We start from the raw sequence: 57,671 nt of genomic DNA on the forward strand, positions 1-57,671 counted from the left end.
ACCGTCGCGCCCGCCCGGACCAGGGCGTCCCGCGCCGACGTCATGACCGCGTCCGTCTCCGGGCCGAGCACCGGCAACCGCCAGAGACCGATCCGCGCGCCGCGCAGCACACCGGGCTCGAGCAGCTTCGCGTAGTCGGTCGGCTGGGTGCGCGGGTACTCCGCGGTCGCCGGATCCGCCGGATCCCGCCCTTGCAGCACCGAAAGGGTGAGTGCCACGTCGACGACGTGGCGTGCGATCGGCCCGGCGGTGTCCTGCTCGGCGGAGATCGGCACCACGCCGGTGCGGCTGACCAGACCGAGGCTCGGTTTGTGCCCGACCGTGGCGGTCATCCCCGCCGGGCACACGATCGAGCCGTCGGTCTCCGACCCGATCGCCACCTGGGCCAGTGACGCGGCGACGCCGGCCGCGGACCCGGCGGACGACCCGCACGGGTTGCGGTCCAGCACGTACGGGTTGTTCGTCTGCCCACCCACGCCGGACCAGCCCGATGTCGGCTTCGCGGCCCGGAAGTTCGCCCACTCGGACAGGTTCGCCTTGCCGAGGATCACGGCGCCGGCCGCGCGAAGCCGGGTGACCAGCGTCGCGTCCTTCGCGGGGTAGCTGCGCAGCGCTCGTGACCCTGCCGTCGTCCACTGGTCACGCGTGTCGACGTTGTCCTTGACCAGCACCGGGATGCCGTCCAGCGGGCCGCGCAGCCGGTGCGCGCGACGCCGGGCGTCGCTCTCGAAGGCCTGGGTCAGCGAAGCGGGATTGAGCGCCAGGACGGCGTTGACTTTTCCGTCGATCCGGTGAATCCGGTCGAGGTACCGCCCGGTCAGTTCCACGGCGCTGAGCCGGCCCGACGCCATCCGCGCCTGCAGCGCCGGGATGTCGGCGGAGTCGAGGTCGAACCGCGAGGCCGCCGAAGCGACCGGCGCCGCGGTGACCAGCACGAGCACGGCGGCCAGCACTGCGAGGAGCGCCGGCCGCCGTCCCATCAGAGCACCGGGAGGAGGGTGCGGAGTTCGTACGGGGTGACCGCGCTGCGGTAGTTGTCCCACTCCACGCGCTTGTTGCGGAGGAAGAAGTCGTAGACGTGCTCGCCGAGCGCTTCCGGCAGGAGCTCGGACTTCTCCATCTCGGCCAGCGCCTCCCCCAGGTTCTGCGGCAGCTGCGCGTACCCGGCGGCGCGCCGCTCGGAGTCGCTCAGCTGCCAGATGTTGTCCTCGGCGGGTGGCGGCAGCTCGTAGCCCTTCTCGATCCCCTTGAGCCCGGCGGCCAGGATGACCGAGTACGCCAGGTACGGGTTGCACGCCGAGTCCAGGGTACGGATCTCCACCCGTCGGGATGACGCCTTTCCGGGTGAATACATCGGGACGCGGACGAGCGCGGAGCGGTTCGCGCGCCCCCACGACACGGTCGTGGGCGCTTCACTGCCGCTGATCAGGCGCTTGTACGAGTTCACCCACTGGTTGGTGACCGCCGAGATCTCCTTCGCGTGGTGGAGCACCCCCGCGACGAAGGCCTTGCCGGTCTCCGACAGCTCGTGCGGGTCTTCGGCGTCGTAGAAGGCGTTGCGGTCGCCCTCGAACAGGCTGACGTGCGTGTGCATCCCCGAGCCGGGCTGGTCAGTGAACGGCTTGGGCATGAACGTCGCGCGCACGCCCTGGGTGAGCGCGACCTCCTTGACGACGTAACGGAACGTCATCACGTTGTCGGCCATCGTCAGCGCGTCGGCGTAACGGAGGTCGATCTCCTGCTGGCCCGGTGCCCCTTCGTGGTGGCTGAACTCGACCGAGATGCCCATCGCCTCGAGGGTCTCGATCGCGTGCCGCCGGAAGTGCGTCGCGGTGGCGTGGCTGGCCTGGTCGAAGTAGCCGCCGTTGTCCGCGGGCTCGGGCTCGGTGCCGTCGTCCGGGACGCTCGAGAGCAGGAAGAACTCGATCTCCGGGTGGACGTAGCACGTGAAGCCGGCTTCGGCGGCCTTCGACAGCTGGCGGCGCAGGACGTGCCGGGGGTCGGCCCACGACGGCGAGCCGTCCGGCATCGCGATGTCGCAGAACATGCGCGCCGAGTACGGCCCGCCCTCCGGGGTCTCCCACGGCAGCACCTGGAAGGTGGCGGGGTCCGGCTTGGCCACCATGTCGGACTCGTAGACCCGCGCGAAGCCCTCGATGGCCGAGCCGTCGAAGCCGATCCCGTCGTTGAAGGCGCCTTCCAGCTCGGCCGGCGCGACCGCGACGGACTTGAGGAACCCCAGCACATCGGTGAACCAGAGACGAACGAAACGGATGTCGCGCTCCTCGAGCGTGCGGAGCACGAATTCCTGCTGGCGATCCATGGCCGCACCCTAACGACAGCGTGTTAACGGCATGTTTCACGACGCGCCGAGGGTGACGAAGTCAGGTCGCGAGCACCGGGACGGGCTTCTTCGCCCGCGTGATGGCCAGCGAAGCGACCGACGCGATGACGGCCAGGACGGCCGCGGAGTACCAGGCCAGGCTGTAGTTCCCGAGCTGGTCGCGGACCAGGCCGGCGGCCGACGCGGCGAAGGCGGCGCCGAGCTGGTGGCAGGCGAAGACCCAGCCGAACACGATCGGGCCGGCGTCGCCGAACGCGCGGACGCACAGCGCGACCGTCGGCGGCACCGTGGCCACCCAGTCGAGCCCGTAGAACAGGATGAACGCCCACATGCTCGGCTGCACGCTCGAGCTGAACAGCTGCGGCAGCATGGCCAGCGACAGTCCGCGCAGGGCGTAATAGACGCCGAGCAGGATCCGCGGGTCGACGCGGTCGGTGAGCCAGCCGGAGAAGATCGTGCCGACGACGTCGAAGACCCCGACCAGGGCCAGCAGGCCCGCCGCGGTCGTCTGCGGCATGCCGTGGTCGTGCGCGGCCGGGACGAAGTGCGTGCCGACCAGGCCGTTCGTCGTCGCACCGCAGATCGCGAAGCCGGCCGCGAGCAGCCAGAACGTGCGGGTCCGGGCGGCCTGGGCGAGCACCGAAAGCGCCCTGCGCGCGGAGCCTGTCTTCGACGCCGGGCGGGCGGCCTCGGCGTCGGCGGGCGCGCCGTAGGCCGTGGTGCCGACGTCGGCCGGGTGGTCGCGGATGACCAGCAGGACGACCGGGACGACGGCCAGGGCGGCGATCGCGATGACCAGCGACGCGGTCCGCCAGCCCGAACTCACCGCGAGGTTCGCGATGAGCGGGAGGAAGATCAGCTGGCCGGTGGCGCCCGCGGCGGTCAGCACGCCGGTGACGACCCCGCGGCTGCGCACGAACCAGCGCGTGGCCACGGTGGCGGCGAAGCTCATCGCCATCGAGCCGGTGCCCGCGCCGACCAGCACACCCCAGCAGAGCACGAGCTGCCAGCTCGCGCTCATGAAGACCGTGCCGCCCGCGCCGAGGGCGATGACGAACAACGCGGTCGCCGAGACGCGGCGGATGCCGAACCGCTCCATCAGCGCGGCGGCGAAGGGCGCGAACAGGCCGTAGAGCACGAGGTTCACCGAAACGGCTGAACTGATCGTGGCCCGGGACCAGCCGAACTCCTCGTGCAGCGGGTCGATGAGGACGCCGGGGGCCGCGCGGAAACCGGCGGAGGCGAGCAGCGCGACGAACGCGGCACCGGCGATCAGCCAGGCGCGGTGCAGCTTCGGGGCGGGGCGGGTTTCGACAGTCACCCTGGCAGTTTCTCCGCGCGCGCGGAGAGCCGAAAGTGGCCGGAAGGACAGCGTTCGCAAAGATCGGGCCAACAGTAGGCTCGGAGAATGTCGCGCTTCGCCCTCCTGCTCGTGCTGCTGCTGACGGCCGGCTGCACCGGATCACCGGACACGCGTGGGCCGTTCCCGGCGGGATCCGACCTCGTGCGCGAGGCGGCGCAGTCGTTCGCGGCGGTGCGCGGCGTGCACTTCGCGGCGGGCGTCAACGGCGTCCTGCCCGGCTTCCCGCTCCGCCAGATCGAGGGCGACGCGACCCTCGACGACGGCGAGTCCGCGACCGGCACGGCCGACGTCCAGGACGACGACGCCGGCGACGGGCACACGAAGTTCGGCTTCATCGTCAACGGCCGGCACGTTTCGACCGACGCCGGGGCCGGTCCGCTGCCCGACGCGTACACGGTCAGCAGGTTCCTCGGTGCGCACGGCGGGCTGAAACGGCTGCTCGACGGCGTGACGGACGCCCGGACCGAAGGGCGGGAGAACGTCGACGGCGCGGCCGCGCTGCGGGTCGGCGGCCGGGTGCCCGCCGCCGTGGCGCACAGCGTGCTCGCGCAGGTCGACGCCGACCTCACCGCCAAAGTGTGGGTGTCCGACACGCTGCCCCGGCGGTTCGTCCGGCTGTGGGTGCAGATCCCGCCGCCGGACAACCACCTGAGCCCGGTGATGATCGAGCTGTCGCTCACCCGCCAGCAGGACTAGCTACTGCCCCGAGCAGCGCTTGCCCTCCGGCGGCAGCGTGCCGTCGACCAGGTAGTCCGTGCCCGCGTCGTCCACGCACTTCACGCCCTGCAGGAACACCGTGTGCTGGGTGCCCTCGAACGTCAGCAGGGCGCCCTTCAGGCCCTTCGCGAGGTTCACGCCGGCCTGGTACGGCGTCGCCGGGTCGTTGGTCGTCGAGATGACCAGCGTCTTCGGCAGGCCTTCGACGTTCGGCACGTGCGGCTCCGACGTGTTCGGCACCGGCCAGAACGCGCACGCGTCGCGGGCCGCGCTCGCCGGGCGGCCGTCGTCGAGGAACGGCGCCACCTTCACGTACTCCTCCTGCGCCTTGAGGATGACCTGAGGGTCCGTGACGCGCGGGTCGTCGACGCAGCGGATCGCGGTGAACGCGTCCTGCGTGGTGCCGTAGTGGCCGTCGGAGTCGCGCTCGTTGTAGATGTCGGCGAGCTTCTCCAGCGTCGCGCCGCGCTGCTGCTTCAGCTCGTTGAGGCCCGAGTTGAGCGTGTCCCAGAGCGTCTGCTGGTAGAGGGCCTGGATGACGCCGGTGGTCGCGTCCTCGTAGGAGAGCTTGCGCCCGTCGCCGACCGGCACCGGGAAGTCGATCAGCGGCCGGACGAGGTCCTGGAACACCTTGACCGCCGCGCCCGGGTCGCGGCCCAGCGCGCAGTCCTGCTGGGCGGTGCACCAGTTCGCGAACTGCGTGAACGCCGTGCCGAAGCCCTGGCCCTGCGCGACCAGCGACTCGACGGCGTCCTGCTCGGGGTCGACCGCGCCGTCGAGGATCATGGCGCGGACGTTCTTCGGGAACGCCTCGGCGTAGGTCGACCCGATCCGGGTGCCGTAGGAATAGCCCAGATAGGTGAGTTTTTCGTCGCCGAGGACCGACCGCAGGACGTCCAGGTCCTTCACGACGTCCCGGGTGCCGACGTTGGCCAGCATCCCGGTGCCGTCCTCGGTGCGCTGGGCGCACTTGGCGGCGAAGTCCTTTTCCTGCGACTCCTGCCGGAGCACGCCCGCCGGCGAGCCGTCGGTCTCGCTGTCGTCGGCGCGGTCGGCGTCGCGCTCCCGGTCGGTGAGGCAGTGGATGGCCGGCTGGCTCGCCCCGATCCCCCGCGGGTCGAAGCCGACCAGGTCGAAGCGCTTGCCGAGGGCGATGTTCGCCGTCGGCTTGATCAGCCCGGCGGCCGCGACCATGCCCGACGCGCCCGGCCCGCCGGGGTTGACGACCAGCGACCCGATCCGCGAGCCGGCGTCGGTGGCCTTGTGCCGGAGCAGGCCCAGCGTGATCGTCTCGCCGTCCGGCTTGGCGTAGTCCAGCGGCACGGTCAGCCGGGCGCACTGGACGTCCTTCGCCTGGAACGCCGACCGCGCGTCTTCCGACGTCGCGTAAGGTGCGCAGTCGGCCCAGGTCAGGCTCTGGCCGTAGAACCGCTCCAGCCCGGCGGGCACCGGCCCGGACGGCGGGTGCGACTCCGTCGTCGGCGCCGGCGGCGCCGCCTTTCCGGTGGACGTGCAGGCGGCCAGGGACGCCGCGATCAGCACGGATGTCGCGAATGCGGTGATCCGGCGACGACCGGACCTGGCGCTGGGATGAGGGAACACGGTTGGATCGTCCCATCCGGCCGCGGAACTCGAACGCACCACCGTCGCGTTGGGTGGTGGAGGCCGGTCGAGCGAGAGAGAACGGGAGACCAGGGGTGGCAGCACTGATCAGCCGGGTGGGCAAGAAGCTCCGCCGGATCATCCAGCGGCCGGGCAGCGTCGAGCTGACCCGCTACGAAGCACTGCTGCCCGCGGTCGAGAAGCTCGAACCCGAGCTCGAGAAGCTCTCCGACGAGGAGCTGACCGAGCGGGCGGGCAAGCTCCGCGAGACGCTGAAGGACACCGCGTTCGGCGACGAGCAGCTGATCGAGGTCTGCGCGCTGGGCCGCGAGGCCGCCAAGCGGGCGCTCGGCGAGCGCGCGTTCGACGTCCAGGTCCTCGGCACGATGGGCCTGCTGACCAAGCACGTCGTGCAGATGGAGACCGGTGAGGGCAAGACGCTCGCCGGCGCGCTGGCCGCGGCCGGGTACGCCCTGCGCGGAAAGCGCGTTCACGTCGTCACCGTCAACGACTACCTGGCGCGACGCGACGCGGAGTGGATGGGCCCGGTGTACGCGCTGCTCGGCGTGTCGGTCGGCTGGGTCGAGCCGGCGCACTCGCGCGAAGAGCGCAAGGTCGCCTACGCCAAGGACGTCACCTACGGCGCCGTCGCCGAAATCGGCTTCGACGTGCTGCGCGACCGACTGGTCACGAAGGTGGACGACCTCGTCCAGCCCGACCCCGAGGTCGCGATCGTCGACGAGGCGGACTCGGTGCTGGTCGACGAGGCCCGCGTGCCGCTGGTGATGGCGGGCTCGATCGACCGCAGCGACGCCGACGAAGAGGTCGCCAAGATCGTCCGGCGGCTGCGGCTCAACCTGCACTACGAGACCGACAGCGAAGGCCGCAACGCCTGGCTGACCGACGCCGGCTCGTCCGTGGTCGCGAAGTCGCTCGGCATCGAGGTCGACGACCTGTTCAACGAGCAGGCCTCCGACCGGCTCGCCGCCGTCAACGTCGCCCTGCACGCCCACGCGCTGCTCACCCGCGACGTCGACTACCTGGTCCGGGACGGCAAGGTCCAGCTCATCAACGCCGCCCGCGGCCGCGTCGCCGAGCTGCAGCGCTGGCCGGACGGCCTGCAGGCAGCCGTCGAGGCGAAGGAGCAGGTCAAGGCCACCGACCGCGGTGAGATCCTGGACTCCATCACCGTGCAGGCGCTGCTCGCGCGCTACCCCGAGGTCGCCGGCATGACCGGTACCGCGGTCGCCGTCGCCGAGCAGCTGCGGGAGTTCTACGAGCTCGAGGTCGCGGTCATCCCGCCGAACACCCCGAACATCCGCGAGGACCTGCCCGACCGGATCTTCGCCTCGCCGTCGCAGAAGCTGCGGGCGATCGAAGAGGAGATCCGCACGGTGCACGAGACCGGGCGGCCGATCCTCGTCGGCACCCAGGACGTCGCCGAGTCCGAAGAGCTGGCCGAGAAGCTCGCGAAGGTCGACCTCGAGTGCGTCGTGCTCAACGCGCGCAACGACGCCGAAGAGGCCGCGATCATCGCCGAAGCGGGCAAGAAGGGCGCGGTGACCGTGTCCACGCAGATGGCGGGCCGCGGCACGGACATCCGGCTGGGCGGCACCGACGGCGCCGAGCGCGAGGAGGTCGTCGAGCTGGGCGGCCTGCACGTCATCGGCACCGCGAGGTACCCGTCGAGCCGGCTCGACGGGCAGCTGCGCGGCCGCTCCGGCCGGCAGGGCGACCCGGGCAGCGCGATCTTCTTCGCGAGCCTGAACGACGAACTGGTGCTGTCGAACGCACCGGACGTGCCCGACGGGATCGTGGCCGACGAGGAGACCGGCGAGATCACCGACCCGGCGGCGCTGCGGCAGATCAACCACGCCCAGCGCGTCGCCGAGGGCGTCGACCTGGAGATCCACCGCAACACCTGGCGCTACACGCGGCTCATCGAACGGCAGCGGCGTGACCTGCTGGTGCACCGCGACAAGGTGCTTCGCACCGCGTACGCGGCGGAGCAGCTGGAGAAGGCGCACCCGGAGAAGTTCGCCGAGCTGAAGGAGAAGGTCGGCGACCAGGAGAAGCTGGAACAGGTGTGCCGCGAGGTGCTGCTGTTCCACATCGACCAGCTCTGGTCGGACCACCTGGCGTACCTGACCGACGTCCGCGAGAGCATCCACCTGCGCGCGCTGGCGCGGGAGACGCCGCTGGACGAGTTCCACCGCGCGGCGATCCCCGAGTTCCACAAGATCATCGGCGAGGCCGATTCGCGGGCGGCGAAGACCCTCGAAGAGGCCGAGCTGACCGACGACGGCATCGATCTCGGCGACGCGGGCGTGCGGCGCGCGAACACGACGTGGACGTACCTGGTGCACGACAACCCGTTCGATTCGGACTTCGAGCAGACCATCAAGAAGGTCCGCAGCATGATCAAGCGGAAGTAGGTTCGCGAGGCCCCGCCCGGCGCGCCGGGCGGGGCCTTGGCTTTTCGCCCACATTCGCTCGGCCACCCGAGTGGCCGTGCGCCAGAATGGCGGCATGCCGCAACTGCGCATCGCGCTCGCCCAGGTCAACCCCACGGTCGGCGACCTCGACGGCAACGCCGACCTGCACGTCGAATGGACCCGCCGCGCCGCCGAAGCCGGCGCTCACGTGGTCGTCTTCCCCGAGATGTCCCTGACCGGCTACCCCGTCGAGGACCTTTCGCTGCGCAAGACCTTCGCCGCCGCCTCCCGGCAGGGCGTCGAGTCCCTCGCGCGCCGCCTCGACGAGGCCGGCTGCGGTGAGGTGCTGACCTACGTCGGCTACCTCGACCTGGACGACGCCGGCCCGCGCGACGCGGCGGCGGCGCTGTACCGCGGCGAGGTCGTCGCGCGGCAGTTCAAGCACCACCTCCCGAACTACGGCGTGTTCGACGAGCACCGGTGGTTCAAGCCCGGCACCACGCTCGACGTCGTCCGGTTCCACGGACTCGACATCGGCATGGTCATCTGCGAGGACATCTGGCAGGACGGCGGCCCGATCTCGGCGCTCGGCCGCGCCGGCGTCGACCTCGTCGTGGCGCCGAACGCGTCGCCGTACGAACGGTCGAAGGACGAGCAGCGGCTGCCGCTCATCGCGCGCCGCGCCGCCGAAGCGGGCGCGCCGCTGGTCTACACCAACCAGATCGGCGGCCAGGACGACCTCGTCTTCGACGGCGACTCGCTCGTCGTCGGCGCGGACGGCACGCTGCTGGCGCGCGCACCGCAGTTCGTCGAGCACCTGCTCGTGCTGGACATGGACCTGCCGAAGACCGGGTACGCGGGCGACGGGACGTACGAAGGCCTGGACGTCCGGCGCCGCGTGCTGAGCGAAGAACCGCTGCCGGCGTACGAGCCGACGGCCGAGCCGGTGATCAGCGAGCCGCTGTCGGACGAGGCCGAGGTGTGGTCGGCGCTGGTCATCGGGCTGCGGGACTACGTGCACAAGAACGGGTTCTCGTCGGTGACGTTCGGGTTCTCCGGCGGCATCGACTCGGCGGTCTGCGCGGCGCTGGCGGCCGACGCGCTGGGCGGCCACAACGTCTACGGCGTCTCGATGCCGTCGAAGTACTCGTCGGGTCACTCGAAGGACGACGCGGCTGACCTCGCGCGGCGGATCGGGGCGCACTACCGCGTCGAGCCGGTCGAGGACATGGTGCGCGTGTACGTCGACCAGCTTTCGCTCACGGGCCTGGCCGAGGAAAACATCCAGGCGCGGACCCGGGGCATGCTCCTCATGGCACTGTCCAACCTGGACGGTCACCTGGTGCTGGCCACCGGCAACAAGACCGAGCTGGCCGTCGGGTACTCCACGATCTACGGCGACGCCGTCGGCGCGTTCGCCCCGATCAAGGACGTCTTCAAGACGCACGTGTGGCAGCTGGCCCGGTGGCGCAACGCCGAAGCGGTCAAGCGGGGCGAAACGCCGCCGATCCCGGAGAACTCGATCACCAAGCCGCCGTCGGCCGAGCTGCGGCCCGGCCAGGTGGACACGGACTCGCTGCCGGACTACGAACTGCTCGACGACATCCTCGACGACTACGTCGAGGGCGACCGCGGGTACGCGGACCTGGTTTCCGCGGGGTTCGACCCGGAGACCATCGACCGCGTGGTGCGGATGGTCGACAGGGCCGAGTACAAGCGGCGCCAGTACCCGCCGGGCACGAAGATCACGTTCAAGGCGTTCGGCCGCGACCGGCGGCTGCCGATGACCAACCTCTGGCGCGAGGGCAAGGCCTAGGTCAGGGCAACCTGCCGGCCGTCTCGTGAGCGGAGTGCGGCGGTCAGGCTCGCCTTCCCGGCGCGGCGGACGAGCAGTTCGAGGCCGAGCGCGTCGGTGGCGACCTGGACGGACGCCGGGTCCGGGTGGGTGCCGGTGAGCATCAGCAGCGGGATCGACGGCAGGTCGCGCGTCGTCGGGTGCGGGGTGGTCCCCCAGTCGATGAGGAACGGGCGGAGCGAGCCGGGGGCGCTCGGCGGCGTCAGGCGCCAGCGCAGGAGTTCGCCCGTCGCCGATTCCCGGGACATCTCGATGGCGTCGCCGGGGTCGAAGCCGTGGGCGCGGGCCCGGGCGATCGTCGCGTCGAGGTCGGGGGCGCGGACCGCCCAGGCGACGAGCGCGGGCTCGGTGAGGTCGTCGATGCCGAACGGGCGGGGCCCTTCGGGGTCCGGTTGCGCGGGATCCGGGCCGATGACCTCCAGGTAGGCGCCGGCACCGAGGTCGGCGAGGTGGTTGGCGGTGCCGAGGCCGACGTGCCGGCCGCCGGGAGCGGGCGTGACACCGGTGAGCGCGGCGACCCGGGCGACGGCGTCGGCGAGGTCGGGGCCGGCGTAGACGAGGTGATCGAGCACGAGCCCATTTTGTCGTACCCCGGCCGTAGGGTGACGGCATGACAGCGGAGTTCACGACGTTCGACACGGCGATCGGCGTCTGCGGCCTCGCGTGGCGCGACGACGTGGTGATCGCGACGTCACTGCCCTCGGGCGGCGCTTCGGCCCTTCACGCCTGGTTCCGGCGGCGATTCCCGGACGCGGTGCCGGGGACACCGGGGCCGCGGGTGCAGGAGGCGGTGGACGGGATCGTGGCGTTGCTGGGCGGGGCACGGGTGGATCTGACGGCGGTTCCGCTGGACTTTTCGGGCGTGCCGGAGTTCAACCGGCGCGCGTACGAGGTCGCGCGGGCGATTCCGCCGGGCAAGACGTCGACGTACGGGGACATCGCGCGGGCGTTGGGGATGCCGGGGTCGGCCCAGGCTGTGGGGCAGGCCATGGGGCACAACCCGGTTCCGATCATCGTGCCCTGTCATCGGGTGCTGGCGGCCGGTGGGCGGGATGGTGGGTTCTCCGCGCGGGGTGGGGTGGAGACCAAGCTGCGGATGCTGGTCATCGAGGGGGCGGTGGCTGAGGAGCCGACGCTTTTTTGATCGGTGCCGGGCGGCGGGGCCGGGGGCGAGTGGGCCGGGACGAGTGCAGAGCAGGGCCGGGGGCCGGGGGCGAGCGGGCAGGGCGCAGGGCCGGGGGCGATGGCCGGAGTGCGGGGCCGGGTGAGCCGGGGGCGATGGCCGGATGCGGGCCCGGGGGCAGGGCGCGGGGCCGGAGGCGATGGCCGGGGTGCGGGCCGGGTGAGCCGGGGGGCGATGGCTGGGTGCGGGCCCCAGGGGCCCGGGGCCTAGGGGCCGGGGGCGATGGCCGGGTGCGGGCCCGGGGTGCGGGCCGGGTGAGCCGCGGGCAGGGGCTCCGGGGGGGAGGGCCCGGGGCAGGGTTGGGGCAGGTGAGGGCCGGGGTGGTCGGGGTGGGATGAGCGCCTGGGTGCGTGTTGCGGAGGCGACCCTCTTGATTGGACGGTCGCCACGGCCCGGCGGGCAAGCCCGCCGGGCCGTAAAACCTGGTCGCGCGAACCAGCCGCTGCGGACCGGCGCGCTCGGGCCGCGGAGCTAGACCGTTGGCTCCCCGCACCCGGCGGCGCGAGGGCGGACCCGCGAACTCACGCTGGCTGCCAGGGCTTCACCCACGGCGACTCCGGCCAACCCTCCGCCGCCGCCATCAGCGGGATCGCCGTCGCTCCGTCCACGTGCTCGCGGATGATGTCCGCGTGGCCCGCGTGGCGGGCCGTCTCCTCGATCAGGTGCAGCAGGACCCAGCGCACCGACCATGCCTCCACGTCCTGCGGGTACCACGGCACTCCCTTCGGCACCGGGACCGCCTGGCCCAGGTCCTCGATGCCCGCGATGACCTCCGCCGTGCGGGCCGCTACCTCGTCGTACCTGGACAGCGCCGCCGCCAGCGTCTCCTCCGGGCCCAGGCGGTACGCCGACTCGTAGTCCGCCATCGCTTCGGCGAACGGCTTCTGCGGCGCCTGCAGCACCGTGTCGATCCAGCCCTGCTCCGTGAACGCCACGTGCTTGACCAGCCCGCCCACCGACAGCGCGCTCTTCGTCGGTGTCTTTCTCGCCTGCTCGTCCGTCAGCCCGTGGGCCGCCAGCTTCAGCACGTACCGCTGCTGCTCCAGGAAGCGCAGCAGCCCGTCACGCTCGTCCGCCACCGGGGGCACGTTTCCCGCCATGTCGATCCTCTCCTCGGGAGTCCGCTGCCGGTGATGGTGCCACCCGGCACCGACAATTCAGCCCCGAGGAACGTGCCGCGGCGCCGGCTTGATGAACGCGTACGCCCCGCCCGCTCCGAACAGCACCGCGCGGACCACCAGCTGGATCCTCGTGAACACGCCCTCGAACAGGTCCAGCTGCCGGGACAGCACGACGGCCAGCCACGTCGCCATCACCACCACCAGACCCGCGACGGCGAGCGCCCGCCAGCCCGGCGGCCACCACAGCACGAGGCTGATCACCCCGACCGTCAGCACGACGCTGAGCAGGGACGAAAGCACCGTGCTGCTCGCCGGGTACGCGGCCTGGGCCAGCACGAGCGCGCCGAACGCGCTCACCGAGATCGAACTGAGCCGCGCCGACCACTGGACCGGGCCCAGCCGATGCAACGGGGGCCCGGCCAGCAGGAACGCGATCCCCGAGACCGCCAGCAGCACCCGGAACACCGGCGGCCCGGCGAGCAGCGCCTCGGCCGGGTCCCGGACCGGCGAGACACCCGTCGGGAGGAAGAACTCCAGCAGCCATCCCGAATACGCGACGACGGCGACTCCCATCAGGAGGGCCGAGGCGATCCGAGCCGTGCGCACGAGGCACACAGTAAGCGACCCAAGCGGTTCCGGCGGAGCGAGCGTGACCAGGTCGACCGAGTCGTTATGCCTGCGGACGGACGAAGGGGAACAGGACCGTCTGGCGGATCGACGCTCCGGTGAGCATCATCAGCAGCCGGTCGACGCCCAGCCCGAGCCCGCCCGTCGGCGGCATCCCGTGCTCCAGGGCCAGCAGGAAGTCCTCGTCCAGCTCCATCGCCTCGACGTCGCCGCTGGCCGCGCGCAGCGACTGGGCCTCCAGGCGCCGGCGCTGCTCGATCGGGTCGGTCAGCTCCGTGTAGGCCGTGCCGACCTCGGAGCCGAACGCGACGAGGTCCCAGCGCTCGGCCAGCCGCGGGTCCTCCCGGTGCTGGCGGGTCAGCGGCGAGACGTCGGTCGGGTAGTCCGTGTAGAAGGTCGGCAGGACCGTCGCGCCCTCGACGAGGTGCTCGAACGCCTTGAGGACGAGGTCGCCGTGGGTCGGGTCCTCCCCCACCGGCACGCCCGCCGCGACGCACAGGCGGCGCAGCTCGGCGAGCGGCGTCCCCGAGTGGATCTGCTCGCCGAAGACCGCCGAGACGGCGTCGTGGACGGTGATCACCGGCCACTCGCCGGAGATGTCGTGCTCGACGATGCGCCCGTCCGCGTCGGGCCGCCGCACGATCTGGGCGCCGTACGCCGCTTCCGCCGCGTGCTGGACCAGCTCGCGCGTCAGCGTCCGCATCGTGTCGTAGTCCGCGTAGGCCTGGTACGCCTCGAGCATCGTGAACTCGGGGTTGTGCGTCGCGTCGACGCCTTCGTTGCGGAAGTTGCGGTTGAGCTCGAAGACGCGCTCGACGCCGGCGACGCACAGCCGCTTGAGGTACAGCTCCGGCGCGATCCGCAGGTACATCCGCATGTCGTAGGCGTTGATGTGCGTGACGAACGGGCGGGCGTTGGCGCCGCCGTGCACCGTCTGCAGCATCGGCGTCTCGACCTCGAGGTAGTCGGCGTGGTGCAGCCGCTCGCGCACCGCGCGGACCACTGTGGACCGCAGCCGCAGCATGCTCGTCGAGTCCGGGTTGACCGCGAGGTCGAGGTAGCGCTGCCGCACCCGCGTCTCCGGGTCGGTGAGGCCCTTCCGCTTGTCCGGCAACGGGTGCAGGCACTTCGCGGTGACCGTCCACTCGTCGACGCGCACCGACAGCTCGCCCCGCTTCGACGTCACGACCTGGCCGCTCACGCCGACGTGGTCGCCGAGGTCGACGCCGGTCCGCCAGCGGGTCAGGTCCAGCACGCCCGCCTCCAGCATCAGCTGGATCTCGCCGCTGAAGTCCTTGACGCGGGCGAAGCACAGGCCGCCGAGGATGCGCAGGTTCAGCACGCGCCCGGCGATCCGGACCCGGTGCCCGGTGGCCGTGTCCGGGGGCAGGTCGCCGAACTTCTTCACCACGTCGCCGATGTGGTCGTCGCGGCGGAACCCGACCGGGTACGGGTCGATCCCGGCCTCGCGCAGCTTGGCGAGCTTGGCCATCCGGACGCGGACCTGCTCCGGCCGCCGCACGGTCTTCACCGGCGGCGTGGTCGCGGCCGCCTCGATCTCCTTGACCCGCGCGACGAAGTCGTCGCTGACCGTCTCCAGCCGCAGCGACCGCGCCCGCCCGGTCGGGACGAACCCCTCCAGCGCGCCCGCGACGATGCCGACGCGCGGGAGCCGCCGCGCCGAGGAGTAGCAGAGGAAGCGCGGCTCCCAGTCCGGGCCGTACTTGGCGTTGGACCGGTACAGCGACTCCAGCTGGAAGAACCGCGAGAACACGCTCAGCACGCCGCGCCAGGCCCGCAGCACCGGGCCCGCGCCGATCCGCTCGCCCTCGGAGAAGACCGCGCGGAACATCGCGAAGTTGAGCGAGATCCGCTGCGCGCCGAGGTGCTGCGCGGCCGCGACGACCTCGGCGACCATGTACTCGTTGAGGCCGTTCTCGGCGTCGCGGTCGCGGCGCATGAGGTCGAGGGACAGCCCGCGCTTGCCCCACGGGACGAACGACAGCAGGCCGCGCAGCTCGCCGCGGGCGTCGTAGGCCTCCACCATCACGCTGCGGCTGTCGCTCGGGTCGCCGAGGCGGCCCAGTGCCATCGAGAAGCCGCGTTCGGTCTCGGCGCCGCGCCAGGCCTGGGCGCGGGCGAGCAGGTCGGCCATCTCCGCGGCGGGGATCTCGCCGTGCCGGCGGACCTTGGACGTGTACCCGGCGCGCTGGATGCGCTTCACGGCCTGGCGCACCGAGCGCCGCTCCGGCCCGGCGAGGCTGAACTCGCGGACGTCGAGCACGGCTTCGTCGCCGATCTCCAGCGCGCGCAGGCCGGCGGCGGCGTACACCTTGGCGCCGCGTTCGCTCGCCCCGAGCACGCCGGGCGTCCAGCCGTACGTGCGTGCCTCGTCGAGCCACGCGCGGACCGCGTCCGGCCACGCCACCGGGTCGCCGATCGGGTCGGCGCTGGCCACGCTGGTGCCGGCGAGCACGCGGTAGGTCACCGCGGCGCGGCCGTTCGGGGAGAACACGACGCTCTTGTCGCGGCGGGTGGCGAAGTAGCCGAGGGAGTCGTCCTCGCCGTACTCGGCGAGCAGCTGACGCACGCGGAGCTCTTCGTCGTCCGTCCGCAGGCGACGGCTGCGGACGCCACGGAAGAGCATGTACAGCGCCCCGGTGGCGACAGCCGTGGCGCACAGGTCGATCAGCACGTCCAGCCAGGCCGGCCCCTCGCCGACGCCGATCCGGCGCAGCTGCAGGTTCTCGCCGGTGGCGTGGTTGACGACCCAGGCGAAGCGCTCCCACGTGTCGCCGAGGTGGCCGGGGAACGCCTCGGCCAGCGCCCAGCCGACCAGGACGACCGCGGCCAGGCCGCCGAACAGCATGGTGAGGCCGTCACGCCAGGCGCTCGGCGCGAGCCGCGCGGGGAACGCCGGGCGCAGCGCGAGCAGGAACACGATCAGGCCGATCGACAGCACGTCCGCGACCGTGAGCGTCCACAGCTGGGCGGGGATGTGCCGGACCTGCTTCGGGCCGAGCGTCAGCAGTTCGGGTGACCACAGCAGGGTGGCCTGCAGGGCCATGGTGAGCAGCAGCCCGCCGACCTGGAACAGCACCAGCGTGTACAGCGCCGCCTTCTTGCGCCGCCGCAGCGCCGCGCCCAGCACCACGAGCAGCAGCACCATCACCAGGCTCGCGCTGGTCGGCACGCTCAGCGCGGAAAAGCCCATGTCGATGCCGTTGAGCAGGCGGCCGTGGGGGCCGCCGGTGATCAGCAGGACCACCGAGAACACCGCGGCCAGCTGGACCACGGTCGCCACGATGCCGCCCGCCTTCGCCTTCCAGGCGGGGAGGCGCCGTCGTGTGCTCGCGAGGTTACCCATCGTTGCTTTCGTGCCTTTCGCGGCCGATCGGTCGTCGTGCCCCTTACTTGACGTAAGTGAACACAGGTTGGTTGTCCCCGGGCATCAGCCTGAAGGCTGACCCGGCCTGGTACCCGGGGGTGTGAAGCTGGTCCCACGATGCTGGGCGGCCGTCCCGGGGCGTGTCACCCTTTGGGACACCCCTGCTCCACGACCCGGGGACCTCATCGAGGCCTCGAGGGAAGGACGGTCGACGACGATGTCTGCCAGCGTAACCGGGCCCGCCGAAGAAGCGGCCCCCTACGGCACCGGAGCCGCCGCGGCGCGGCCCGCACCGGGCCGGAAGGTCCGCGTCCACCACCTGCGTGAGCTGAAGGAACGCGGCGAGCCGTGGCCCATGCTCACCGCCTACGACATGTACACCGCCGCCCTGTTCGACGAAGCCGGGATCCCGGTGCTGCTCGTCGGCGACTCCGCGGCCAACAACGTCTTCGGGTACGACACGTCGCTGCCGGTGACCGTCGACGAGCTGCTGCCGCTGGTCCGGGCGGTCACCCGCTCGGTCAAGCGGGCTCTCGTGGTCGCCGACCTGCCGTTCGGCTCCTACCAGCTCTCGCCGCAGCAGGCGCTCGAGACGTCGGTGCGGTTCATGAAGGAGGGCCGCGCGCACGCCGTGAAGCTCGAAGGGGGACGCCGGTTCGCCGCGCACGTCGAGGCGCTGACGTCGGCGGGCGTGCCCGTGATGGGCCACATCGGCTTCACCCCGCAAAGCGAGCACAACCTCGGCGGCTACCGGGTGCAGGGGCGCGGCGAAGCGGCGGACGTGCTGCTCGCCGACGCGCTGGCGCTGCAGGAGGCCGGGGCGTTCGCGGTGGTGATGGAGATGGTGCCGGCCGAAGCCGCGAAGCGCGTCACGGCGGAGCTGAAGATCCCGACGGTCGGCATCGGCGCCGGTCCGGACTGCGACGCGCAGGTGCTCGTCTGGCAGGACATGGCCGGGCTGCGGCGCGGCAAGGCGCCGCGGTTCGTCAAGCGGTACGCGGACGTCGCGACGGTGCTGCAGGACGCGGCGACGGCGTTCGCGGAGGACGTCCGCCGCGGCGAGTTCCCGGCGCCGGAGCACGCGTTCCACGACTGAGCGGCTCACCGGCGCTTGAACCGTTCCGCGAGCGCCGGGTCGTTCTCCCACCACAGGCCCGACGACGCGGCGGCGTCCGAAGCGGCTTCTTCGTCCAGCTGGGCGTCGATCCGCTTCGCGCGCCGCTCGTCGTCGCGGGCCCAGCGGACGAACAGGGCCGCGATGAACGGCAGCCCCGCGACGTCACCGCCGATCCACAGCACGCCCGCGCCGATGATCTGGTCCGTGCGCGGGTCCGGGCCCCAGCCCGGGTGCGCGGCCGCGTAGTGAGCCGGTGCCAGCAGCGGGCCCAGCCACAGCACCAGGCCCAGCGCGCCGTCGAAGATCACCTCGGTGAACGCGATCCACAGCGACACCAGGTGCGGGTCCTCCCGCGGGGTCGGGTCGAGGCCAAGGCGCGTCCAGAAGTACGTGAACCCGGCCAGCACCAGCACCAGCCGGACCAGCCCGTCCACCACCGAGGACCGCAGCGTGAGGTCGTACAGCGGGGTCAGGTAGAGCACGAGCACCGGCGTGACCAGGACGGCCGTGACCACCGGCGGGAACGTCAGCGCCCTGGCCACCGGGCCGCGGCCGTGCCGCCGGAGCCACGTCGCGTGCGGGAGGCTGTCCAGCAGCAGCCGGATCGGGGCGCCCATGGCCAGCAGCAGCGGGGTGACCATCAGCAGCGTGACCGTCTGGACCGCGCGGACCCAGAAGAACGTCCTGTCGTAGAACGCCAGCGGTGAGCAGGTGACCAGCACGATCGTCGCGAGCCCGGCGAGGAAGGCCGTCGTGCGCCCCGGCGGCCAGCCGCGGCCGCGGGCCGCGCGGACGTAGAGCCCGCCGAGGATGAGCACGGCGAGCACGGCCGGGGCGTCGAACGTCAGGGGCACGTCACACCGCGAAGAAAATCAGGCTGCCGATTCCGGCGACCACGCAGTAAATGGCGAACGGGGTCAGAGTGCGTGTCTCGAAGTATCCGGTGAGGAACCGGACAGAAATGTACGAAGCGACGCCCGCGATGACGCTGCCGACGAGCGCCGGGCCGAGGGAGGCGTGGTTCTCCGGCGCGAACAGCGTCGGCATCTTAAGCACGCCCGCGGCGAGGATCACCGGGGTGGCGAGCAGGAACGCGAACCGCGCGGCGTCCTCGTGCCCGAGCCCGCGTCGCAGGCCGGCGACCATCGTGATGCCCGAGCGGCTGATGCCCGGCAGCAGCGCGAGGATCTGCGCCGCGCCGATCAGCACCGCCTCGCCGACCTTCAGCTTCGCCAGCCGGACGTCGGTCGCCTCCTCGACGGTGACCGCCCGCATGACCATCGTGTCCTCCGCCGAAAAGTCCACTGTGTCCGCTTCTTCCGCGGCGGCCCGGCCCGGCCGGGAGAACTTCTCGGCGGCGTAGAGCACGCCGCCGTTGAGCGCGAGGAAGATCGCCGACGGCACCGGCTTGCCGAGGAAGTCGCGCAGCAGCCCTTCCAGGAGCAGGCCGGCCAGCCCGACCGGGATCGTGGCGAGCACGAGCAGCCACGCGAGCCGCTGGTCGGGGGTGCGGACCTCGCGGCGGCGGATCGACGTCCACAGCCCGCCGATGATCCGCACCCAGTCCTTCCGGAAGAACAGCACGAGCGCCAGCGCGGTCGCGACGTGCATGGCGACGAGCACCGCCAGGTACGGCGAATCCTTCCCGATGCTCAGGTCCCGCTGCCAGGACCCGCCGAGCCAGGCGGGCAGCAGGATGCTGTGGCCGAGACTGGACACCGGAAACAATTCCGACACCCCTTGCAAGGCGCCGACGACAATCGCTTCGACATAGGTCACCGCGGACATTCGGAGCCTTTCCGTACTTCTTTCGAGTACTCGCCACCCGAAAAGTACCGGCCCATTCGTTAACCCCGGGCAAGGGGGGACCGGCAAGCTCAGCGTCCTCTCAGTGGCGTTCACATGCATGAACACTAATCATGTTCTTGACTGGCGTTCGACTCGTGGCTTAGCGTTTAGCCCGTCGTCGCCACGACGAAGCTTCGAACCCTCGACGAGGAGGACCGGAATGCGTGAGCGGATTGCCCGCCGTCGTGACCACGCCGGAAGCGTGCCGGCCCACCCTGGCGGCTGACGCCCTCGGACCGGGAGCCCGCTCAGCCCGGCGGCGGGGGCGGGCTCCCACCTTTCTTGGTCGTCGTCCCGGCTCCCGGCGGCGGGGCGTCGGGGCGACGGCCAGGACCCTCCGGCAAAGTGTCGGGCATGGACGAGCTGTACCCGCCGCTTCCCCCGCGCGCCGAAGGGTTCCTGGACGTCGGTGACGGGCACCGGATCCGCTGCCAGGAGGCCGGCAACCCGGCGGGGAAGCCGGTCGTGGTGCTGCACGGCGGCCCCGGCAGCGGGATCGCGCCGATGGCGCGGCGGCACTTCGACCCCGCCGCCTACCGCATCGTCCTGTTCGACCAGCGCGGGTCCGGCCAGTCGACGCCGGGCGCGGAGGACCTCACCGCGAACACGCTGTGGCACCTGGTCGCCGACATGGAGGCGTTGCGCGAGCGGCTCGGCATCGAGCGCTGGCAGCTCTTCGGCGGTTCCTGGGGCGCGACCCTCGCGCTCGCGTACGCCGAGACGCATCCTTCGCACGTCAGCGAAATCATCCTGCGGGGTGTGTTCACCGCGCGGCGAAGCGAACTCGACTGGATCTACCGGGGTGGCGCGGCGAACCTGTTCCCGCGCGAGTGGGAAGCCTTCCTGGCCCCGATCCCGGCCTCACTGCGAGACGACCCTCTCGCCGCGTACGCGACGCTGCTCGACGACCCGTCCGAAGAGGTCCGGCACCGGGCCGCGGTCGCGTGGAGCACCTGGGAAGGCGCGACGGTCTCGGTGCTGCCGCAGGAGTCGTTCGTCCGCCAGTACGCCGACCCGGCGTTCGCCTTGACCTTCGCCCGTCTCGCGGTCCACTACTTCTCCCACGGCGCGTGGCTCGAAGACGGCCAGCTGATCCGCGACGCGGGCAAGCTCGCGGGCATCCCGGGCGTGCTGGTGCAGGGCCGCTACGACGCGGTGTGCCCGCCGATCACGGCGTACGAGCTGCACCGCGCGTGGCCCGGGTCGGAGCTGAAGCTGCTCGAAGGCGCGGGACACGCGGTGACCGACCCGGGCGTGCTGGCGGCGCTGCGCGCGGCCACGGACTCCTTCCGGCCCTAGAGCCTGCCGCCCGACGCTGTGTCGCCCGACAGGCGCTGCGCGAGGTACACCGGGACCGTCGACACCACGATCAGCACCGCCGCGACGACGTTCACGATGGGGGCCTGGTTGGGCCGGAACAGGTTGTTGTAGATCCAGATCGGCAGCGTCTCCATGCCCGTGCCCAGGGTGAACGTCGTCACGATGATCTCGTCGAACGACAGCGCGAACGCCAGCAGCCCGCCGGCCAGCAGGGCCGAGCGCAGCATCGGGAACGTCACCAGCCGGAACGTCGTGAAGCCCGTCGCGCCGAGGTCCATCGACGCCTCCTCCAGGTTGCCGCCCATCCGCCGCAACCGGGCCACCACGTTGTTGAACACCACCACGATGCAGAACGTCGCGTGCGCGACGATCGCCGTCAGCAGGCCCAGGTCGATGCCCAGCACCGTGCGGAACGCGTTGTTGAGCGCGATGCCCGTGACGATGCCCGGCAGCGCGATCGGCAGGATGATCAGCAGCGACACCGGGTTGCGGCCGAAGAACCGGTAGCGCTGCAACGCGAACGCCGCCATCGTGCCCAGCACCAGCGCGATCGCCGTCGCCGCGAGACCCGCTTCCACGCTGGTCCACAACGCGTGCAACGCGCCTTCGTTCGACGAAGCGCGGCTCCACCACTCCAGCGTGAAGCTCGACGGCGGGAAGCCGAACGTCGTGTCCGCGTTGAAGGAGTTGAGCAGCACCACCACCAGCGGGAAGTAGATCACCGCCAGGCCGAGGCCCAGCGCCGTCCACAGCAGCATCCGAGACGTCCGCACGAGGCGCTCCTAGAGGTTGTCCAGCGCGCCGGTGCGGCGCACCGCGGCCAGGTAGACCAGCATGATCACGACCGGCACGGTCGCCACCGTGGCCGCGAACGGCAGGTTGTTGGCCGCGCCGATGTTGTCGTAGACGACGTTGCCGAGCATCTGGGACGTGCCGCCGACGATCTTCACCGCGATGTAGTCGCCCAGCGACAGCGAAAACGTGAAGATCGAGCCGGCCACGATCGCCGGGAACGTCAGCGGCAGGATCACCGACCGGAACGTCCGGAACGAGCGCGCGCCGAGGTCGCCGGACGCGTCGACCAGGGAGTCCGGCAACCGGTCGAGGCCCGCGTAGATCGGCAGGATCATGTACGGCAGCCAGAGGTAGGACAGCGTGATGATCGTCGCCGTGACGCCGTAGCCGGGCGAAAGCCGGCTCAGCGCCCCGTTGCCGGACAGCATCGAACGCCACGCGTACGCCTTCACCAGGTAGCTCGCCCACAAGGGCGTCATCACGGCGATCACCAGGATGCGTTGCGCCCGCGGCGATGCGAGCTTGGCCATGGCGAACGCCATCGGGAACGCCACGACCGCGTCGATCACCGTGACCAGGGCCGCGATCCCGACCGTGCGGAAGGTGATGGTTCGGTAGACGGCGTCGCTGAACAGCGTCTTGAAGTTGTCCAGCGACCACTCGATGACGACCTGGCCGGTGAACGCGTCGGTGTGCCAGAACGCCGTGACGAACAGCGCGGCGAGCGCGCCCAGGTAGGCCAGGCCGAGCCAGAGCAGCGGCGCGGAGAGCAGGAAACCCAGGCGCAGCTTGGGTTTCCGGTAGAAGAAGGCGGAAACGGCGGTCATCATGCCTCGCAGGGATGGGGTCCGGGAACGGCGGGCGGAGTGGGGGGACACGGCCCGCCGCTCCCGGAGTTCAGGGGTCAGCCCTTGATTTCGGTCCAGGCCTTGGTCCACTCGCCGTAGTCCTTGCACTTGACGTCCGTGCGGCCGTCGAGGCACTGCTGGATCGGCGTGGTCCAGTACGCGATCTTCGCCGCGTACGCCGCGTCGTTGGCGTGGTAGCTGTCGCAGAGTGTCTTGTCGGTCATCTCCGCGCACGCCTTGGGGTTGGCCGGTGCCTCGCCGAAGTACTCGGCGACCTGGGCGTTGACCTTCGGGCTGACGATGTAGTCGAGCCACTTGTACGCGCACGTCTTGTGCGCCGACTTCGCCGCGACCATCCAGGTGTCCGACCAGCCGGTGGCGCCTTCGCTCGGCACGGCCGACTCCAGTGGCGCGCCTTCGCCCTTGGTCAGGTTGACCGTGACCTGCCACGCGGTGCCGACGACGGCGTCGCCGTTCTTCAGCGCCTGCGACTCTTTCAGGTAGTCCGACCAGTACTCGCTCACCAGCGGCCGCTGCTGCTTGAGCAGGTTCACCGCGGCGGTGAACTGCTTGTCGTCGAGGGCGTACGGGTTCTTGATGCCCAGGTCCGGCTGGTGCGCCATCAGGTACAGGGCGGCGTCGGCGATGTAGATCGGCGAGTCGTAGGCGATGACCTTGCCCTTGTACGGCGAGTTCGGGTCGAACATGACCGACCACGAATCCGGCGCGGGCGTCACCTTGTCGGTGCGCCAGGTCAGCAGGTTCGCGCCCCAGCCGTGCGGGATGCCGTAGGCCGTGCCGTTCACGCTGTTCCACGGCTTGTTCTTGAGGAACGGCTGGACGTCGGCGTAGTTCGGCACCAGCGCGGTGTTCACCGGCTCGGCGTCCCCGGAGGCCACCAGCCGCAGCGACGCGTCACCCGACGCCGAGACGACGTCGTACTGACCGGTCTTCATCAGGGTCACGGCTTCGTCGGAGGTGCCGAACGGCTTGACGTTCACCTTGCAGCCGGTCTGCTGCTCGAACGGCGTCACCCAGTTGACCTTCGGGTCGTTCGAGCCGTTCTCCGCGTACCCCGGCCAGGCCAGCACGTTCAGCTGCCCTTCCGGCTGCCCGAGCGCGGTGAGCGCCGCCAGCTTCGGCGGGGTGAACCCCTGCGCGCCGGGCGGCGCGGACGAGGTGGAGCCCGACGTGCCACATGCAGCCAACAGCAGGCTGGCGCCGAGGAGCCCGGCAAGCCGCGTCTTCCTGTTCTTCATGGCAACCCTTTCGACTAACCCGGGACCGGGAAACTGTGTTCGTCACGCCAGCTCAGCCGGACGCGGTTGTCGGCGAACGCCGTGTCGCCGCCGAGGTTCTGCCGGACGACCGAGAGCTGGCCGCCGGCGTCGAGCGCGACGGCGTACCGCACGGTCGCCCCGGCGTACACGACGTCGGTGACCGTGCCGGTCGCGCTGGTCTCCCCCGCCGCGGCGGGTTCGGACAGCTCGCCGTCGATGCGGATCTTCTCCGGCCGGATGCTGAACAGCCCCGGCCTGCCGATGACGGACTCGGCACCGCGCCCGCCGAGCAGGTTGGACGTGCCGACGAACCCGGCGACGAACGCGCTGGCCGGGCGTTCGTACACCTCTTCGGGTGGTCCGACCTGCTCGATCTTCCCGTTGTTGAACACCGCGATGCGGTCGCTCATGGTGAGGGCTTCGTCCTGGTCGTGGGTGACGAAGACGAACGTGATGCCGACCTCGCGCTGGATCTGCTTGAGCTCCAGCTGCATGGTCTGCCGCAGCTTGAGGTCGAGCGCGCCGAGCGGTTCGTCGAGCAGCAACACTTTCGGGCGATTCACCAGCGCGCGGGCGAGCGCGACACGCTGGCGCTGCCCGCCGGACAGCTGCGCGGGCTTGCGCGAGCCGTAGTCCTCCAGCCGCACGGTCTTCAACGCTTCGAGCGCGCGCTCCCGGCGTTGCCGCTTCGGGACCCGCTTGACCTTCAAGCCGTACTCGACGTTCTGCAGCACGGTCATGTGCGGGAACAGGGCGTAGTCCTGGAACACCGTGTTGACGTCGCGCTCGAACGGCGCCAGCCGGCTGACGTCCCGGCCTTCGAGCTCGATCGTGCCCGCGGTGGGCAGCTCGAAGCCGGCGATCATCCGCAGCACGGTCGTCTTGCCGGAGCCGGACGGGCCGAGCATCGAGAAGAACTCGCCGGGCGGGATGTCGAGGTCGACGCCGTCGACCGCGTGGACGTCCCCGAAGTGCTTGCGCAGCCCGGAAAGCCGGATGGCGGGCCGCACGGTGCCGTGCGGCGGCGCGGCTTCCTCGCGCGTCTCGGTGGGTGCTTGGTTGGGCATCGCGAGCCTCACAGTGCGCTCATCACGTGCTTGACGCGGGTGTAGTCCTCGAGTCCGTACAGGGAGAGGTCCTTGCCGTAGCCGGACTTCTTGAACCCGCCGTGCGGCATTTCGGCGACCAGCGGGATGTGCGTGTTGATCCAGACGCAGCCGAAGTCGAGCTTCGCCGACACGCGCATGGCACGCTGGTGGTCGCGGGTCCAGACCGAAGAGGCGAGGCCGTACTGGACGGCGTTCGCGGCCTTCAGCGCCTCGGCTTCGTCACCGAACCGCTGGACGGTGATGACCGGGCCGAAGATCTCGTTCTGGCTGATCTCGTCGTCCTGCCGGACGCCGGAGACGACGGTGGGCTCGTAGAAGTAGCCCTCGTCGCCGGCCCGGTGCCCGCCGCAGTGGACGGTCGCGTGGTCCGGCAGCCGGGCGACGAACCCGGCCACCTTCTCCAGCTGAGCCGCGTTGTTGAGCGGACCGTAGGCGACGTCTTCGTCGTCCGGCTTGCCGGTCTTCGTGGCTTCGGCCTGCCGGGAGAGCGCGGCGACGAAGGTGTCGTGCACCTCGTCGGCGACCAGCACCCGGGTGGCGGCGGTGCAGTCCTGGCCCGCGTTGAAGTAGCCGGCCGCGGCGATGGCCTCGGCGGCGGCTTCGAGGTCGGCGTCGGCGAAGACGATCACCGGCGCCTTGCCGCCCAGCTCCAGGTGGACGCGCTTGACGTCGCCGGCCGCCGATTTCGCGACCTCGATGCCCGCGCGGACCGAGCCGGTGATCGACACCATCGCCGGGATGTCGTGCTCCACCAGCGCGCGGCCGGTGTCGCGGTCACCGCAGACCACGTTGCACACACCCGGCGGGAAGAATTCGCCGGCGATCTCGGCCAGCAGCAGCGTCGACGCCGGGGTCGTGTCGGACGGCTTGAGCACGACGGTGTTGCCGGCGGCGAGCGCGGGCGCGATCTTCCAGATGGCCATGAGCAGCGGGTAGTTCCACGGCGTGACCTGGGCGCAGACCCCGACCGGCTCACGCCGGACGAAGGAGGTGTGGCCTTCCAGGTACTCGCCGGCCGAGCGGCCTTCGAGCACGCGCGCGGCGCCGGCGAAGAACCGCACCTGGTCCAGGACCATGGGGATTTCCTCGGCCATCGTCAGCGCCACCGGCTTGCCGGTGTTCGCCGACTCGACGCGGACGATCTCCTCGGCGCGGGCTTCGAGCGCGTCGGCGAGCTTGAGCAGCGCGAGCTGGCGCTGCGCGGGGGTCGTCGCGCGCCAGCTCTCGAACGCGGTCGCGGCGACCTGCAGCGCGTTGTCGACGTCTTCGGGCCCGGCGATCGGCGCGGTGCAGTACGGGCGCCCGGTGACCGGATCGATGATCTCCGCCGTCCGGCCCGACTTCGACTCGACGTACGCGCCGCCGACGTAGTGCTTCAGCTCTTGCACGGTGACTCCTCGGTGCGTCGGAGGCTAAAACATATAAGTCCATATGTAATAGGACAAGAGGATCGGGCAAGATTGGTGCGAACGGGTAGTCGGACGGCTGAAGGGTCACGATGCGCAAGGGCATGTCGCACAGCGCGCGGTCCGCCATGTTCGCGCCGCTCGGCCAGGTCGGCCGCGCGGAAGCAGTGGCGGCCCGGCTGGTCGACGCCATCACGCTCGGCCTGCTCGCCGACGAAGAGCAGCTGCCCAGCGAAGCCGACCTGGCCGCGCAGTTCGGCGTCTCGACCGTGACGGTCCGGGAGGCGCTCGTGGCGCTGCGGCAGCAGGGGCTCGTCGAGACGCGGCGGGGACGCAGCGGCGGCAGCTTCGTCCGCGCACCGGCCAACCCGCCGTCGGACGCCTGGCGCGAACGGCTGCGCGAAGTGTCGCTGTCGGACCTGCGGGACGTCGGGGACCACTACCTCGCGATCGCCGGAGCGGCCGCGAAGCTGGCTGCCGAACGCAGCTCGCCGGAGGACGTCGCCCGGCTGCGGCTGGCCACCGACGACCTCCGCACGGCGCAGGGCATCGACTTCACGCGCGCCGAGCGGCAGTTCCACCTCGAGGTCGCGGCGGCCGCGCAGTCGCCGCGGCTCACGCACGAAGAGGTTCACCTGCAGAGCGAGCGCGGCGGGCTGCTGTGGCTGCCACTCGGCCCGCACGGCACGCAGGCGCACGCCGAGCACGCGGCGATCACCGCCGCGATCGACGCCGCGGACGGCGAGCTGGCCCGCAAGCTCACCGAGGAGCACATCCTCGGCGCGCTCGACCGGCTCGCGGACGTGCACCTCGATCTGCTCGCCCCGTACTCTGCCGATGATTCCTGATCCGGTCACGGCCGAAGGGCTTCGCGGCAGCGGCACGCGGCCCGCTTTCGCCCGGATCGGAATTCCGGCACAATCCGCGCATCGAGGTGAGCACCGTGAACGACACCCGCACGCTGACCGGCGACGAGGTCGTCGAGCAGGTCTCGGCGTTGGTGGAAGGCGTCTTCGGACGCCTGAAGCCGCTGCTGGCGGCGGCCGAGTCGGTGCTGGCGGAGGACCCGGCCGCGGCGGCGCTGCACCGGATCCGCCCCCAGGTCACCGAGGCGCTCGGCGGCCTGATCATCGGCGCGGGCTTCGTCAGCGCGCCGCAGGTGCTGACCGATTCGGAGCTCGGCTTCGAATGGTGGACCCGCTCGGGTGACGAGCCGCCGTCGCAGCTGTTCATCAGCCTCGACCCGGGCAGCGAGAACTTCCTCGACTACACGCGCCAGTCGTGGTTCACCGTCCCGCGCGACACCGGGCGCCGGCACATCAACGGCCCGTACGTCGACTACCTCTGCACCGACGAGTACACGCTGACGTTCACGGTCCCGGTGCTCCGCGGCGGGTCGTTCGCGGGTGTCGTGGGCGCGGACGTCTACGTGCGCGAATTCGAGCGGGCGGTCCGGCCCCGGTTGCGTGCGCTCGGCCGGGGCGCGGCGCTGGTGAACGCGCAGGGCCGCGTGATCGTGTCCAACAGCGTCCGGCAGCCGACGGGCTCGCTGGTGCGCGAGGTCGACGTCCCGGCCTGGTGGTCGGCGGGTGCGGAACCGGAACCGGGCCTGCGGCGCTGCGGGGACTCGCCGATCATGCTCGTGAGCTAGGTCTGCAGCGCGACCCAGAGTTCCGCTCGCACGCCGGGTGAGTCGAGGTCGCGGCCGAGCAGCTCGCCGGCCTTGCGGATGCGGTTGCGCAGCGTGTGCCGGTGGACGCCCAGGCGGGCCGCCGCGACGTCCCAGTGGCCGTGGTGCTCCAGCCAGCAGCGCAGCGACTCGACGAGGTCGCCGCGGCCGGCCTCGTCGTGGCGGCGCAGCGGGGCGAGCAAGCCGTGCGCAAACGCTTGCGCCACCGTCGGATCGATGAGTGACAGCAGGCCGCGGCCGGTGTGCTCGGCCGCCGAGACGAGGATCTTGCCTTCGGCCTCCGCGGCGCGTGCCGCCAGCTCCGCCTGCTCCAGCCCGGCCGCGAAGTCCCCGGGCGAGACGGGGCCCGCCACCCCGCCGTGCAGGCCGCCGATGCGCACGGCCGCCTCGGCCGCCGTGTCGACCACCGTGCCCGAGCCGAAAACGACCACCGACGAGCCGGACCGCGCCGCGAACACGTCGCCGTCCAGCGCATCGAGCAGCTTGCGCCGCGCCGCGGGCGCCCCGAGGAACACCAGCACCGACCACGGCGGCTCCGGCGGCTCGGCCCCGGTCACGGTCAGCACGCGCACCGCCAGCTCGGCCTGCCCGCCGGCCAGCAGCTCGACCAGCCCGGTACGCAACGCCTGCCGGGCCGCCGCCTGGGCGCGATCCTGTTCCAGTGCCAGGGAAAGCACCGACACCGCCGTGTTGACGATGTGCCGTCCCGCGGTGTCGAGCGATGCCTCGGTACCCACTGCGAGTACCCGGCGGGTGCCGGTGTCCAGCGTCTGCAGCACGACTTCCTGCCCGTCCAGCGCGAAGACCCGGGTGCCGGTGCGAAGGCGCTCCAGCTCTTCGTGCAGCGAAGAGCCGTACGCTCGCGCGCTCGCCGGAGCCGCTTCGGTGACGGTGGTGCGTTCCAGCAGCAGGACCCAGCCGTCGACCAGCTTCGCCAGCTTCCGCACCACCCCGGCCGGGCCACCCTTGCCGACCGCCGTGCGGGTCAGCTCCTGCTGGGCGCGGCCGATCCGGACCGTCGTCGCGTACTCGTCGGCCGCGACCGCCCGCGACACCGCGCGGGTGATCGCGATGAACGGCGTCTTCCTCGGCACCTCCAGCACCGGGAGCCCCACTTCGGCCGCGGTCGCCACGAGCGAGCGCGGCACCTCGTCGTGACTCAGGCCGACGCCGAAGCCGAGCCCGGCGACGCCGGCCTCGACCAGCCGGCGCACGTAGGCCGGTGACGTCTGTTCGTCCAGGGCCAGTCCGGTGGTGAGCAGCAGCTCGCCGCCTTCGAGGAAGGCCTGCGGGTCGGTCAGCTCGGTCGGGTGGACCCAGCCGATGGGCCGGTCGAGGAAGTCGTCACCGGTCAGCACCCGCAGCCCGAGCGGGCGCTCGGCGGCCAGCCCGGCCAGCGTGAGTGCCATAACGGCCAATCCTACGCGCCTTTTTGTACGGAACGGCCAGCTGACGGCCGCCGTCCCGGGACTCATCCTGAGGACGTCCACCGACTTCGCAAGGAGCACGCCGTGACCGCAAGCACCACCGCCGAGCCGCAGGCCCCGGCACCCCGGCAGCGCAGGCTGCGCACCGAGATCCCCGGCCCCGTCTCGCGCGAGCTGCAGCAGCGCCGCGTCGACGCCGTCGCGGCCGGGGTCAGCTCGGTGCTGCCCGTCTACGTCACCTCGGCCAGTGGCGGCCTGCTCACCGACGCCGACGGCAACGTGCTGATCGACTTCGGCTCCGGCATCGCGGTGACCAACGTCGGGCACTCCGCGCCGGCGGTCGTCGACCGCGTCCGCAAGCAGGCCTGCTGGTTCACCCACACCTGTTTCATGGTCACGCCGTACGAGGGCTACGTCGAGGTCTGCGAAGCACTGGCCGAGCTGACGCCGGGCGACCACGCGAAGAAGTCGGTGCTGTTCAACTCCGGCGCCGAGGCCGTCGAGAACGCCGTGAAGATCGCGCGGGTGGCGACGGGGCGCCAGGCCGTCGTCGTGTTCGACCACGCCTACCACGGCCGCACCAACCTCACGATGGGCATGACCGCGAAGTCGGTGCCCTACAAGCACGGCTTCGGCCCGTTCGCGCCCGAGGTCTACCGCGTGCCGGGTTCGTACCCGTTCCGCGACGGCCTGTCCGGCCCGGAAGCGGCCGCGCTGGCCATCGACCGGATCGAGAAGCAGATCGGCGGCGACCAGGTGGCCGCGGTCGTCCTGGAGCCCATCCAGGGCGAAGGCGGGTTCATCGAGCCCGCGCGCGGCTTCCTGCCCGCGATCGCGGCGTGGTGCCGCGACAACGGCGTCGTCTTCGTCGCCGACGAGGTCCAGACGGGCTTCTGCCGCACCGGCTCCTGGTTCGCGTCCAGCGACGAGGACGTGGTGCCGGACCTGATCGCGACGGCGAAGGGCATCGCCGGCGGCCTGCCGCTGTCGGCGGTCACCGGCCGCGCCGAGCTGCTGGACGCCGTCGGCCCGGGCGGCCTCGGCGGCACCTACGGCGGCAACCCGATCGCCTGCGCCGCCGCGCTCGGCTCGATCGAGACGATGAAAACCGAGGATCTCGCGTCGTCGGCGAAGCGCATCGAAGGGGTCGTCCTGCCGCGGCTGCGCGCGCTGGCGTCGGAGACCGGCGTGATCGGGGACGTTCGCGGACGCGGCGCGATGCTGGCTGCGGAATTCGTGAAGCCCGGCACCACCGAGCCGGACGCCGACCTCACCAAGCGTGTCGCGGCGGCCTGCCACCGGGCCGGCGTGGTCGTGCTGACCTGCGGCACCTACGGCAACGTCGTCCGGCTGCTGCCGCCGCTGTCCCTGTCCAACGACCTGCTCGACGAGGGCCTTTCGGTCCTCGAGCACGCTGTCCGCACGGAGGCTCGCGCATGACTTTCCCCTTCTGGGTCGCCGGCAAGCCGGTGACCGCCGGTGCGACGGCCACGATCCGCCACTCTTTCGACGGATCTTCGGCGGGCTCGCACTTCGTTCCCTCGGCGGCGGACGTCGAGGCCGCGGTGCAGGCGGCGGCCGACGTCGCCGACGAGTTCGCGACGCTGCCCGCGCACGTCCGCGCCGGGGCGCTGGACCAGGTGTCCCGGGCGCTGGGTGAGCGGTCCGAAGAGATCGCTTCACTGATCACGGCCGAGTCGGGCAAGCCGCTGAAGTGGGCGCGCGGCGAGGTCGGGCGCGCGGTGTCGACGTTCCGCTGGGCGGCCGAGGAGGCCCGCCGGTTCTCCGGCGAGCTGCAGCGGCTGGACACGGACCCGGGCGGCACCGGACGGCTGGCGCTGGTGCGCCGGGTGCCGCGCGGCCCGGTGCTGGGCATCACGCCGTTCAACTTCCCGCTGAACCTGGTGGCGCACAAGGTGGCGCCGGCGATCGCGGTGGGCGCGCCGATCGTGCTGAAGCCCGCGCCGGCGACGCCGCTGACGGCGTTGCTGCTCGGCGAGATCCTGGCGTCGACGGACCTGCCGGCGGGGTCCTGGTCGATCCTGCCGGTGGACAACGAGACGTCGTCGCGGCTGGTGGAGGACCCGCGGCTGCCGGTGGTGTCGTTCACCGGCTCGGTGCCGGTGGGCTGGGCGATCCGCGACCGCGTACCGCGCAAGCACGTGGCCCTGGAACTGGGCGGCAACGCGGCCGTGCTCGTTTGTCCGGATTGGACGGATCTGGACTTCGCGGCCCAGCGCATCGCGACGTTCGCGATGTACCAGGCGGGGCAGTCGTGCATCTCGGTGCAGCGGGTCTACGCGCACTCGTCGGTGTACGACGCGTTGGCCGAGAAGGTGCTTTCGCAGGTTCGTGCACTGCGGACGGGCGACCCGCGCGAGGAGGGCGTGGACGTGGGCCCGCTGATCAACGTCGACGCCGCTTCCCGGGTTTCGTCGTGGATCTCGGCGGCGGTGGCTTCGGGCGCCCGCCTGCTGACCGGCGGCGGCCAGTCGGGGGCGACGGTGGAGCCGACAGTGCTGGCGGACGTCCCGGAGGACGCGTCGGTGATGGCGGACGAGGTGTTCGGCCCGGTGGTTTCCCTGGTCCGGGTGCCCTCGGTGGCGGAAGGCGTGCGACGGATCAACGCGTCACGGTTCGGCCTGCAGGCGGGCGTGTTCACCCGCGACGTGCCGACGGCGTTCGAGGTATCGGCGGCGCTGCACGTGGGCGGGGTGATCGTGGGGGACGTGCCGAGCTTCCGCGCGGACCAGATGCCGTACGGCGGAGTGAAGGACTCGGGAGTGGGCCGCGAAGGCCCGGCGGCGGCGATGGCGGACTTCACGGAGGAGCGCGTAACGGTGCTGACGGGGTTGACGCTGTAAGCAGGTGTGAGACCGCTGATCCTGCTCGACGTGGACGGCCCGCTGAGCCCGTGGGCGGCCCCGCGCCACGCGAAGCCTGCCGGCTACGTCGAGCACCCGCTGCGGCTCTCCCGCTGGAGCCGCAAGCGGCTGCGGATCTGGCTCAACCCGGCACACGGACCCGAGCTGCTCGCCCTGGCCGGTACCGCCGACGCGGAACTGGCCTGGGCGACCAGCTGGGAACACCGGGCGAACCGCCAGGTGGGCTCAGCGATCGGGCTGCCTCTGTTGCCGGTGGTGGAGTTCCCGGGGCCGCAACCGGCGTGGAAGTTCGGCCCGGTGGGCCGGTTCGCGGCGGGCCGCCCGCCGGCCTGGTTCGACGACGACTTCGACCTGTTCCCGGCCGCGCGCACCGCGTTCCTGGACCGCCGCGCGGGCCTGCCGACCGAGCTGATCCCGGTCGACGCGCACACCGGCTTGCCGGACGAGCACTTCGGCCACCTCCAAGCCTGGCTGAGTGGCCTGTGACCCTGCCCCGCCGGGGATCCCGGCTGACGGCACGGTCTACCGCTGGACGGTCCGTCGCAAGCCGGCGTATGCGCGGTGACTGGGCGCGACGATGACCTTGGCGGTCGACCTCGCCCAGCGGCCGGGCGCCACCCTGGTCGTGGCCACCGGCCGCCCGCGACCGGGCAACTGGCTGCACCTGCCCGCCGAGCGGTCAGGCCGGCCGGAGCCGCCGAGGCCATCCACGCCGCGCTGACCGGCGGCTTCGACTTCACGATCCTGGCAGGATCTCCGTCAACGCGGCGTGTGCCTCGACCAGCGAAGGGCCGTACCAGGTGAGGTGGCGGCCGGAGACCAGGACGTACCGCGCGTCCGGGAAGTGGTCCGGGCCGTCCTGCTCCGTGAACAGGTACGGCTCGTCCGGCAGCACCAGCAGATCCGCGTCCGCCGCCAGGTGCGCGCGCAGTTCCTCCACGTCCGGTCGCGGGTACCGCTCCTCCGAAGCCGCGTACACGTTCGCCACCCCGACGCGGCGCAGGACGTCGCCCGCGAACGTGTCGCGGCCCAGGACGATCCAGGGCTTGCGCCACACCGGGACCACCGCGTGGAACCGCACCGGCCGGACCTCGCGCCAGATCTCCTCCGCCGTCACCAGCCAGTCCGGCTCCGCCAGCTCGTACGCCTGCGTCAGGATCCGGCGCAGCGAGCCCAGCGCCGCCGGGACCGAGGCCGCCGCGGCCATCACCCACACGGGAATCCCGTTGGCGCGCAAGCGTTCCACGTCGTCGGCGCGGTTCTCCTCCGCGTTCGCCAGCACGAGGTCGGGCGCCAGGTCCAGTACCCGGTCGAGCTTCGGGTACTTCGAGCCACCCACCCGCGGGACGTCCAAAGTGGACGGGTGCGTGCAGTAGTCCGTCGCGCCGGCGAGCCGGCCGGGCGCGCTGACCTCGACCGCCTCCGTCAGCGACGGCACCAGCGACACGACCCGGGAAGCCGGGCCGCGCAGCGGAACCGGCTCGCCGAGATCGTCGACCAGGGACGTCATGCGCGTTCGAACGACACCTTCCGCTTCTCGACGTCCACCGCGGTCAGCCGTACCGCGATCCGCTCGCCCGCGGTCAGCTTCTCCCCCGCGCACTTCGCCATCACGGTCGGGTCCTCGACCAGGATCTCCGCTTTGTTCTCGTCCGCGCGCAGCACGACCGCGCTGAACTCGCCGCCGATGTGCTCGGCCAGCACCCACGCCTCGACCTGGTCGATGCACGCCCGCTCCACCTTCGCGGCGAGCGTGTCGGACGCCGTCATGCGATCCGGGACGTCGGCGAGCGCCGCCCGCACCCACTCCGGGACCTCGCGCCCGGCCGAGACGGCGAGACAGATCTCCGTCGCGAACCGGTCGACCAGCCGCCGGATCGGCGCCGTGACGTGCGCATACGCACCGCCGATACCCGCGTGCGTGGTCAGCGGCGGCAGTTCGCCGTCGAACGCCGTGTAGCCCGCGCCGCGCAGCAGCCGCGTCGTGTCGGCGTAGAGCGCCATCGACGCCGGCTGGCCGGGGTCCAATCGCGACAGGAACTCCGAAACGGTCGTCTCCGGCGCCCACGGGATGCCCAGCGCGTCGGCCGAGCGGCGCAGCCAGTCGACGGCCTCCGGCTCCGGATCGGGCAGCGTGCGCAGCACGCCGACTCGGGCGTCGAGCATGATCCGCGCCGCCGCCATGCCGGTGAGCAGCGAGATCTCGGCGTTCCACGCGTCGACGGCGGTGCGCGGGCGCCGGGCGAGCACCCAGCCGCCGTCCGGGTCGCCGGTGATCTCCTGCTCCGGCAGCTGCAGCTCGACGGCGCCGCGCCGGACGGCCAGCTCGCGCCGCCGCCGTCCCAGCTCGGGCAACGCGGCCACCGACGGGTGCGGACGCCCCGCGTCGAGGGCGGCCTGCACGGTTTCGTAGTCGAACTGTTCGGTCGACCGGACGAGCGCGCGGCGGACGCGCGTCGCCGTCGGCTCGCCCGCTTCGTCGGTCTCGATCGTCCAGAGCACCGCGGGCCGGACCTCGCCGGGCAGCAGGCTCGCCGCGCCCTCGGACAGCACCGGCGGGTGCAGCGGGACGTTCCCGTCGGGCAGGTAGAGCGTCTGCCCGCGCAGGCGCGCCTCGCGGTCGAGCGCGCCGCCGGGCGGGACGAACGCGGCCAGGTCGGCGATCGCGTAGTGCACCCGGAAGCCCCGCGCGGTCTTCTCGACGACCATCGCCTGGTCGAGGTCCTTCGCGCCGGGCGGGTCGATGGTGACCAGCGGCAGGTCCGTGGCGTCCTCGCGCGGCTCGGTCGAGGGATCGAGCACCGCCGCTTCCGCCTCGGCCAGCACCTCGGGCCCGAACGACTCCGGCAGCGAGAACTCGGCGCGCAGGGGGCCGAAGTCCCCGCCCGCCGAGTGTGTCCTGATCACGAGGGGAGGCACCCCCCAACCCTAACCCCGGACGGGGCCGATGATCGCCCGATCGGGCGCGGGCCGGTCGGGTGTACGTTGCTCGGCAATAATGAAAACCGTCTTCATTGCCAGAAAGGACTCCCCGCGTGAAGATCGCGTTCGTCGGCAAGGGTGGTAGCGGCAAGACCACGCTGTCATCGCTGTTCGTCGCCTACCTCGCCGACGCCGGCCTGCCGGTGCTCGCCATCGACGCCGACATCAACCAGCACCTCGCGGTGGCGCTCGGCGCGACCGAGGAGGAAGCGCTCGCGTGGCCGACGCTGGGCGACAACATGGCGCTGATCAAGGACTACCTGCGCGGCGACAACCCGCGGATCCCCGACGCGGCGTCGATGATCAAGACGACGCCGCCGGGCCGCGGGTCACGGCTGGTCCGGCCGTTCGAGGACAACCCGGTGTTTTCCGCCTGCTTCCGGCAGCTGGGCGGCGTCCGGCTGGGCGTCACCGGGCAGTTCGACGAGGACGACCTCGGCGTCAAGTGCTACCACTCGAAAGTGGGGGCGGCTGAGCTGCTGCTGAACCACATGGTGGACGTCGAGGGCGAGTACGTCGTCATGGACATGACGGCGGGTGCCGACGCGTTCGCTTCGGGGCTGTTCACGCGGTTCGACGTGACGTTCCTGGTGTGCGAGCCGACGGTCCGGAGCGTGGGCGTGTACCGGCAGTACGCGGACTACGCGCGTGACTTCGGCGTGCGGCTCGTGGTGGTGGGCAACAAGGTGACCGACGCGGAGGACGTCGAGTTCCTGCAGGAGCAGGTCGGCGAAGCGCTGCTGGGCTGGCTGTCGGCGTCCAGGCACGTCCGCGCGGCGGAGCGCGGCACGGCCCGCCCGATCACGGAGCTGGAGCCGCGCAACCGGGAGACGCTGGCGGCGATGCGGGCGACGGTCGACGCCGAGCAGCGCGACTGGGCGCGCTACCAGCGTCAAGCCGTCGAGTTCCACTTGCGCAACGCACGGGCGTGGGCCGGAGCCGACCTGGCGTCCCAGGTCGACCCGGAGTTCGTCCTGGGCCCGCGGCTGCCGGTCTAGTCGCCGTTCCAGTCGGCGTCGGCGGCGTCGGCCTGCCGGGTGCGTTCCTTGGCGATGTCGAGCGCCCGCCGCGCGGTGGCCTCGTCGGGGTAGGGCCCGAGGAGGTCGACGCCGCGGCTGCGTTCGAGGTGCTCGACCTGGTGGGTGCGGGTGTTGTAGTACCACCCCTGGTCGGGATTCGGATCTTTGGCCATGAGGTTAGGTTCGCACCCGGCGGCCCGCCTGTCAGCGCTTGTACCGGTACGGGATTTCGGTGGGTTGCCCGGTGGGGCCGAAGTCCTGCGGTTCTTCGGGCTGCTGGGGCTGGTCGGGGAACTCGTCGAACCACCCGCGCGGGGTGCCGCGAGGCGGAGTGGCGGGCTCTTGCCGCGAGGGTTGCGGGAGGGGCGCTTCCCGCCCGGGGAAGACGGGCCGAGCCTCGGCAGGTGGCACGGGCGGTACGGTGCCGGGCCCCGGGAAGACCGGCCGCGCCGGGGCGGCGTGCCGAGTGGGGAAGGGTGACGGGGTGGATTCGGGCCCGGGGAAGACGGGCTTGGACCGCGCGGGAGCGGTCGGCGGAGGCGGGACTGGACTCCAGGGCGGGTTGGCCACGGGCGGGGGTTGGACCGCCGACGGCGGCCCGACAGGCGGCTGGGCCTGGGCGGGCGGCTGGGCCGCGTTCGGCTGGGGCTGAACGGGCGGCTGCTGAGCCGCGGGCGGCTGGGCCTGAACGGGCGGCTGCTGAGCCGCGGGCGGCTGGGCCTGAACGGGCGGCTGCTGAGCCGCGGGCGGCTGGGCCTGAACGGGCGGCTGCTGAGCCGCGGGCGGCTGGGCCTGAACGGGCGGCTGCTGGGCCGCGGCTGGCATGGCCTGGACGGGAGGTTGGACCGCGGGCGGCTCGACGTGGGCGGGCGGTTGCTGAACTGCGGGTGGCTGGGCCTCAACGGCCGGTTGCTGAGCCGCCGGTGACTGGTGCTGGATCGGCGCCTGCTGCGCAGCCATGGCCGACGGTTCGGACTGAACCGGCGACTGCTGCACAGCCGAGGGCGACTCGGGCCGAACCGGCAGCTGAGGCTGAACTGCGGGCGGCTGAGAGTGCGCCTCAGCAGGCGGCTCGGGCTGGGCCGACGACGGCGGAACCGCAGGCGGCTGCGCCTGCACCGGCGACTCCGGCCGGACTGCCGGCGCCAGGGGCTGGATAGGCGGCGGGGCCTGCGCCGCGGAGTGCGGCTGCCCCGGCTCGTGCTGGGCAACGGCAGCCGGTGACTGGAGCTGGCTCGCTGGCTCAGACTCCGCCGCGGAGGGCGACTCAAGCCCACCCGGCTCCTGCTGCGCGACCGCAGTCGGCGACTGCGACTGGCTTCCCGGCTCAGGCTCCACCGCGGAGGTCGGCTCAAGCCCACCCGGCTTCTGCTTCACAACGCCAGCCGCCGGCTGAGGCTGCGCCACGGAGGGCTGGGGCGGCTCTTGGTGCGCAACCGCACCAGACGGCGACTGCAGCTGGCTCGCCAGCTCAGGCTCCGCCGCGGTGGGCAACTCAGGGTCGCCCGGCTGCCGCTGCCCAACCGCAACAGGCGACTGGGGCTGAGTAGGCTGCTGCGGCTCCGCCGCGGACGGCGGCCCGGCGGGCTGGGGCAATTCTTGGTGCGCGACCGCACCAGGCGGTTGGGGCTGCCCCGCCGACTCAGGCTCCGCCGCGGAGGGCGGCTCAAGCCCACCCGGCTCTTGCTGCACAACGCCAGCCGGCGCCTGCGGCTCCGCCGCGGAAGGCGGCTCCGCCGCGGAGGGCGGCTGTTGGTGCGCAACCTCACCAGGCGACTGTGGCTGACCCGCCGGCTGGGACGCAGCCCCGGCGGGTCCTTGCGGCTGCGCCTGGACCGTCTGCTGGCTCTGCGCCTCCACCGAAGGCAGCGACTCAATCGGCTCCTGTACCGCCTCCCCCGGCTGCGATTCGGCCACCGCCTGCTGTCCCGACGGCTGCCCCTTGGCCTCTCCCGGTGCCTGAGGCCCCGACCCGGCCTGCGGCTGTGACTCAACCGGCGACTCACCGGTCGGTTGTCCATGCGCCTCTCGCGATTGCACCGCGCCCGGCAGCGAACTCGGCGCCTGCGGAACCTCCGCAGATGGCCGATCCTCAGCCGTATCCGGCTCCGGGCCGACCAGCTGGGCTCCCACTGGCTCGGACCCAGCAGTCGCCTCCGGGGCGATGGGTGCCGCCTGCTCTGCCGCGGGCTCCTGCGCGACGGGCAATTCCTGACCGCCGGATACACCCGCTGGGCGCTCCGGGGCTTCCGGCGACTGCGCGCCAGGAGGAAGCGAGGCCGATGGCGGAGTCACCGCCGCCTGCGGCATGGTCGGCGGCCCAGGCTGGAAGTCCGGCGCGACCGGATGGATCGGCTTGTCCGCGGCCGGTTCCGCTGCCGTCTGGACTGCATCCTCCGTGGCCGGACCTTCGGCGGCCCCGGCCGATGACTCCGGGCCCGGCTCATGCCACGCCACCGCACCATGCGGCACTGCCTCATGACGAGGCTGCTCAGGGCCCGCCTCGCCCCACGCCGCCTCACGACGAGGCCGCTCCTCAGCCGCCGGCGGCTGGGCGCCCGACCACGTACCCGGCTCCGGCGCCGCGTGACGAGGACCCGCCTCCCACGAAACCGGCGCCTGCGGCACCGTCCGCCACACCGGGGCCGGGCCGATGTTCATCGGTGCCGGGGCCTGGCCCGGCGGCGCTCCCGGCGGGGGCGGCGAAGGACGGGCCGACGGCTTCGGGATCGGGTCCAGGCACGACACCAGCACCGACGTGTTCTCCGGGTCCTCCACCTTCCGGCCACTGCGCTCGCGGTACACCATCTCGCCGTCGGCGTCCATCTCCACCAGGTAGCCCGCCTCCGCGAGCTGTTCCTCGTCGAGGTCCGCCAACCTCTCGTACCTCGACGGCACCACCCGGTAGATCGGCCACGCCAGCGAAGCGTGCTCCGCGTGGAACTGCGCCAGCAACGCCGCCATCTGCTGCTGCCACGGCAGCGACATGCCCTCCGCCAGCGAGCGCGGCAGCACCACGTACCCCTGGTCCACGCCCGGGTAGCCCTGGCTCAGCTGGTCGGCCAGCGGGGTGCTCGACGCGGGACGTGCCGACTGCCTCGGCGGCTGGGGTGCGCCGAACAGCGCCGCCGGGTCCCGGGGCTCGCCCGCGCCGGACTTGCCTCGCCTGCCGAATTTGCGTCCCACGTGCTCATCCTCTGCCAGTACGCGGCCGCCTGCTCGGGGAAGGAGCCGCGACGTCGGGTGAATCGGCCGAATAGGGCTCTCCACCCATGCTAAACGCCGGGACGGACCGCCTGCGGCACCACTTCGGCCTCGTCGAACGAGAACGCCCGCGTGTGCACCGGCACGCCGGTCTGCTGGGCCTCGACGACCTTGCCGTCGCCCAGGTACATCATCACGTGGTGGATGCTGTTCGGGTCCGCCGGGTCCGTGGCCAGGAAGATCAGGTCACCGGGCTGGGCCTCGCGGACCGGCAGCAACGCGCCCGCGTGGTACTGGTCACGGGACACGCGCGGCAGGATGATCCCGGCCGCCTCGTACGCCCGGAGCATCAGGCCGGAACAGTCGTACGAGTCCGGCCCCGTGGCGCCCCACACGTACGGCTTGCCCTGTTCGCCCAGCGCGAAGCTGATCGCCTTCCCCGCCGCCTGGCTCGGCGGCAGCAGCCGGCCGAGCCCGGTGCCGCAGGCGACGACGTCGACGACCTGCCCGACGTTCTCCACCAGCGTCGCCGCCATCGGCTCCCACTTGTGGTAACGGTCCGGGAAGCCCGAGCGCTCGACGGCCTGCGCCGCGTCGCCGGGACGCTTGTTCTCCCAGTCCGGCACCGCCAGCAGCACGTCGTAGAACTTGTTGACCTCGTACGTCGGGTCGGTGACCTGCGCCTCCGACCCCCAGCCCATCGACGGGCGCATCTGGAAGATGCCGAGGGAGTCGCGGTCGCCGTAGGTCAGGTTGTGCAGCCCCGACTCGGTCATGCCGGCCTGGATCGCGACCTGCCACGCGCGGGGTGCCAGCGACCGCTGCTTGCCGATCGAGACGATCAGCGCGACGATCCCGCGCTGCTCGTCGTCCAGCTTCGACGCGTCGACCGTGCCGCGCTCGCCCTCGCCCGGCTGGGTGGGCCCGACCGAGGCGTCGCAGCTCATCAGCGACACGCCGCGGGCCTGCGCCTGCTGGTTGTCGATGACGACCTTGGCGGCGACCGCGGTCACGACCAGCGCGCCGATCGCGACGAACACGACCAGCCCCAGCCACAACCCCAGCCGCCGCACGATCAGCTCGCCTGGTCGTAGTCGGCGACGCGCCAGCCCGCGTTGGTGTTCACGACCGTGATGGACAGCTTCGGCCCGTCGGTCGGGATCGTCAGCTGCACCGAACTGGTGTAGGACGTGCCGACGACCGGCTCACCGGTGACCTTCGTCGCCGGGATGTTCGCCGGGTCGACCGACGCCATCACCGGCAGGTACTCCTCCGTGGTGAAGGGTTTCAGCTTGGCCAGCCACTGCTCGGACGTGATGCCGGCCGGGTGGTCGACCCAGGCCGCGGCCCACTGCTTGGCGACGCGGATCGCGTCGCCGTTCGGGGCCGCGGTCGTCGGGGTGACCAACGGCGCGGACAGCCGCGTCGGCAGGTTCGACGTCGGCACCGGCGCCGCGACGCCCGGCGGTGCCGATTGGAGGGAGGTCGTGGCCGTGCCCGTCGGCAGGGCCGCCTTGGCCGGTGGCTTGCCGACCACCTTCGGCAGCACGATGCCGAGCGCGGTGATCAGGATGGCGAGGATCACCAGCGCGCCGATGAGGTGCCGCGGCGAGCGCAGCGGCCAGCCCCACAGGCGGCGATAGACCGCGGCGCGGCCGCGGTTGGTGCGGATCGGCATCGGTCACCGCCCCATCACTTGGTCGGTGTCACGCGGTTCCTCACGGACCTCGATGCCCCGCGACGGCCGGTACAGCACGAACACGGGCTTGCCGGCGACGACCTCGGGGTCGACGCGACGCGGCTGGGCGCGCACACCCGGCGCCCGGGGCGCGTCCTGCGCCGGGTAGTCGCTGAAGCCGGACTCGGGCGCCCGCAGGTCGGACGGCACGACGACGGGCTCGGGCTCGTCGCTCCAGCGCCGGTCGGCCACCGGCGAGGTGTCGACGCGCCGGCTCTCTTCCCGCAGGGCCGGCCGCCCGCCGGGACCGACGACGACGAAGTCGCCGGGCTCCCCGTTGGCGGGGTTGTACTGGCCGAACACGGGTGCGCCGGGACGACCGCCCGCAGGCAGCGCGCCCGCGGAGCCGCCGCTGATGGCGCCCGGCCACGGCGCGCCGGACCAGGCCGCGGCCGGACGGGCCGCGCCGGAGCCGTTGTCGAGCCGCTGGGCGTTGGCGAAGATCGTGGCCTCCGGCCGGAACCGGCCGCCACCGGCGGTCGCGCCGAGCGGGCCGCGCTGCTCGCCGTCGACGACGTCGTCGGTTTCGCGGACGTGCTGCCAGAACTCGTCCTGCGGGGTCGGGCCGTTCTGCCCGCGCCGGAAGCGCGAGAAGATCCCGCCACCGGGCGACGGCACGGCGGCGCCGACCATGCTGACCGACATCTCGACCATCTGCCACAGCCGTCGCACCGGCCGCCCGACCATGAACAGCAGCACGGTGATCAGGCCGGCGAGAACCATCTGCGTGAGCATGTTCAGCGTGTTGCCGGCGTCGAAGATGGCCTGCAGCAGAAGCGCGTGCACGCCGGCGAGGACGGAGAGCACGACGAGGTTGAAGGCCACCCCGCCGGCGACCTTGAGCACGCGGCGCAGGATCTCCGGGTGCAGCAGGGCGATGAGCCCGATGAGCGGGGCGGTCAGGGCGAAGAGCCGGATGAGGACCTGCGCGAGCAGGACGCTGGCCTTGGCGAGGAGCTGGAAGAGCGAGTAGACGAGCGCCTGGCCGAGGGAGAGGAAGCCCGCCCCGGTGCGGCCGCCGGCCTCGCCGGTGAAGTAACCGGTGGCGGGGCCGAGCTTGGTGGAGATGTCTTTGTAGGCGTTCTTCTTGCCGTCGATGACGGACTGGTTCCCGTCGTCGCCGTTCACCAGCTGGTTGCGGGTGAACGCCTGCGCGTCCAGCAACGGCTTGCCGTACTGCTGCGCCTGCGGCGCCGAAGGTGTCCCGAACTCCCCGCGCAGCCAGTTGTCGTAGACGATCTGCGTGTGCAGCTGGGTGGGCAGGATGTCCCGGATGATCCGGTCGCCGCTGTCGTCGACGAACCCCGCCTGGATGTTCGTGGTGGTCTGGACGATCGCTTTGTCGATCGGATCGAAGTACCGCAGCATCGCGAGCGAGGACGCCGCCAGCCACACGCCGGCGAGCGCGTACAGCGCCCGTTTGCTGACGGCGGCCAGGTCACCGCGCCAGATGTTGCGGAAGAGCATGATCGAAAGGATCAACGCGACGAGGCCGAACAGCTGGGCGTAGATGTTGTTGTAGACCTTTTCGGCACCCGACTTCACCGCGTTGTAGATCGGGTTCAGCAGGCCGCCCTCGAGCACCGTGTAGTGCAGCGAGTTGGTCGCGCCGACGATGTTCTTGCCCAGGTTGAACAACTGGTTGCCACCCCAGGTGTCCAAAGTGGACCCAGCGGGTGTGAGGTTCAGCGCCGAGCAGTTCGTCTCGAAGGTGTTCCAGACCATGCCGGCGTAGCCGTAGTCGATGTAGGCGCTGTTCGGCTCGCCGTGGCCCTCCGGCGGGTCGATCGCGCCGACCATGCCCGCCCCGGGACGCTCCGGGTTCGGCGCCTCGCCGCAGGCCGCCGCGTTCGCGGCCGGAGCCGTGGCGATGGCCTGCAGGCCGAGCACCAGCATGACGGCGAACATGGTCGCCTTGCGGCCCGGGACGCGGCGCGCCCGCGGGCCTTCCTTGATCCGGCGCTTGAGCGCATGCCATCCGGCGGCCAGCGTCAGCAGCACCGCCAACGTCAGCAGCGTGTTCATGCGGCACCCTCCGCGGTCGCCCGCGGGAGACGGCGGGGCTGCCCCGGATGACCGGGGCGGCTGCTACGGCTCCGGGCGGCGCTCATGCGGCGTCCCGGCCGGTGCCGCCCTTTCCGCCCGTGCGGGCCGGCTGCTGCCCGTGCCCGTTGCCGTTCGGGGACGGCTGGACGCCGCCCTCCACTTCGCCGGTCTCCGACGCCAGGGGGTCCGGGGCACCCAGCAGGTTCTCGTCCGCCAGGCCGACCTCCAGCTCCGCCGCCAGTTCGAAGTCCTGCTCCAGCTCGATGTCGTCCTCCGGTGGGACCGGGACGTACGGCTTCTTCTCCTCCGCCGGGAGCGCCAGCTCGTTGCCCGGACGCCGGGACGGCGCCGCGTCCTTCGAGCCCGGGGTCGTGTCCATGACCGCCCGGAGGTGGTCCAGGTGCGGCCCGGAGAAGTCGACGCGGATGCGCTCCACGCCGCCCGCGCCGTCGCCGAAGATGAACTGGCGCGGCTCCACGTCCCGCTGGAGGTCGCGCTGGCTGCCCGGGCGACGCCCCAACGCCGCCACCACCTGCTCGTACCCGACACCGACCGGCACCTTCAGCAGCCGCAGCGCGTCCGCCTGGGCGTCGTCGTCGTCGAGGCGGCCGACGAACACCGAGTCCAGCAGGGCCACGAAACCCTGGATCTTCAGGAAGTCCGCCGGGATCTGGGACGACAGCAGCACGCGGACGTTCCACTTCCGCGAGTCACGCGCGAAGCGGTTCATCAGCACGCGCCCGGTCGGGACCTCCGACAGGAAGAACGCCTCGTCGATCCAGACGCCCTTGCGCATCTCCTTCGGCTTCTCGTACACCGACCGCTGGGTCAGCCACGCCGCCAGGTTCAGCATCTCGACGCCGAGGCTCTCCGCGTCCGTCCAGTACTCGCGCGGGACGCCGTCCTTCGGCAGCGTCAGGCCCGCCATCGTCAAGACCGTCAGCCGGTCGTCGCGGGTCTCCGAGTACGGGTCCGCGTCCGTCTCCGGGATCAGCAGCGCCATCCGCTCGCGCATCTCGTCGAGGAAGTCCGCGACGACGCCCGCGTGCTCGTGGTGCTCCGACGAATCCCGGCGCAAGGCATCGATTACCTGGCCGGGATCCGCATCGAACCGGCCGCCGACCGCGCGGACCGCGCGCAGCAGCACGATCCGCGTCTGCGCCATCCGCGAGACCTCGTACGGCAGGACACCGGTGAGCACGTCCAGCACCAGACGACGCCGCGTGGCACCCGCCAGGGCTTTCTCGCGGCGCCACGAACGCTCCGGGTCGTCCTCGTCCATGAAGTGCTCGATCAGCGGCTCGGCGACCACCCGGTACGGGTTGAGGATCCCCGGCTGGGCGTTGAGCAGGTTGATCGGGCGGGCGTACGGCCGCAGCTCCGGCAGGTCGCACAGCCGCGACAGCGGGCCGGACGGGTCGAGGATCGTCCAGTTCGCCCCCGCGCGCAGCGTCTTGTAGACGATGCCACCGCCGAGGAACGACTTACCACCACCCAGACCCGCCACCATCGCGGTCAGGCCGGAGCCGTCGCGGATCTCCTGGGCCATCCACGGGTCCCACGCCACCGGGCGCCGCGTCGCCGTGCACGTCTCGCCGAGCAGGATGCCGCGGCGGTCGCCGACCTCCGCGGTCGCCGTCGGGACCGCCGCCGCCGCCCAGACCACCGAGCCGCGGCGCATGTAGGCCGCCGACGCCAGCGGCTCGCCCGGGATGAACTCCCGCGCCATCGCGTATTGCGCTTCGGGGTGCTCGATGGCGATCTTCGGCTTGTACAGGTCGAGCAGCTGCTGGGCCAGGCGCAGCGCGTCGCGCTCGGTCGGACCGGACACCGCCAGCCGCCACCACGAGCGCACGCGGGTGGCGAGCGCGGTGAAGCCCGACGTCATCTCGTCGTCGATCTCCAGCACGCGCCCGGCCTGCCGGGACAGCGATTGCGGCGGCTCCAGCTCGTGCTCGTCGGTGTAGTGCTTGACCTGCGAGCGGACCTTGTTCATCTGCCGCTGCAGCTCGCCGGCCACCTCTTCGGGGCGCCGGACGTAGATGCGCGCGGACACCTCGACCGCGGCGGGCAGCCGATCGGCGTGCTGGATCCACGGGTCGTCGACCTCGGGGATCTGCAGCCCGTGCATCTGCCCGACGGTCAGGATCGCCAGGTGCCGCGAGACGCCGGCGTTGGAGCCGGTGCGGCCGCGGACGGTGACCGTCGGCGCGTACGGCTCGGCGTAGAAGTCGGCGGCGTCGGTGAAGCTGGCCAGGTCCTCCGGCTCCCAGGCCGCGCCCGGCACCGCGGGCATGTTCCGCGGCGCGGGCAGGCCCAGCGAGCACGAGCGGTGCATCAGCCAGGACATCTCCTCGGCGTGCACCGGACGGCCTTCCAGCCCGGCGCTGCCGATGACCTGGTCGAGGTGCTCGACCTCGGAGTCCAGCGCGGTCAGCTCGGCGTCGACGGCCTCGGGCAGGATCTTGCGCAGCACCGGCGCGGCCCGTTCGACCGCGCGGTCGACCATGCGCCGCGTCTGCACCTGGACGCCCAGGTAGACCTCTTTTTCCGCCATCGAGCGGCCCATCAGCTGCTGCTGCTCGCCGATCAGGTAGTCGTCGAACGACAGCGCGCCCGGGACGTCGTCCGGGCGGCCGTGGGCGTTGTAGACGTGCGCCTCGGCCCACATCCGGATCGGGTACGGCCGGTTCGTCACGCGCAGGTGCAGCCAGCGGCCCTGCAGCTCGGCGTACTGGCCGGCGATGGCCGCGATGAGGTCGCGCCGCTGGGAGTCCGAGCGGAACGACCAGCGCTGCGGCGCCAGCCGGTACCAGGCGTAGACCTCGTAGCCCGTGCGGACCAGGTGCCCGTCGATGCTTCGCACCGCGATCGACGGGGTATACGCGGGTATCGCCTGCTCACCGGTCAGGCGCCGGGCCTTGCCGCCGGTCGAGCCGGGCCGCGGCGCGCGGACCTGCTCGGGTGGCTGCCACGCGCCCGCGTGCGCGTCCCGACCCCGTTTTCCTCGGCTACCGCCGCGACCGAACAACGACTACCTCCCGGCCCGGGCCGCGCTGCGGCCCCGGCGCGCTCGTGGTGTTCCCTGGACGACCCCGGCACCCGGCGGGCCGCCGTGGTGCTGGTACTGCCGCCTCCGCTTGTGCTTCGGCAGGGGGCGCTCGGCCCGTACCCGGACCCGGCTGGCGCTGACGGCGCCGCCGGTGCCCGTGGTCACCTCTCTGGGGGTGTTCAGCTCGCGCCCGGCCATCGCCACGACGGTGCCCAGCGGGCGCTCGTGACTGATCTTGGCCGTGAGCAGCCGGGTGATCACGATGGTGGCGACGAACGCCCACGCCGTCGAGAAGAACCCGAAGCTCCACCCCGCCCAGCGCTCGATGCCGAGCACGACGAAGAACGCCGGGATGCCGATGAGCCACGCGACGTAACGGGCTCGCCAGGGAAAAGTCGCTTTCGGCGGGCCGAGCCAGACGGCGTCGACCCGGTAGACCTCGTCATCAGTCCTGATGCGCACGCCGTCCGCCTCAGCCGGTGAACAGGCCGGCGATCCACTGGCCCACGTTCACGCCGGCGCCGCTGACGGCCAGTCCGATGATCGCGAGCGCGATGACCACGCCGGCCAGGCGCCGCATGACGCCCGCGTTGTCGCCCTTGCCACCGCCCAGCCAGAGGAGCAGGAGGGCGACGGACAGCAGCACCAGGGGGATGATGTTGTCGAGCAGCCACTGGCGCACGTTTCCGGTGCCCAGCTGGCCGCCGGCCGCCAGCGTGTCGAGGGTGGTCAAGGTCGTCATCGCGATACTCCCGGTGCGCGGTGGGGCCCGCGCGGTTCTGGCTCAGGCGGTGCTTCGAACAACATCATGGAGGCTACGAGGGGTAGTGGTCAAAGCGCGCTGTGTAGACGACGGCTGGCTTGTCAACCGGTGTGGCGCGCACGGCACACGAAAACTCCACGCCCACCATCATCGCGGCAAGGGCCCTCGGGTTAAAGCCCGGGCACCCATACTTCTCAGTGTGCTGACGAACTCACCCCATTGCCCGGGATTTGCTCACTGTGGGTACTGGCTCCGAGGCCGTTGTGCGGCCCCGGACAGTGTGACATGACCCGATCGGCCCCGTCGCGCGAGTCCGGTCGGTGACCGCCGATCGGCCGGTCCACCGCCATGTCGATCTTGACGACGTCCGCGGTCCGTCACCGGGGGCGCAAAGCTCACGCGCATTTCACTACATAGCGTGATCTTGAAATCAGCCGTCAGGGGCGCCGGAGGGCGAAAACGCCGTCCGGGAAGGCTCCGGCCGCGACGACCCGCGCGCTGAGGTCGCGACCCAGCTGCTCGAGCCGGGCCGTCTTCTCGGGCCCGAGGTGGTCCCACGGGCCGCGCGCGGCGGCCTCGGTCGCGACCTCGACGCGGTCGCGGACGGCCTCGCCCTCGGCGGTGAGCGCGCCGTCGGCGTCGAGGAGGCCGCGGCCGGCGAGCCGGGCTTCGGCGGCCGCCCACTGCTCGTCGCTCCAGCCGCGCGTGAGCTTGGCCGCGGCGGTGACGAACCCGCGCCCGGTCGCGACGTGCGTGACCAGGGCTTCGAGGCCGCTGAGGCCGTTGAGCACCAGTGCGGCGATGTGGCCGTCGCCGCGGTACTCGCGCAGCAGCGTGACGGCGTGCCAGAGGACGAGGTGTGGCTCGCGCGGCCAGGGCAGCCCGGCGTGCGCGGCATAGAGCGGACGGCCTTCGCCGGTGCACCCGGCGGCGGCTTCGCGCGCCAGCTCGGCGGCTTCGGCGACCTCGTCGCTCTTGACGTGGTCGCCGAGCAGGCGGGTCAGCGCCTTGCCGACCCCGTCCAGGCGGGCGTCGAGGACCTGCTGCGGCGTCGCGAGGGTCCAGGCGCGCGGGATCACGCGGGCGACGACCTCGGGGTTGAAGTTGTAGAAGGTGGCGGCGACGACCTCGGGCCCGACGGCTCCCATGGCCGCGGACCGCCCGGCGAAGTAGGGCATCCGCCCGGGCCGCAGCCCGGCGCCGGTGAGCGCGGCATCGACCTCGGGCGCGAAGTACGCGAGGGCGTGCAAGGAATCGAAAGCCGACTTGAACCGCTGTTCGTCACCCGCCATAGCGGCACCCTACTACCGGGTAACCCCGCGGGGAACGCTCCGAAGGTCGGCCCGCGGCCGCGGCGGGTCGGCTCGCGCGCCGGAGGGCCGGTTCGCGCGCCAGGCAGGTCGGCCCGCGGCCGCGGCGGGTCGGCTCGCGCACCGGAGGGCCGGTTCGCGCGCCAGGCAGGTCGCCCGCGCCTCCGGCGGCTCGGCTCACGTGCCGGAGGGCCGGTTCGCTGCCGCGGCGGCTCGGCTCACGTGCCGGAGGGGCCGGTTCGCGCGCCAGGCAGGTCGGCTCACATCCAAAGAGTCGGCCCGCGTCCCCGGCGGCTCGGCCGGTGTGCCGACTGTCCGGGCACACGGGCCGACCTGGGTACACCGACCGACCCTCCGGACACCGGACGGTGGAGGCGGACGAGCGGGCATGTAAGCCGGATCCTGTTCCCCGGTCGCCTTGCGGCTCGCGGGGCGGCGGTCATCCATCTCGGCCTGCCGTCGCCGGCAGGCTCCAGCGGCCTACCCGCAGGCTCGGACGGGCCGTCCTCGAACGCCTGCGCAGGAGCCCGGGGGCTCCCTCTTGGCCTTGCTCCGGGTGGGGTTTACCCAGCCGCCCCGGTCACCCGGGACGCTGGTGGTCTCTTACACCACCGTTTCACCCTTACCCCGGTCCTCGCGGACCGTGGCGGTCTGTTTTCTGTGGCACTTTCCCGCGGGTCACCCCGGGTTGCCGTTAGCAACCACCCTGCCCTGCGGAGTCCGGACTTTCCTCGGGCCGGGTCTCCCCGGCTCGCGACCGCCCTGCCTGCTCGTCCGCGCAGCAGATGGTAGCCCAGGCGCTCAGTGCCCGGCCGCGGCCCGGCTGTGGTGGCGCGGGTGGCGTGGTTCCGGCGGCGGGCCGGACGGCGGGGCCGGGTGCTGGCGGGCGAGCTCGGCCGTCCAGTGCAGCACGGCCGCCGGGCTGTCGAGGCCGACCAGTCCGATCAATCTGCCGCCGCGCACGAACCCGGTGATCGGGCGCGTGCCGGGCACCGGGGACTCCAGCAGGACCGTGTCGGTGCCGAGCATCGGCCGTCCGGCGACCTGGATCCGGACGCCGTGCTGCTCGGACCAGTAGCGCGGCACCGGCGTGTACGGCGGCGATCCCTGCGGCCCGGTCAGCAGGTTCTCCGCGGCCGCCCGGCTCATCTCGACCGCGTTGAGCCAGTGCTCGTCGCGCTGCGGCGCCGGGTCGTAGCGCAGGTTGGGCCAGCGGGCGACGTCGCCCGCGGCGACGATCGTCGCGGAGCCGAGGACGTGGCAGGTGGGGCCGCACACGACGCCGTCGTCGAGGGGCAGCTTCGCGCCGCGCAGCCAGGAGACGGCCGGGACGCTGCCGACGGCGACCACGACGCACGCGACGTCGACGGCCCGGCCGTCGGCGAATTCGAGGCCGACGGAGGTGGGTCCCGGCCGCCACCGGCGGATCGTGGTGCCGAGCTCGAGCCGGACGCCGCGGGCGGTGTGCAGCGCGGTGAGCCAGTCGCCGATGTCCGGGCCGAGGACGTCGGCCATCAGCGGCCGCGCCCGGCCGAAGAGGATGACGTCGCGGTTCATCTCGCGCAGGCTCGACGCGACTTCGCAGCCGATGAAGCCGTCGCCGACGACCGCGACCGGCCCGGCGCCGGTGGCCAGGGCGCGCTGCAACGCGGTCGTGTCGGACAGCGTCCGGACGACGACGACCCGCGGGTGGCCGTGCGGTGCGCCGGGCAGCCGGCGGGGTTCGACGCCGGTGGCGATGATCAGGCCGTCGTAGCGCAGTTCCTCGTCGCGCAGGTGGACGACCTGCCGGTGCGGCGAGAGCCCGGTGACGGGCGTGTCGAAGTACCACTCGGCGTCGACTTCGAGCGGGTCGGCCAGCAGCGTGTCGGCGCGGCTGACCGCGCCGGTGAGCAGGTGCTTGGACAGGGCAGGCCGGTGGTAGGCGATGTCGGGTTCGGCGCCGAGGACGACGACCTCGCCGTCGAACCCGAGCTCGCGCAGCCGTTCGGCGGCGCGCAGGCCGGCCAGTCCGGCTCCGGCGATGACGATGCGTTCGCTCATCGGGTGGCTCCCACCAGGTGGATGGCTCTCATCGGACAGGCGCGCGCGGCGGCGCGGACGTTCGGCGCTTCCCCGGCCTCCGGCCGTTTCTCGTACGCCAGGTGCCCGTCGTGGCCGAGCTGGAAGACCTGCGGCGCCTCGGACTGGCAGACGCCGTATGCATGACAGCGCTGGCTGTCGACATCGACGCGCAACGCCGGCTCGGCCTCTTCGGACGCCGGTCCGACCAGCCCGGCCCGCGCGAGGACCGACGCGGGCAGCACCCGCAGCGCCGACAGCAGCGCGGGCGGCACCAGCAGCGTGATCCCGGCGAGCCAGACAACCGCCAGGTGCCCGCTCGAGACGGCGCCCAGCCAGGCGTGCCCGGCGAGCAGCCCGACGGCGAGGTAGCCGGCCTGGTGGAAGCGGAGCCAGCGGCCTTCCCGGGCCCCGCGGCGCAGGGCCGCGGTGACGGACACCGCGACGACGAGCTCGAGCCCGGCGATGCCCAGCGCGTGCCGCGGCGTGCCGTCGTAGAAGGGGACGAGCAGGTCGGCGACGCCGAACGGGTCGTCCTCGAGGAAGAGGAACGTCAGCCCGTGCACGGTTCCGGTGGCGAGGGCGAACGCGGCGAGCAGCACGTGCCCGCCGCGCAGCGCGTCCTGGCCGGCGGACCGGCGGATCCAGCCGGTGGCGGCGAGCACGCCCCAGCACAGGGTGAGGCACAGGCAGAGGTAGGCGAGGCGGCCGGAGAGGGCGGCGGCCTCGGCGATGCCGGTGTCGTGCGGCGACACCGGGATCAGCGCGGCGGACGGGGACATGGGGCTTACCTCCGGGTGCGCGGCGAGGTCCTGCCGGGGGTTCCGAGCAGGCGGAGCAGGCCGAACGTGGCGACGGCGGCGAGGGCCACGAAGACGGCGGCGAGGGCGACGTCTCCGCCGCCGAGGGTGTCGTCCTCGGTGGCGGAGACGAGCAGGGACGTGGTTTCGGCGAGCCCGGTGCTCTCCAGCAGCGTCAGGTGGCCGAGCGTGGTGTCGACGGCGGTCTGGGCGAACGCGCGGACGTCGTCGTCGCGGGTGCCCGCACGGACGTCGGAGGCGAGCCCGAAGAGGGTGCCGTACTCGGCGCGCAGGCGGTTGACGTAGGCGCGGTCGAACGCGTCGCCGGAGCCGGCGGCGATCCCGTCCGCCCAGCCGCGTTCCTGCTCGCTCGGCTCGGCCGGGAGGGTGACGGCGAGCCGGTCGGCGACCGCGCGCAGGGCGACGTCGAGGCGGGCCTGGTCGTCGGCGATGCGCCCGGCGACCGCGCGGACGCGCCGGTCGGCCGCGCGCTCGGCGGCGAGCCTGCTGACCGGCGTGGCCCAGAGCGTGTGCTGCTTCAGGCGCGTCAGCAAGGTGCGGTCGGTTTGCTGCAGCTCACCGGCGGACGCGGGGAAGACCACGCCCGCCAGCAGCGCGGCCGCGGCGGCGATCAGGGCCACGAATCGGAACGGCATCCCCGTTGTCCCTTCGCGAAGGAGTCCTCACCGGGAGTTACGGGAAGAAGGTGTGATCCGGTTCTCACCGTCACCTTTTAGTGACTGTGACCTGTATCACAGTACAAATTCTTCGAAAGTCGTCACAGCGATGACGGCTAATGGCCGCCGGGAAACTCATGCATATGGCCTATTAAGTGCTTTTGCGCTACGCTCCGAAGGCCCCACGGTCCGCCAGTCAGGTGAGGTTGCGAGCTTTATGGAAGCACTGGGCAGAGAAAGTCGCGGCCACGTCGGCCCCGCGTGCACCGCCACCGCCGTGCGGCCGCGCCCCGACCGGGGAGACGACCTCGTCCCGTTGCTGTACAAGGACTTCCGCGCCACGCTGTTCACGCAGGTACTGGCCCTGACCAACCACGACCGGCAGTGGACCGAGGACGTGGTGCAGGAGACCATGATCCGCGCGTGGCAGCACTCCGACACGCTCGAACGCGAGCCGGGAATGCTGCGCGGCTGGCTGCTCACGGTGGCGCGGCGGATCGTCATCGACGGCTGGCGAAATCGCCGGGTACGCCCGCAGGAGGTCGCTCTGGAGATCCCGGAAAACGCCGAGTCAGCCGACCGCACGGACCGTTCGTTAGCCGCACTAACGATTAGCCGGGCATTGTCGGAACTCGACGAGAAATATCAGTCCGTCATCGTGGAGACGTACCTGGCCGGAAACACCGTCCGGCAGGCGGCGGCAATTCTGGGAATTCCCGAGGGAACGGTGAAATCGCGCCTGTACACGGCGATGCGGCAATTGCGGAAGGCACTCGGCGAAGTGGCGGCGCGATGAGGGAGAAACACCGCGACGCGGCGGCCTACGGGCTGGGGGTCCTCGACGATCCGGAAGAGTTCGAAGCCCATCTCGGCGGTTGCGCCCGGTGCCGGGAGTTGCTGGGCGGGTTCGACCCGGTGGTCGGAGCGTTGGACCAGGCGGTGCGGCTGGGGTATCTGCCCGGCGGAGGCGATCCTCCGGCCGCGGGTGGTTCCGGTCTGTCGGCTCCCGGTGGTTCCGGCCCGGCTGCCGATGACTCGGGCTCCGGCCCTGCGGCTTCCGGTCCTCCGATCCCCGGCGCTTCCGGTGGTTCCGGCCCGGCTGCCGGTCTCCCGGCTTCCGGTGGTCCCCGCTCGGCTCCCGGCGCTCCGGCTTCCGGTGGTTCCGGCCCGGCTCCGGCTCCGGGTCCCGCTCGCTCCCGGGCTTCCGGTGGTCCCCCGCTCCGGCTCCCCCGGCCGGCTCCGGCTTCCGGTGGTTCCGGCCCGGCTGCCGGTCTCCCGGCTTCCGGTGGTCCCCGCTCGGCTCCCGGCGCTCCGGCTTCCGGTGGTTCCGGCCCGGCTCCCGGCGCTCCGGTCTCCGGCGGGTCCCACCCGAACTCCGGCGCGCTCAGGGGCTCCGGCCCGACTGCCGGTCCGTCGGCTCCCGATGGCTCCGGCCCTACCGCTCCCGGCGCTTCCGATCGGGCTCCCGGCGGTCCCGCACCCGGCGACCACCCGCCCGGCACCGAACCCCGGTCCGGCTACCCGCTGCCCGATTCCGGGGCCGCGCGGCGCCGGAAGGCGTTCGTCTCCGGCCTGGCCGGCACCGTCGTGGTGGTCGGCGTGGCCGTCGCGGTGATGCGGGCGGCCACCGCGAGGATCCGGTTCGCGTCCATCGTCTCCCCTGCTCGCGTCGTGGCCGGTACCGGCTCTGACCTGCGGGATCTCCCGTGCCGGGCCGGTTTCCAGTAGTCTGCCCCAACCCAACATGAAAGTCCTTACGGTGGATACCGAAGTAAATCCCGAGCACCCCCTCGGCGGGGCTTCGGTACCGAAGCGCCCCGTCCCGCGGCTCCCCGGCCGCGAGCCCGAGCTCAGCCGCCTGACCAGCCTGTTCCCCGCCGCGCTCGGGGGGCGGGCCGCCAGTGCCGTGCTCGTCGGCGAGTTCGGCATGGGCAAGACCGCCACCCTGCACGCCGCCGCCGCGCTGGCCGCGGACGCCGGCTTCACCGTCGCGATCGCCACCGGGTCGCGCCTGGAAAGCCACCTCGCCGGTGGCGTGGCCCGCCAGCTGGCCGATGCGCTCGCCGTGCCCGGCACCCCGCGCCCGCCCACCGGCGACCTCTGCGGGCCGGCCGGTGAGAGCGAGGCGCTCGACCTCTTCTTCCGGATCGTCCGGGAGGCCACCGGACGAGGTCCGCTGTTCCTCGGCATCGACAACGTCCACCTCGCCGACGCCTGGTCCATGCGGTGCCTCGCCTACATCCGGCACCGCGTGCTCGACCTGCCGGTGCTGATCGTCCTGACGTCCCTGATCGGCCACCCGCCGCACAACGAGGTCGCGCTGCTGGAGATGGCCGGCTGCACTCCGGCGACGATCACCCTGAACGGCCTCGGCGACGCGGGCGCGGCGGAGATCCTCGGCCTCGCGCCGGGCGAGCTGGCCACCGCCTGCCGCGAGGCGACCGGCGGCAACCCGTACCTGCTCCAGGCGCTGCGGCCGCGGCTGCTGCCGGGCGCGGACCCGCACGAGCTCGGCTCGTCGCTGATCGGGCAGGTGCTCCACACGCGGATGCAGGAGTTCCCGCACGCACCGGCGATCCTGCACGCGGCCGCGATCCTCGGCGAAGACGCGGACTTCGACCTGCTGGCCCGGCTCGCCGGCGTCGACGAGCTCGACGCGCTGCAGGCGATCGACACCATGGTCCGGCTGCACGTGCTCAGCAACAGCGACCGCCCGGCGCTGACCTACTCGTTCGCCCGCAACTCCGTCCTCAAGGACATGCCGCGCACCACGCGGGCGGTCAACCACGCGCGAGCGGCGAAACTGCTGGCCGAGACCGGCGCGCCGCCCGAACGGGTCGCCGCGCACCTGCTCGAAGCCACGTCGATCCGGATCCCGTGGGGTGTCGACGTGCTGCGGCTGAGCGCGCGCAACGCCGTGTTCTCCGGACGGCCCGAGCCGGCCGCGGCCTACCTGCGGCGCGCGCTGGAGGAACGGCTGACGTCCGGAGCCCGGGTGGCCGTGCTGCTGCAGCTCGCGCACGCCGAGTTCCAGCTCGACCCGCCCGCCGCGGCGATGCGGGTGCGGGAAGCCGTCGACACGGTCGGCAACCGCGAGACGGCGGCGTTCATCGCCACCGCGATGCTGCTGTCGCTGTGCGGCGGCCAGGACGCCCGGCTCGCGATCAGCGCGGCGGGCCAGATCGCCGCGCGGCTCGACGCCGGCGGCCCGGACGCCGTGTGGCCGCTGCTGTGCATGACCTACCTGGCCGAGGCCGGCAGCAGGCTCGGCCCGCCGCCGGAGTTCCGCGACTTCGAGGAGCAGTGGGCGCCGCTGACCGACCCGGCCGCGCAGCGCAGCCGTTCGGCGCTGCTGGCGCTGGACGCCGTCCGCAGCGGCGAATCGGCGCAGGAGGCCGTCGGCCACTTCGCGGACGCGCTGAGTCTCACCGCGGCTCCGCCGCGGGCCGGGGACTCCGCCACCCGGAGCCCCCGGGAGCAGGTCGGCGGCGACGGCGATCTCTTCGAGCAGCACTACTTCTTCACGCTCGCCACCGCGGTGCTCGCGGACGAGCCGGCGCACATCGACCGGCTGTGCCGGGTCCTCGACGTCGAGCGGGAGCCGTGGGACGTGCACGTGCCGCACGGCGCGCTGCCCACCCTGGCCCGCGGGATCGCCCTGCAGGCCAGCGGCGACCTGCAGCGGGCGAGCGTGCACTTCGAGTCGCTGCTGCGCCGGTTCGACGAGCGTGGCGGGACGACGACGTGCCCGGTCGGCGTGCTGTGCGCGGCGAAGCTCGTCGAGTGCTGGGTCGACCTGGGCCGGTTCGAGGCGGCGACGTCGCTGCTCGACCGGATGGACTTCGTGGCCAGCCAGGGTCTGTTCACCCACACGTACCTGCTGTACGCGCGCGGCCGCCTGCGCGTCGCGACCGGGTACACGCGGTTCGGGTTCGAGGACCTGCTCAGCTGCGGGCGGCGGCTCGCGCACCACGGCATGCGGTTCCCGGGGTTCGTGCCGTGGCGCGCGCACGCGGCGCGGGCGGCGCTGGCGCTCGGCCAGGCCGACGACGCGGTGCGGCTGGCCGAGGAGGACATCACCGCGTCGGCCCGCTGGGGCGCGCCGCGGCCGCTGGGCACGGCGCTGACGACGCTCGGGCTGGTCCGCGAGGACGACGAAGCCGAGCGGGCGCTGAACAAGGCGATCACGACGCTGCGGTCGTCGCCGGCCCGGCTCCAGCTGGCGACGGCGCTGACCGAGCTGGGCACGCTGCACGCGCGGCACGGGCAGTCCGAGAAGGCGATCGAGACGCTGCGGCAGGCGGTCGAGCTGAGCGAGCACTGCGGCGCGCGTCCGCTGGCCCGGCGGGCGGCGGAGGAGCTGCGTTCGGCGCGCCGGGCGCTGACGCCCGCCAAGGACAACGAACACGGCTTGACGCGGCAGGAAAACCGGATCGCCGTGATGGCCGCGCAGGGCCTGACGAACCGCGAGATCGCGACGGCGCTGCACCTGACGCGGCGGACGGTGGAGCTGCACCTGTCGGGCGCGTACCGCAAGCTCGGCATTCCGGGACGCGCGGAACTCGGTGGGGCGCTGGCCAAGTCCCACCGTGCGGACGCGCGTTGACCGTCCGGTCCGTCGTTGCTCTACTCGGGCCATGTCGCTCGAAGAGCCGTTGAAATTCGCCTACTGGGTCCCGAACGTGAGCGGTGGCCTCGTCACGTCCGACATCGAACAGCGGACGGACTGGGGTTACGAGTACAACAAGGAGCTGGCTGTCCTCGCCGAGAACAGCGGCTTCGAGTATGCGCTTTCCCAAGTGCGCTACACCGCCAGCTACGGCGCCGCGTACCAGCACGAGTCGACCGGGTTCAGCCTGGCGCTGCTGCTCGCGACGCAGCGGCTCAAGGTGATCGCGGCCGTCCATCCTGGACTGTGGCACCCGGGCGTGCTGGCGAAGTTCATCGCCAGCGCCGACGTCATCTCGGGCGGCCGCGCGGCGGTGAACGTGGTGAGCGGCTGGTTCAAGGGCGAGTTCACCGGTCTGGGTGAGCCGTGGCTGGAGCACGACGAGCGGTACCGGCGGTCGGAGGAGTTCATCCGCGTGCTGCGCGAGCTGTGGACGAACGACCACGCGGAGTTCCGCGGCGACTTCTACCGCATCCACGACTTCGACATCAAGCCGAAGCCGGTGGCGGCCCCGCACCCGGAGATCTTCCAGGGCGGCAATTCGACGGCGGCCCGCAAGCTCGCCGGCGCCGTGTCGGACTGGTACTTCAGCAACGGCAAGGACTTCGACGGGTTCACCGAGCAGGTCGAGGAGGTGCGCGGCTACGCGGCCGCGAACCAGCGGACTGTCCGATTCGGACTGAACGGGTTCGTGATCGCCCGGTCGACGGAGAGCGAAGCCAAGGCGGTGCTGAAGGAGATCGTCGAGAAGGCGAACGTCGAGGCGGTCGAGGGATTCCGCGCGGCGGTGGCACAGGCCGGCAAGTCCACATCGGACTCGAAGGGTATGTGGGCCGATTCGGAGTTCGAGGACCTGGTGCAGTACAACGACGGCTTCCGCACGAAGCTGATCGGCACGCCGGAGCAGATCGCGGAGCGAGCGATCGAGTACAAGAAGCGCGGGGCCTCGCTGTTGCTGCTCGGGTTCCTGCACTATCTCGAGGATGTGGA

General features: G+C 72.2%; 47 protein-coding genes and 1 other RNA gene (2 of these 48 cut by a window edge). 17 read left to right on the forward strand and 31 right to left on the reverse strand.

Features of this window, described 5'->3' with window-relative positions; genetic code table 11:
• The 3 genes from BT341_RS42510 to BT341_RS42520 all read right to left on the reverse strand — a co-directional run.
• On the reverse strand, window positions 1-980 hold the 5' portion of the coding sequence (locus BT341_RS42510; RefSeq protein WP_072481580.1) for an amidase. 577 nt of this gene lie to the left of the window's left edge; 980 of the gene's 1,557 nt are visible here — the first part of the coding sequence; its start codon is at window positions 978-980; its stop codon lies beyond the left edge, outside the window.
• Window positions 980-2,323, reverse strand: coding sequence for a type I glutamate--ammonia ligase (gene glnA, locus BT341_RS42515; RefSeq protein WP_072481581.1), 1,344 nt, complete (start codon window positions 2,321-2,323; stop codon window positions 980-982). Before glnA ends, BT341_RS42510 begins: the two co-directional genes overlap by 1 nt.
• A gap of 61 nt (window positions 2,324-2,384) precedes the next feature.
• Entirely contained in the window at window positions 2,385-3,665 is a 1,281-nt protein-coding gene (locus tag BT341_RS42520; RefSeq protein WP_072481582.1) for an MFS transporter, read from the reverse strand.
• An 87-nt stretch (window positions 3,666-3,752) separates the two neighbouring features.
• On the opposite strand from BT341_RS42520, the gene BT341_RS42525 reads away from it, so the two are divergent.
• Window positions 3,753-4,403, forward strand: a complete 651-nt coding sequence (locus BT341_RS42525; protein WP_072481583.1) for an LppX_LprAFG lipoprotein — start codon at window positions 3,753-3,755, stop codon at window positions 4,401-4,403.
• Here BT341_RS42525 and BT341_RS42530 read toward each other — a convergent pair whose 3' ends face one another.
• Window positions 4,404-5,966: an alpha/beta hydrolase gene (locus tag BT341_RS42530; RefSeq protein WP_072481584.1), complete on the reverse strand. Its 1,563-nt coding sequence runs from the start codon at window positions 5,964-5,966 to the stop codon at window positions 4,404-4,406.
• A 155-nt stretch (window positions 5,967-6,121) separates the two neighbouring features.
• On the opposite strand from BT341_RS42530, the gene secA2 reads away from it, so the two are divergent.
• Together secA2 and BT341_RS42540 are read left to right on the forward strand one after the other, a co-directional pair.
• A complete protein-coding gene (gene secA2, locus BT341_RS42535) occupies window positions 6,122-8,461 on the forward strand; it encodes an accessory Sec system translocase SecA2 (protein ID WP_072481585.1) in 2,340 nt (779 codons plus the stop codon).
• Window positions 8,462-8,555: 94 nt separating this feature from the next.
• Window positions 8,556-10,277: an NAD+ synthase gene (locus BT341_RS42540; protein WP_072481586.1), complete on the forward strand. Its 1,722-nt coding sequence runs from the start codon at window positions 8,556-8,558 to the stop codon at window positions 10,275-10,277.
• Here BT341_RS42540 and BT341_RS42545 read toward each other — a convergent pair.
• Window positions 10,274-10,888, reverse strand: a complete 615-nt coding sequence (locus tag BT341_RS42545; RefSeq protein WP_072481587.1) for a VOC family protein — start codon at window positions 10,886-10,888, stop codon at window positions 10,274-10,276. The genes BT341_RS42540 and BT341_RS42545 overlap by 4 nt on opposite strands.
• 38 nt (window positions 10,889-10,926) lie before the next feature.
• Here BT341_RS42545 and BT341_RS42550 point away from each other — a divergent pair, with 38 nt between their 5' ends.
• Window positions 10,927-11,460, forward strand: a complete 534-nt coding sequence (locus BT341_RS42550; protein ID WP_072481588.1) for a methylated-DNA--[protein]-cysteine S-methyltransferase — start codon at window positions 10,927-10,929, stop codon at window positions 11,458-11,460.
• 560 nt (window positions 11,461-12,020) lie between these two features.
• On the opposite strand, the gene BT341_RS42555 is transcribed toward BT341_RS42550, so the two are convergent.
• The 3 genes from BT341_RS42555 to lysX form a co-directional block, all read right to left on the reverse strand.
• The gene (locus tag BT341_RS42555; protein WP_072481589.1) at window positions 12,021-12,599 is read right to left on the reverse strand and encodes a DinB family protein; all 579 of its coding nucleotides are present in this window, start codon (window positions 12,597-12,599) and stop codon (window positions 12,021-12,023) included.
• A 57-nt stretch (window positions 12,600-12,656) separates the two neighbouring features.
• Window positions 12,657-13,226 (reverse strand): hypothetical protein, encoded by a 570-nt coding sequence (locus BT341_RS42560; RefSeq protein WP_245805283.1) that lies wholly within the window; start codon window positions 13,224-13,226, stop codon window positions 12,657-12,659.
• 64 nt (window positions 13,227-13,290) lie between these two features.
• Complete coding sequence (lysX, locus tag BT341_RS42565; protein WP_072481590.1) at window positions 13,291-16,614, reverse strand: bifunctional lysylphosphatidylglycerol synthetase/lysine--tRNA ligase LysX; 3,324 nt, start codon at window positions 16,612-16,614, stop codon at window positions 13,291-13,293.
• 238 nt (window positions 16,615-16,852) lie between these two features.
• Here lysX and panB point away from each other — a divergent pair, with 238 nt between their 5' ends.
• Window positions 16,853-17,731: a 3-methyl-2-oxobutanoate hydroxymethyltransferase gene (panB, locus tag BT341_RS42570; RefSeq protein ID WP_072481591.1), complete on the forward strand. Its 879-nt coding sequence runs from the start codon at window positions 16,853-16,855 to the stop codon at window positions 17,729-17,731.
• A 5-nt stretch (window positions 17,732-17,736) separates the two neighbouring features.
• Here the strand turns inward: panB and BT341_RS42575 are convergent, their stop codons facing one another.
• Together BT341_RS42575 and BT341_RS42580 are read right to left on the reverse strand one after the other, a co-directional pair.
• Window positions 17,737-18,606 (reverse strand): cytochrome c oxidase assembly protein, encoded by an 870-nt coding sequence (locus tag BT341_RS42575; protein WP_072481592.1) that lies wholly within the window; start codon window positions 18,604-18,606, stop codon window positions 17,737-17,739.
• A gap of 1 nt (window position 18,607) precedes the next feature.
• Window positions 18,608-19,540, reverse strand: a complete 933-nt coding sequence (locus BT341_RS42580; protein ID WP_072481593.1) for an undecaprenyl-diphosphate phosphatase — start codon at window positions 19,538-19,540, stop codon at window positions 18,608-18,610.
• A gap of 414 nt (window positions 19,541-19,954) precedes the next feature.
• Here BT341_RS42580 and pip point away from each other — a divergent pair, with 414 nt between their 5' ends.
• Window positions 19,955-20,899, forward strand: coding sequence for a prolyl aminopeptidase (gene pip / locus BT341_RS42585; protein ID WP_072481594.1), 945 nt, complete (start codon window positions 19,955-19,957; stop codon window positions 20,897-20,899).
• Here the strand turns inward: pip and BT341_RS42590 are convergent.
• From BT341_RS42590 to BT341_RS42610, 5 genes are all read right to left on the reverse strand, one after another.
• Entirely contained in the window at window positions 20,896-21,678 is a 783-nt protein-coding gene (locus BT341_RS42590) for an ABC transporter permease (RefSeq protein ID WP_072481595.1), read from the reverse strand. The two genes, pip and BT341_RS42590, sit on opposite strands and share 4 nt — an antisense overlap.
• Window positions 21,679-21,702: 24 nt before the next feature.
• Window positions 21,703-22,542 (reverse strand): ABC transporter permease, encoded by an 840-nt coding sequence (locus BT341_RS42595; protein ID WP_072482489.1) that lies wholly within the window; start codon window positions 22,540-22,542, stop codon window positions 21,703-21,705.
• 77 nt (window positions 22,543-22,619) lie between these two features.
• Window positions 22,620-23,822 (reverse strand): ABC transporter substrate-binding protein, encoded by a 1,203-nt coding sequence (locus BT341_RS42600; RefSeq protein ID WP_072481596.1) that lies wholly within the window; start codon window positions 23,820-23,822, stop codon window positions 22,620-22,622.
• A gap of 14 nt (window positions 23,823-23,836) precedes the next feature.
• Window positions 23,837-24,910, reverse strand: a complete 1,074-nt coding sequence (locus tag BT341_RS42605; RefSeq protein ID WP_072482490.1) for an ABC transporter ATP-binding protein — start codon at window positions 24,908-24,910, stop codon at window positions 23,837-23,839.
• A gap of 8 nt (window positions 24,911-24,918) precedes the next feature.
• Window positions 24,919-26,340 (reverse strand): gamma-aminobutyraldehyde dehydrogenase, encoded by a 1,422-nt coding sequence (locus BT341_RS42610; protein ID WP_072481597.1) that lies wholly within the window; start codon window positions 26,338-26,340, stop codon window positions 24,919-24,921.
• Window positions 26,341-26,450: 110 nt separating this feature from the next.
• Between BT341_RS42610 and BT341_RS42615 the strand changes: the two genes are divergently transcribed.
• Both BT341_RS42615 and BT341_RS42620 read left to right on the forward strand, forming a co-directional pair.
• Window positions 26,451-27,206 carry a FadR/GntR family transcriptional regulator gene (locus BT341_RS42615; protein ID WP_072481598.1) on the forward strand — a complete coding sequence of 252 codons (756 nt, stop codon included), beginning with the start codon at window positions 26,451-26,453 and terminating at the stop codon, window positions 27,204-27,206.
• A gap of 95 nt (window positions 27,207-27,301) precedes the next feature.
• Entirely contained in the window at window positions 27,302-28,009 is a 708-nt protein-coding gene (locus BT341_RS42620; RefSeq protein ID WP_072482491.1) for a cache domain-containing protein, read from the forward strand.
• Here the strand turns inward: BT341_RS42620 and BT341_RS42625 are convergent.
• Entirely contained in the window at window positions 28,006-29,457 is a 1,452-nt protein-coding gene (locus BT341_RS42625; protein ID WP_072481599.1) for a PucR family transcriptional regulator, read from the reverse strand. The genes BT341_RS42620 and BT341_RS42625 overlap by 4 nt on opposite strands.
• A gap of 102 nt (window positions 29,458-29,559) precedes the next feature.
• Here BT341_RS42625 and gabT point away from each other — a divergent pair, with 102 nt between their 5' ends.
• From gabT to BT341_RS45825, 4 genes are all read left to right on the forward strand, one after another.
• Complete coding sequence (gene gabT, locus BT341_RS42630) at window positions 29,560-30,915, forward strand: 4-aminobutyrate--2-oxoglutarate transaminase (RefSeq protein WP_072481600.1); 1,356 nt, start codon at window positions 29,560-29,562, stop codon at window positions 30,913-30,915.
• Window positions 30,912-32,339 carry an aldehyde dehydrogenase family protein gene (locus tag BT341_RS42635; protein WP_072481601.1) on the forward strand — a complete coding sequence of 476 codons (1,428 nt, stop codon included), beginning with the start codon at window positions 30,912-30,914 and terminating at the stop codon, window positions 32,337-32,339. Before gabT ends, BT341_RS42635 begins: the two co-directional genes overlap by 4 nt.
• A gap of 6 nt (window positions 32,340-32,345) precedes the next feature.
• Complete coding sequence (locus BT341_RS42640) at window positions 32,346-32,846, forward strand: HAD domain-containing protein (RefSeq protein ID WP_072481602.1); 501 nt, start codon at window positions 32,346-32,348, stop codon at window positions 32,844-32,846.
• A 91-nt stretch (window positions 32,847-32,937) separates the two neighbouring features.
• Window positions 32,938-33,081: a hypothetical protein gene (locus BT341_RS45825; protein ID WP_177329028.1), complete on the forward strand. Its 144-nt coding sequence runs from the start codon at window positions 32,938-32,940 to the stop codon at window positions 33,079-33,081.
• A 15-nt stretch (window positions 33,082-33,096) separates the two neighbouring features.
• On the opposite strand, the gene BT341_RS42645 is transcribed toward BT341_RS45825, so the two are convergent.
• Entirely contained in the window at window positions 33,097-33,870 is a 774-nt protein-coding gene (locus tag BT341_RS42645) for a helical backbone metal receptor (RefSeq protein ID WP_072481603.1), read from the reverse strand.
• Complete coding sequence (locus BT341_RS42650; RefSeq protein ID WP_072481604.1) at window positions 33,867-35,267, reverse strand: RNB domain-containing ribonuclease; 1,401 nt, start codon at window positions 35,265-35,267, stop codon at window positions 33,867-33,869. Before BT341_RS42650 ends, BT341_RS42645 begins: the two co-directional genes overlap by 4 nt.
• Before the next feature lie 128 nt (window positions 35,268-35,395).
• Here BT341_RS42650 and BT341_RS42655 point away from each other — a divergent pair, with 128 nt between their 5' ends.
• Window positions 35,396-36,340, forward strand: coding sequence for an ATP-binding protein (locus BT341_RS42655; RefSeq protein WP_072481605.1), 945 nt, complete (start codon window positions 35,396-35,398; stop codon window positions 36,338-36,340).
• Here BT341_RS42655 and BT341_RS42660 read toward each other — a convergent pair.
• Window positions 36,337-36,534, reverse strand: a complete 198-nt coding sequence (locus tag BT341_RS42660; RefSeq protein WP_072481606.1) for a hypothetical protein — start codon at window positions 36,532-36,534, stop codon at window positions 36,337-36,339. The genes BT341_RS42655 and BT341_RS42660 overlap by 4 nt on opposite strands.
• A gap of 406 nt (window positions 36,535-36,940) precedes the next feature.
• On the opposite strand from BT341_RS42660, the gene BT341_RS45830 reads away from it, so the two are divergent.
• The gene (locus BT341_RS45830; RefSeq protein WP_177329029.1) at window positions 36,941-37,288 is read left to right on the forward strand and encodes a hypothetical protein; all 348 of its coding nucleotides are present in this window, start codon (window positions 36,941-36,943) and stop codon (window positions 37,286-37,288) included.
• Between the two features lie 2,348 nt (window positions 37,289-39,636).
• On the opposite strand, the gene BT341_RS42670 is transcribed toward BT341_RS45830, so the two are convergent.
• The 11 genes from BT341_RS42670 to BT341_RS42720 all read right to left on the reverse strand — a co-directional run bounded on the left by BT341_RS42670 (window position 39,637) and on the right by BT341_RS42720 (window position 51,991).
• Window positions 39,637-40,623 carry a C40 family peptidase gene (locus tag BT341_RS42670; RefSeq protein ID WP_425426508.1) on the reverse strand — a complete coding sequence of 329 codons (987 nt, stop codon included), beginning with the start codon at window positions 40,621-40,623 and terminating at the stop codon, window positions 39,637-39,639.
• A 17-nt stretch (window positions 40,624-40,640) separates the two neighbouring features.
• On the reverse strand, window positions 40,641-41,243 hold the full coding sequence (locus BT341_RS42675; RefSeq protein WP_072481608.1) for a hypothetical protein: 603 nt from the start codon (window positions 41,241-41,243) through the stop codon (window positions 40,641-40,643).
• Between the two features lie 3 nt (window positions 41,244-41,246).
• Entirely contained in the window at window positions 41,247-43,328 is a 2,082-nt protein-coding gene (locus BT341_RS42680; protein ID WP_072481609.1) for a hypothetical protein, read from the reverse strand.
• 82 nt (window positions 43,329-43,410) lie between these two features.
• Window positions 43,411-46,380: an ATP-binding protein gene (locus tag BT341_RS42685; RefSeq protein ID WP_072481610.1), complete on the reverse strand. Its 2,970-nt coding sequence runs from the start codon at window positions 46,378-46,380 to the stop codon at window positions 43,411-43,413.
• A gap of 3 nt (window positions 46,381-46,383) precedes the next feature.
• A complete protein-coding gene (locus BT341_RS42690; RefSeq protein WP_072481611.1) occupies window positions 46,384-46,863 on the reverse strand; it encodes a hypothetical protein in 480 nt (159 codons plus the stop codon).
• Between the two features lie 10 nt (window positions 46,864-46,873).
• On the reverse strand, window positions 46,874-47,143 hold the full coding sequence (locus BT341_RS42695) for a hypothetical protein (protein WP_072481612.1): 270 nt from the start codon (window positions 47,141-47,143) through the stop codon (window positions 46,874-46,876).
• A 458-nt stretch (window positions 47,144-47,601) separates the two neighbouring features.
• The gene (locus BT341_RS42700; RefSeq protein WP_072481613.1) at window positions 47,602-48,456 is read right to left on the reverse strand and encodes an SCO6745 family protein; all 855 of its coding nucleotides are present in this window, start codon (window positions 48,454-48,456) and stop codon (window positions 47,602-47,604) included.
• A 393-nt stretch (window positions 48,457-48,849) separates the two neighbouring features.
• Window positions 48,850-49,247, reverse strand: an RNA gene (gene rnpB / locus BT341_RS42705) — RNase P RNA component class A.
• 28 nt (window positions 49,248-49,275) lie between these two features.
• Window positions 49,276-50,517, reverse strand: a complete 1,242-nt coding sequence (locus tag BT341_RS42710) for an NAD(P)/FAD-dependent oxidoreductase (protein ID WP_072481614.1) — start codon at window positions 50,515-50,517, stop codon at window positions 49,276-49,278.
• On the reverse strand, window positions 50,514-51,317 hold the full coding sequence (locus tag BT341_RS42715; RefSeq protein WP_072481615.1) for a ferredoxin: 804 nt from the start codon (window positions 51,315-51,317) through the stop codon (window positions 50,514-50,516). Before BT341_RS42715 ends, BT341_RS42710 begins: the two co-directional genes overlap by 4 nt.
• A gap of 5 nt (window positions 51,318-51,322) precedes the next feature.
• Window positions 51,323-51,991 carry a DUF4142 domain-containing protein gene (locus BT341_RS42720; protein ID WP_072481616.1) on the reverse strand — a complete coding sequence of 223 codons (669 nt, stop codon included), beginning with the start codon at window positions 51,989-51,991 and terminating at the stop codon, window positions 51,323-51,325.
• Window positions 51,992-52,229: 238 nt separating this feature from the next.
• Here BT341_RS42720 and BT341_RS42725 point away from each other — a divergent pair, with 238 nt between their 5' ends.
• Window positions 52,230-52,808, forward strand: coding sequence for a sigma-70 family RNA polymerase sigma factor (locus tag BT341_RS42725; protein WP_072481617.1), 579 nt, complete (start codon window positions 52,230-52,232; stop codon window positions 52,806-52,808).
• 721 nt (window positions 52,809-53,529) lie between these two features.
• Here the strand turns inward: BT341_RS42725 and BT341_RS47585 are convergent.
• Window positions 53,530-53,664 (reverse strand): hypothetical protein, encoded by a 135-nt coding sequence (locus BT341_RS47585; protein WP_281256033.1) that lies wholly within the window; start codon window positions 53,662-53,664, stop codon window positions 53,530-53,532.
• A 107-nt stretch (window positions 53,665-53,771) separates the two neighbouring features.
• Here BT341_RS47585 and BT341_RS42730 point away from each other — a divergent pair, with 107 nt between their 5' ends.
• Together BT341_RS42730 and sfnG are read left to right on the forward strand one after the other, a co-directional pair.
• Window positions 53,772-56,618 carry a helix-turn-helix transcriptional regulator gene (locus BT341_RS42730; protein WP_072481618.1) on the forward strand — a complete coding sequence of 949 codons (2,847 nt, stop codon included), beginning with the start codon at window positions 53,772-53,774 and terminating at the stop codon, window positions 56,616-56,618.
• A 31-nt stretch (window positions 56,619-56,649) separates the two neighbouring features.
• Window positions 56,650-57,671: the 5' portion of a dimethylsulfone monooxygenase SfnG gene (sfnG, locus tag BT341_RS42735; protein WP_072481619.1), read on the forward strand. 91 nt of this gene lie beyond the right edge of the window; the window shows 1,022 of its 1,113 coding nt (coding positions 1-1,022); it begins with the start codon at window positions 56,650-56,652; the stop codon falls past the right edge of the window.

It is taken from the genome of Amycolatopsis australiensis, assembly GCF_900119165.1.
Taxonomy (GTDB): domain Bacteria; phylum Actinomycetota; class Actinomycetes; order Mycobacteriales; family Pseudonocardiaceae; genus Amycolatopsis; species Amycolatopsis australiensis.

Excerpts from the sequence above, each read along its gene's own strand:
- BT341_RS42580 (WP_072481593.1), bottom strand. The coding sequence starts at position 19,540 with ATGTCCGCGGTGACCTATGTCGAAGCGATTGTCGTCGGCGCCTTGCAA.
- BT341_RS47585 (WP_281256033.1), bottom strand. The coding sequence starts at position 53,664 with ATGGACGCGAACCGGATCCTCGCGGTGGCCGCCCGCATCACCGCGACG.
- BT341_RS42710 (WP_072481614.1), bottom strand. The coding sequence starts at position 50,517 with ATGAGCGAACGCATCGTCATCGCCGGAGCCGGACTGGCCGGCCTGCGC.
- BT341_RS42700 (WP_072481613.1), bottom strand. The coding sequence starts at position 48,456 with ATGGCGGGTGACGAACAGCGGTTCAAGTCGGCTTTCGATTCCTTGCAC.
- BT341_RS42595 (WP_072482489.1), bottom strand. The coding sequence starts at position 22,542 with ATGACCGCCGTTTCCGCCTTCTTCTACCGGAAACCCAAGCTGCGCCTG.
- BT341_RS42555 (WP_072481589.1), bottom strand. The coding sequence starts at position 12,599 with ATGGCGGGAAACGTGCCCCCGGTGGCGGACGAGCGTGACGGGCTGCTG.
- BT341_RS42590 (WP_072481595.1), bottom strand. The coding sequence starts at position 21,678 with ATGCTGCTGTGGACGGCGCTGGGCCTCGGCCTGGCGGTGATCTACTTC.
- BT341_RS42725 (WP_072481617.1), top strand. The coding sequence starts at position 52,230 with ATGGAAGCACTGGGCAGAGAAAGTCGCGGCCACGTCGGCCCCGCGTGC.
- BT341_RS42645 (WP_072481603.1), bottom strand. The coding sequence starts at position 33,870 with ATGACGTCCCTGGTCGACGATCTCGGCGAGCCGGTTCCGCTGCGCGGC.
- BT341_RS42600 (WP_072481596.1), bottom strand. The coding sequence starts at position 23,822 with ATGAAGAACAGGAAGACGCGGCTTGCCGGGCTCCTCGGCGCCAGCCTG.
- BT341_RS42605 (WP_072482490.1), bottom strand. The coding sequence starts at position 24,910 with ATGCCCAACCAAGCACCCACCGAGACGCGCGAGGAAGCCGCGCCGCCG.
- BT341_RS42720 (WP_072481616.1), bottom strand. The coding sequence starts at position 51,991 with ATGCCGTTCCGATTCGTGGCCCTGATCGCCGCCGCGGCCGCGCTGCTG.
- BT341_RS42695 (WP_072481612.1), bottom strand. The coding sequence starts at position 47,143 with ATGACGACCTTGACCACCCTCGACACGCTGGCGGCCGGCGGCCAGCTG.
- BT341_RS42635 (WP_072481601.1), top strand. The coding sequence starts at position 30,912 with ATGACTTTCCCCTTCTGGGTCGCCGGCAAGCCGGTGACCGCCGGTGCG.
- BT341_RS42660 (WP_072481606.1), bottom strand. The coding sequence starts at position 36,534 with ATGGCCAAAGATCCGAATCCCGACCAGGGGTGGTACTACAACACCCGC.
- BT341_RS42540 (WP_072481586.1), top strand. The coding sequence starts at position 8,556 with ATGCCGCAACTGCGCATCGCGCTCGCCCAGGTCAACCCCACGGTCGGC.
- glnA (WP_072481581.1), bottom strand. The coding sequence starts at position 2,323 with ATGGATCGCCAGCAGGAATTCGTGCTCCGCACGCTCGAGGAGCGCGAC.
- BT341_RS42525 (WP_072481583.1), top strand. The coding sequence starts at position 3,753 with ATGTCGCGCTTCGCCCTCCTGCTCGTGCTGCTGCTGACGGCCGGCTGC.
- BT341_RS42675 (WP_072481608.1), bottom strand. The coding sequence starts at position 41,243 with ATGCCGATCCGCACCAACCGCGGCCGCGCCGCGGTCTATCGCCGCCTG.
- panB (WP_072481591.1), top strand. The coding sequence starts at position 16,853 with ATGTCTGCCAGCGTAACCGGGCCCGCCGAAGAAGCGGCCCCCTACGGC.
- BT341_RS45825 (WP_177329028.1), top strand. The coding sequence starts at position 32,938 with ATGACCTTGGCGGTCGACCTCGCCCAGCGGCCGGGCGCCACCCTGGTC.
- BT341_RS42625 (WP_072481599.1), bottom strand. The coding sequence starts at position 29,457 with ATGGCACTCACGCTGGCCGGGCTGGCCGCCGAGCGCCCGCTCGGGCTG.
- BT341_RS42715 (WP_072481615.1), bottom strand. The coding sequence starts at position 51,317 with ATGTCCCCGTCCGCCGCGCTGATCCCGGTGTCGCCGCACGACACCGGC.
- BT341_RS42680 (WP_072481609.1), bottom strand. The coding sequence starts at position 43,328 with ATGAACACGCTGCTGACGTTGGCGGTGCTGCTGACGCTGGCCGCCGGA.
- lysX (WP_072481590.1), bottom strand. The coding sequence starts at position 16,614 with ATGGGTAACCTCGCGAGCACACGACGGCGCCTCCCCGCCTGGAAGGCG.
- pip (WP_072481594.1), top strand. The coding sequence starts at position 19,955 with ATGGACGAGCTGTACCCGCCGCTTCCCCCGCGCGCCGAAGGGTTCCTG.
- BT341_RS42615 (WP_072481598.1), top strand. The coding sequence starts at position 26,451 with ATGCGCAAGGGCATGTCGCACAGCGCGCGGTCCGCCATGTTCGCGCCG.
- BT341_RS42550 (WP_072481588.1), top strand. The coding sequence starts at position 10,927 with ATGACAGCGGAGTTCACGACGTTCGACACGGCGATCGGCGTCTGCGGC.